The sequence below is a fragment of the Sporolactobacillus vineae DSM 21990 = SL153 genome, assembly GCF_000377985.1.
Classification (GTDB): domain Bacteria; phylum Bacillota; class Bacilli; order Bacillales; family Sporolactobacillaceae; genus Sporolactobacillus; species Sporolactobacillus vineae.
Genome location: NZ_KB899054.1, coordinates 1 through 51,209, shown reverse-complemented (window position 1 = coordinate 51,209; position 51,209 = coordinate 1). Strand labels below are relative to the sequence as shown.

Below are 51,209 nucleotides of genomic sequence, written 5' to 3'. Positions count from 1 at the left end.
AAGGGTTGCCGGACTTCAATTTTGATGGATCCGCAAACCAGCAAGAGTGGCGTGTCGGCTGTCGTTTCGCGAGAAACAGCGGTCCATTGGTTCTTTGCCGTTTCCTGTGATTGGGCAGCAGCCCTGCGGCGCAGTTTCTTATGCCAGTAACGAAATTGTTTTACAGGTATCTCTTGGGACCGGCACCATTGCGCCCCATTCAGGCCGCTGGCTTCGAAGGCTTCAATACGGTTCTTTCCATAACAAATCTCGGTCGTTCAAGGTCATGAGATTCATCTCCATCCTCTTTAATGAATGTATTATCCCATGATCCGGGTGACGATCCTAGGTGTCCATTATTTGACGCTTACGGTTCAAGGGAATAGGTCTAATGTAAGAGTTGCCTTGTGCTGTCTTTGAATTAGTGTTTTTTGTCGCTGATTCTTGAAATGGAGCAGCTATCTTCAATGGAAGAAAATTGCGGAGATATTGAAGACGAGATATGGGGTAAGACATGACTGATAACCTTGATAAGGCTAATGAAATAGTGGAGCGAAAAAGTAAAATTGTAAAAGCAATGACAGATGTTGAATGCGATATTGTCATTGCAGAAGAACAGGCTAGCATTACAAATCACACAAAATTGCCACTATCTAGATTGACGGCGCTTGGAACTGCTTTTGAACCTTTGGCGGCGGCGTTCCAAAAGGTTATAAATGGAAAGCAAGTTAAAAGCGGTTACATGGTAAAGGTTCCAATAAAAGGGCACCTGGCGGAATTTCAACAACATGCCGGAAATTTAGGTACTGTTTTAAATGAGAAAAACCAAAGCGATGGTTTTGATTTGATGCAAGAGCAAGTTGAATTGTTAGGAATCTATATTTACCACTCTATTTTTGAGGAGATGATGAACATGCGCGAACAGACGGGAATGTGGGAGCAAGCGCTCAAAATGATTGCGGGGGAAGTCAGACCCGTAGAGTACGGTACATGGTTCAATAAAACAACGGCGACTTACGATGGTGTGCTGTTCATTGTGACTTGTCCCAATGCTTTTACGAAAGAATGGCTTTATGAGCACTATTCCAATGTAATTCTAAATGCCGTAGAAAAGGTAACCGGGAATGATAAAGTGAAGATTGGATTGCGATCATTCGATCCGCCGCCGGCTGAACCCATTGATAAATCTCGTGTTGTGCTGATCGATGAATAGTTCGGAAAAGGTGGAAGGACACGTAAAGAAAATACGCATCGTCTCTAATAATCTTGCTTGGACCGGCGCCGCTCTTAACGGAGGAAGTGGAGCAGCATTTAACGATTGCTTCGAATGGTCGCGTCTGGTTTTCCGGCTATAATTTTGGTGAGGAAGGTCGATATGTGCGCGGCCGTACAAGTAATTTTCATCTTAACTCAGAAGTCGCCAATCGCATCCTGACCGTCGTTGGCAAATACTTCAGTCATGATTATGAGTCGGTCTTTGCTACGGACATTGGCAATTGGGAGCTGCTCATCACCAACAGCCAAGGAAAAACGTATACATTCAAAGGTTCCCTGTGCGAGGGGCTTGTCGTTGATGGCGCCGATTTGTCCGACCTTATCCGTGATACGCTTGATATGCCGGATTTGTTTGTTTTTGACGGGAAAGACAAGCCGGATCGAGTGAACAGAATTGCAATTGATTATCACTGGATAACAAAGATTAAATGTTATGTTCCCATTAATGATAAGGCAGATGCCGTGACCTGGGACTACTCGGAGAAATTGATACTCGACAGGAGCACCGATACACTTGAACATACTCAACACATAGGATCCGGTTGTACCGTTTCCCGAAACTATTATGTTTAGGGTCGGATCACCCGGTTCCTTGATGATCTCGATGCTGATATTCTCTTTGATGGACCATCGGGAGATCCCCCGGACGTGATTGATGATCCTGATGAAACAAAAAAGTATCGTATTGTTGTAGATTTTTATAAAAAGCCGTCGCTTGTTTTGACCGGAACCCATGATAAAAACGAATTGCCGGGAAATTGGTCGGATTTAATGGAACGCATCCTCTCATTCATTCGCTTTTACGGATTAGGCGAAATCCTCGACCCATCCATTTTTAAAGATAAAAAACGCAGAACATCGGACTATATCTATTGCAGTGTATCATTCAGCGATGACAGTCGTACCTACTATTACCAAACCAAGGACGAGCGCATTAAAGTGGGAGATCAGGTGATTGCGCCTGTTGGATCAGACAACACGAAGCGTATCGCTGTCGTCGAAAAAATCGAATTCTTCCAGGCAGCCGAAGTACCGTTTCCTTTGGACAAGACAAAGCATATTATTAGAAAGCACTATGAAAAGGAATAACGTACGTTTTTGAATACAAATGAAGGCGTGTTGTACCTTAAGAGATCTTAGGGGAACCAGTCAATACCATTTTGAGCTCGTGTGTCGTAACTAAGACTTTGAATATAATTGTAATATTTTTGCTTTTTTTGATATGATTTATTTAAAAAAGTGAAATGGTACGCACCGTAAACTACATGGTTGCTTTAATTGACGATGAAGTGGCCCGGCTTTTTGTGACTAACGGCCTTGATGAAGCCCTCACCTTCAACTACGGCGAGGGATCGAATGACTCGCAGCAAAAAATTGATGGCGAAGCCAAGACAAAAATAATCAAACTAGCCTGCAGACTTGCACTCAAAGGCTAGTTTGCGCTAGACATTACATTTGTTAGAACAGGAATGCAAAGTCATCCTGAATCCCTGTTAAAAGGACGCTGTCGGTGGTTAAAAAAACGGACTTATGCCCACCGCGATGACTACGTGGCCAAAATATGGTGGCTACGATGCACTCACTGAAGGTTATCATTGAAAAAATGCGTTCTGAAAAACTGGTTTATTAAAATATAGTTTTTAAGTAGAGTAAAGAAATTCAATTAAAGTGGAAAATCAATTAGAGTAGGAGTTTGGAGCATTTATGAAGAAGATTAAGGTAGATACTTATAAATTAGACAGAGTTTCAACTCGAATGGCGAAAGATTTCGGAACGATCCCTAACGGACAAGAAGGGCGTTATGCATACCCTCTTTCGGTAATGGAAGGCAACATGTTGAAGCTTCATCGTCAGGAAACTAATCGCTCAAGTCGAGAAGCATTAACCGCTATTCGAATGGCATTACTAACCGTAGATGGATATATAAAACAAGTTGAGTACGATTTTAGCAGTCATGCTAATTCAGAAAATCAGGCCTTGTTGCAAGGACTTCTTATGGGTTTTGACCCTTTTACCAACAGACAAGTTCATGAAGTAGTAATTGGGGAAACCAATGCTTTCGATGCTCAAAAATACTTCATGATACCGATAAAATGCTTGTTAAGGATTGAAAAATCGATTAAACACTGGACGAAATATCTAGGGCCTACCGGTTATTTTACCTTTATTGAGAATCAAATGGGGCAATTGATAGAGGAGGATGATGTAATGAATTTTGCTGTTTTAACCGAAGAAGAGCAGCCATGAGTACTTTTTTATTGAAAGGGAAAGTGCAAATGAAAGCACCTTAATTTCATCTGATATCGGAGTGTGTTTTTATTAGACAAAATTCTGTGAAAAAGCGTGAAAAATGTCTTTCATAAGACCAATGAAGGACAATAACTCCTTTGGGAAAACAGAAGAAAGGCGTCACATGGTGCCACCTTCTCTTTTTTATCTGAGTAAAAAGAAAGAGTCAAACGTATGTAGCTGACAAAATTTTATATTTTGAGAATGAAGGTTAAAATTGTAGCAGTAATCGTATAAGGGGAGAAAAAAGCATGCCTAAAATTGGAAGAAATGATTTATGCCCTTGCGGAAGCGGTAAAAAATACAAAAAATGCTGTATGGAAAAAGATAAACAATTGATGGCGAAACAAATTGTAAGGAATCCTCTTCATAGGTTTTTAACCTATGAAGAGGTGAACGAACGAAGTACCGATGAAATCATTCAAAAGTTACGGGAATTTGGTATTCCCTTTAAACAGGAAGCATTTTTAAAAGATGTTGAAAAGTTCTACTCTGCTGAAGATCTTTCGGAGGATTGGTTTCATCAATATACGGTTACTGCAAGAGGTAGAGATGAAGACTTTCCTTGGCTGGCGGCCTGGGTTTTATGGGAAAGATTGGCTCCGGCAAAAAATCGATCCATGGAACAAATGGGTGACTTGATTGACAGGGGGGATAAGTATTTAGATGAAAATGACTCAACATCTGCATGTGATACATGGTTGACAGTCTGGGAGGCAATAAAGGACAGGATCGACCCTGAATTCCAGAACTTAGATTATCTGGACAAGCACTACAAGGGCAGCTTTTTTATTCGGGATTTTTGCCAGGATCTAGAAGCTGAACTTCATAATGCGGGGTTGGATAAGCCTGTTTATTTTGAAAAAAGAATAAATTATTGTCATGAGTTTTGTCGCTATTTTCCCAAAGAAAGTGAGATAATTCATAGTATGCGGCGTGCCATTGCGGAGTCTTTCGCTGAATTAGGCCAATATGAGAAGGCTGAGTCCGAGTTTGCGAAGTTAGTGCAAGATTTTCCCGACAATCCCTGGGGCTATATCGGCTGGGGAGATTTATTCTTCTCTGGAAAAAAGAAGGATGTTCATAAAGCACGAGAACGATACGAAAAGGGCTTAACAATTGCCAGGGATTCAATGGATATTGAAGCAATAAAAGAGAGGCTGGATGATTTAAAGGAAGAACGATAAACATCATGTTTTTTACAGGATGTGGCTTATTGTATTTACAAACGTGAATGGAAGGGTAAAATGAACGTTAATCCTGATAAGATAGGAAAGAATGTTCTGTTTGCGGCAGTGTTTTTAATCCTACTGGCGCGGGAAAAAATGAACTTGTAAATTAAAAAAGTTAATAATCCTTGATTTAAAAGAGCTATAAATGCAAGAAACTTGCCCCCCCATGTCATTTATCCGGGGGGGGTTATATATGATAGAAGAATAGTATGGCGGATCCAATACATGTAACTCCTGGCTCTTTCCTGATCGATATTTTCCTGATCGTCGTTTCTATTATTCTAACCTGTCATTTAACGATAAGGTTTAAAAACAACAGTTGAGGAGGAACTGACACACAAAAAGGACTTGATCCAGACGGGGGCATTAACATTATTTTTTCCTCTGAATACATTACAGGTAAATGGCCTAAAGAGGTGTAATCATGGATTCAAAGTCCTTCGATTTCGGAGCAGAAATCAAGTGTGAAGAAGTCCCCAACACATTTCCACCCCAGCAGCAGACCAGACAACCTGGCCTGGAATATTTAATGATCCCTCGACCTGTTTATGATAACCCGAACTATATTGGAACCGGAAAGATGAAGAACCAGGTTGCCATTATCAGTGGAGGTGACAGCGGAATTGGCAGAGCAGTAGCGGTAGCGTTCGCAAAAGAAGGCGCAGATCTGGTCCTTGCCTATTTCGATGAACATGAAGATGCCAGAGAAACAAAGCAGGCCGTTGAGCAGCTGGGACAGCGTTGTCTCTTACTTCCGGGGGATTTACGTAACAAAGAGCACTGTAAGTATGTCATCTCCAGCACCCTTGAAACGTTTGGCAGAATAGATATCCTGGTCAATAATTTAGCGGTTCAGTTTGTCCAAAACCATTTTGTAGATATAAGTGACGAGCAGTGGCATATCACGTTTGACACCAATATACATCCTTTTTTTTACATGACAAAGGCTGCCCTTCCTCATATGCATGCAGGAAGCAGCATCATTAATACCACATCGATTAATGCTTATATTGGCCGTAAGGATTTGATCGATTATACGACGACGAAAGGGGCAATTGTCAGCTTTACACGGGCGCTTGCCAATAACATCGTCGACCAGGGAATTCGAGTGAATGCTGTTGCTCCGGGACCCATCTGGACGCCACTGATTCCGGCATCGTTTACACCTGATATGGTGAAAACGTTTGGAAGTAACGTCCCAATGAAACGTGCGGGTCAGCCATACGAACTGGCCCCAGTCTATGTGCTGCTCGCTTCAAGTGACGGCTCGTATATCACGGGACAGACCATTCATATTAACGGTGGCGGTTTTGTCGCTTCATAATCGGTAAAAGGATGTTAATGCTGTAAGACAATTCGTTATGGGATGATAATCTGTTTTGGGAGGCGGGCTTTTTATATTGCTGTAACGGTTATTGAACCTGTCAAGCAGTTGATACCAGCCTCCTCTTTGCTGATCGATAAAATTGGTCCAGCAATAGGCAAATAGATCATTATACAGATACAGACTGCTGCGATCATATACGGCAAGAAGTGCTGATGCGCCTAACGCTTCTGCCATGACCCAGTAATACTTATCCGAATCGATGATGTTGCCCTCAGGAGCCATACTAAAGTAAATCCCTCCGTTCTCACGGTCTAATCCCAGACGAAGCGCGCAACGAAATAAGGATTTTGCCATCGGTACACGCCAACTTCCGGGTTCAAGCTGTTCCATAAGCAGCAGCAGCTTGCTCCATTCGATGGAATGACCCAAAATAAAGCCATAAGGACGCAGCTCACTTTTCGTCACGCCCAAATGGTACGTCCAATCGATGGTCCAATCCTCATGATAGTGCTCCCAGATGAGGCCTCCTGATTGGGGAATAAGACGAAACATGACCGATTCAGCAATGCGTTTGGCCCGATCAAGATAACGCCTGTTCCCGGTGGCCTGATAGGCGGTCATCATGGCTTTACATAGATGCATATTGGCATTCTGTCCACGATAGGGAGATATTTCGGACCAGTCGGCTGAGATTTCATCAAGATAAAGCCCCTCTTTTTCCCTCCAAAAATAGCGTTCTAATACATCGAATGTATCGGCGATCATGGGAAAAGCGGAAGAGATGCCTGCTCTTGTTGCCATAGCTGCGGCTAACAGAACAAAGGCATGGCCATATGCTTTTTTCGTTGAATCAGTGACACATTGGCCTTTCAATTCCCAGTAATATCCACCATGGACGGGATCGTGTTGATGATTCAGCAAAAATGAAATGCCGTGCTCTGCCAGTTGCCGGTACTCCCGGGCAGGACGCAACATTGATGCCACACTGAAGATAAACAAAAATCTTGCCTGACCTACAAGCTGCTTTGTTTCATAATCACATATTGTTCCGTCATCAAGAAAGCAGTTGATATATCCGCCATGAACACGATCTATACATCGAGTTGCATAAAAGTTAACCGTATCAAAGATATGCTGTTTTAGAAAATGGGCTGATGTAAAGTCCGGAAATTTCTGCTTCAATTTAGCCCCCTCCCCGTATAAGCTACTTTATGAAGCCGCTCTGACACATAGTATGGAGGCAGGATAAAAGAAAGCCACTTCTTATTTAGAAGTCCGGGACCATTCAACACCGGGAATGTTGCGCTTTTTCGGTAGACATTTTCTCCAGTCCGTTATAAGATAATTATATTATTAAAATTATTATAATGTAGTTTATCCATGCTGTCACCTTTATGGGTGGCAGCATGGTGCGTTTTCAAGGTTCTGATGATGATTGCCATTATCAATTAGAATAATTTAATTTTCACTGTAAAGATTTGTGGGAACAGCAGGAAGGACGATCAGTTCAGGAAAAGAGGTATTATTATGGCAGAGGAACAATCGGGAAGTAAAGTGAATCAGAAATTGAATGTTTTGCGCGCGGGGGTGTTAGGCGCGAACGATGGTATTGTGTCGACAGCAGGTATCGTCCTTGGGGTTGCCGGCGCGACGACGAACTCGATGACTATTCTGATTTCAGGACTTGCGGGGCTTCTGGCAGGTGCTTTTTCGATGGGCGGTGGCGAGTATGTATCTGTCAGCACGCAGAAAGATACGGAAAAAGCAATGGTTGATATTGAAAAAGCAGAACTTAGAGATGATTATAACGGTGAAATCAAGGAACTTGCCCAGATCTACACAGATCAGGGGCTGTCTCCGGAACTTTCAAGAAGAGTGGCCATCGATTTAATGAACAAAGATGCACTTGCCGCTCACTCCGCAGCGGAACTTGGCATTAGGCCGGGTGAATACGTGAGTCCGTGGCATGCCGCCTTTTCATCCATGTTTTCATTTACCGTCGGTGCGATTCTTCCCTTTTTGACGATTGTGCTGCTTCCGACACCTGTCCGTATCCAGTTCACCGTACTGGCTGTGCTCGCTGCCCTTGCTCTGACCGGTTACGTCAGTGCTCATTTGGGAGAAGCACCGAAAGGACGGGCTGTGCTGCGAAATGTAGTGGTTGGCGGGCTGACCATGCTCGTTACTTATTGCGTCGGGACCTTATTCTGACGATGAATCAAGCTCCTTCAGCGGGGCCATCCCTTGTGTATAGTGAGTTCAGGGAGAAAACAAATCCGCCAGTGTGCAGGCACTGGCGGGATGGCATATCCGCTTAGAGCGGATGCGGCGCTATAAACTAAATCATCAGGTGATGATCCGATCAGCCTCCGGTAAGGCGTATGATGCGGATCATATTTTTCCGCCTGACAGGATCAACACCATCATGGCAAAACGAATCAATGAAAAGGAACATCTCTCAGAACACATGACCTGAGAGATGTTCCTGAACGGGAAACAGCAAAAACAAAATGAAGATTCTTTGCTGCCCTTCCCATGTTCTTTCAAAACACTAGTCCCGAAAAAATCCCTCTCTGGCTGCCCGGGTTTGGGACAGGTTTATTTAAATCCGGTCCGGACACGCGCTTACTTACTTGCTTTTGCTGAGGAATGGAACAACATGGCGATAGGTATTGGTGTCGGGGTCTTGATGCTGCGCCCCTTTACCATCCAGCTTTGCCAGTAGAGCCAAATCGTCATCGTCCAGTTCAAAGTCAAAGACTTCGGTATTTGCCTGAATGTACGCTTTGTGGACCGACTTAGGCAGCGGCAGATAGCCCTTTTCCAGACTCCAGCGGATCAGGATCTGCGGTACCGACTTGCCGTGCTTTTCGGCAATCTTGGCCAGTTCAGGCACATGGAGCAATTGACCCGTACCAAGAGGCGAGTAGGCTTCTGTCAACAGGTTGTGTTCCTGATCGTAAGCCACCAGACTTTTTTCCTGATCGCCGGGATTCAGGAAGATCTGATTGACCATCGGTGCCACAGTCTGAGTCTTAGCAAGTTCATCAAGATGTTTCTCGCGAAAATTGGAAACGCCGATCGCCCTTGCACGGCCGTCATGATAAATTTTTTCCATCGCCCGCCAGCTATCCGCGTTGAGTTGCTGCCAGCGATCGCTGTACTCAATCGGGATTGGCCAGTGAATCAGATACAAATCCACGTAGTCAAGACCCAGCCGAGTCAACGAATCCTCAAAAGCATGCAGCGTATCGTCATATGATGGCAGCGACAAGCAAAAAGATCATACCGCAGGTCGTGAATATTCCAGGACTTAGATTATAGGATCATTCAGCTCGTAACTTGGATAGCAATAGTATGGCGGTCTAAGTGCGATTTTAGACATGGGTCAGGAATCCCTCTATATAGACCATCTTTACTTTTTCATCTGAATGGTTGACCAGCAGATTAAGTCATTGATCCAAGATATACATTATAATTATTATCATATTACTTTTATTATAAAATGATATATGTTATCGTTATGTCTGTTGGTAAATGACAAACTTAATTGGAGGGGTTTATGTGAATATTGTTGTTGTCGGAACATCTCATGGTGGCTATGAAGCTGTGAAAACAGCGTTAGAGACTTATCCCGATGCGAAAATCAAACTGTTTGAGCAAACGGATAAAGTATCCTTTCTCTCTTGCGGGATTCAGCTATATTTAGAGGATGCTGTTCAAAATATAGATTATATACACTATGCAACCAAGGAAGGATACAGTGATCAGGGTGTAGACGTTTATGCGCATCACCAGGTAACCAGCCTGGATCCAAAGGCGAAGTCGATTCATGCGATCAATCTGGATACACAGAAAGCGTCTGATGTCTCGTATGATAAACTCGTTCTGACCCCTGGTGCCGTTCCCCGTCAGCTGCCATTTAAGGGCAACGATTTGGAAAATGTTTATTTTCTTCGCGGCAGAGAATGGGCCTTGAAAAACAAAGCTAAAATCAACGATCCAAATGTAAATGATGTCGTCGTTATCGGAAGCGGCTATATCGGCATTGAATTGGTTGAAGCTTATGTTAAAGCTGGCAAGCAAGTTACTGCCATTGATGTTGCTGACCGGATTCTGCCGACTTATCTGGATAAGGAATTTACTGATTTGCTGACTGCTGATCTCATCAAGCGGGGGATTAACGTTCAGCTTGGCGAAAAAGTTCAAGAGATTCAAGGGCAAAACGGTAAAGCAACAGCTGTTGCAACGGATAAAGGTGTCTATCCGGCCGACCTGGTTGTTGAGGCTGCAGGAGTTGTGCCTAATACAGAATGGCTGAAAGGAACGATTGAACAGAATCCGAACGGAACCATTAAAGTAGATCGTTATCAGAGAACCAGTGCACCAGATGTCTTTGCAGCCGGTGATGCCTGCATGATCGATTACAGCCCGAATGGCGAGAAAATGCCGATTGCCCTGGCCACAAATGCGCGCCGTCAGGCCGTTGTTGCCGCGCTGAATCTTGAGAAGCCATCGGTTGAGATGCCCAGCGTTTCCGGCACATCAGCTTTGTCTCTTTTCGACTATAAATTTGCTACTACAGGGATTAAAGAAGCAACAGCAGCAAAGAGCGGCCTGAAGAATCAATCGGTATTTGTAGAAGATTATTATAGACCGTCCTTTGTACCAGATACAGAAAAGATTTATATGAAATTAACTTACGAAGTGGGTACCAATCGTATTGTCGGCGGACAGCTCATGTCGAAACACGATATCACGCCGGCAATCAACACGCTGTCTCTGGCCATTCAAACAAAACAGACCACACAGCAACTGGCACTGGCTGATTTCTTCTTCCAGCCGGAGTTTGACCAGCAGTGGAATTACTTATGCGAACTGGCTAAAGCTGCCTATAGAAAGGCCAATAATATTGTACCTGCCAATCTGTGATCAAAACAGGGCGGGGGCGGTTCCAATCCGCGGTTTGATCATCTAGCCTGCCATTCATATAAACTCGTTAAAACCAGTTTTCCTTTAATCAACGATTTTAGGAAGACTGGTTTTTAACACGCCCATTAGCCTGGTTGGGATACAGGCCAAAGCAGCGTCGCTCCCGATAAAGGCAGCCACTTCTCCGCCTTCTAATCCGCCATTCTCAGATGGGAAAAGCTTTGTTGAAAACATGTGGATCATGATCGCAAGGGTAAGCGGAACGAGTCCGGCGAAAAAGCGTTCAACACAGGCACCGTGTACGTGGGCGACTATTCTACCATCGGGCACGTCCGATGGGCCCCATGTACCGTATCATCGACTGGAAAAAGGGGCTGATCTATCTTCGAAGCCGCACATCCAGCGCAGTTGGGCATTTCGAGATGGTTCTCGACCTACTTGCTTGAATCGTTTCTTATGATGATGTCAGCTCTCCACCATTAACATGTATGGTTTGGCCGGTAACAAATCTGGAATCGTCAGAGGCAAGATAGACGTACGCCGGCGCGAGCTCAAAGGGTTGGGCCATTCTCCGCATCGGATTACCGGAACCTAATATAGCGACCTGATCTGCTGAATAGGTTGACGGCTGGAGCGGCGTCCAGGTTGATCCTGGTGCGACAGCATTGACCCGAATTCCCTTATCTATAAGATTATTGGCTAAAGCACGTGTAAAGCCAATAATCGCTGCCTTCGTTGATGTGTAATCGATCAATTGTGAAGGACCTTTAAAAGCCGTAACCGAAGACGTATTAATAATTGAGCTGCCTGGTTTTAAATAGGGAAGCGCTGTTCTGGTTGTGTAAAAATGAGAATAGATATTAACTTTAAAGGTGTCATCGAATTGCTCGTCAGTGATATCGAGTAAACTTGGCTGCTGGAACTGGATACCCACGTGGTTAACAAGAATATCCAATCGGCCAAATGATTGGATCGTTTGTTCCACGATCGAGATACATTGAATTTTGTCTCGGACGTCACCCGGCAATAAAATGCTGCGCTGGCCGAGCTGTTCGATCCGTGCTTTTGTTCTGTTTGCATCTTCATGTTCATCCAAGTAGGAAATAGCAACATCTGCGCCTTCTTTAGCAAATGCAATCGCTACAGCTGCTCCGATCCCGCTGTCCCCACCTGTGATGAGGGCAACTTTCCCGGTTAGTTTCCCGCTTCCCCTGTACTCCGGATTTTCAATAATAGGTCGGGGGACCATCAATCTTTCTACGCCTGGTTGTCGAAGTTGACGTTGTTCAGGAACATTAATCGGGATGTCCTCATAGCGTGTTATCACCCCATAATTTGGATATATGGGATAATTTCCATCGGTAATTTTCTTCTGATTATTTTGCTCATCCTGCTGCATTGGAGCCCTCCTAGCACTAATCGAAATCACATTTTTCACATTATGTTCCATGGGCGTGCCCAGTGCATGTCCCATCCGAAGTTAGCTTGACCTGAAAGAAGTACTTGCTCTGTATAAGGGGTTGCTGAATAAGGTGTATGAGGTGAATTTAAGAGGAGGTTATTCGCTTGTTTCAAGATAGTCCTGAAGTCAGATTATTACTCGTGAATTTTTCAGATGAAAAAGTAGAGATGCTCTATGATGACAATCCTTACACGTGGTCAATGCCGTTAATAGGACCCAGGCCGCCCTATTATGCTAATCCTCGTTATGTACAAACCTATCCCATACTCTAAAAAGATACTGCTAAAAACGCTGTGGATATGTTCCCGAGAACGGACACACTCAAATGACATTCGTTCTGTCCTCTCGAGCCATGTCGAGACGGTAGTATTAGTCGTTAAAGAATAGTGCAGCTGTAAGTGCCTATAAACAAAAAGGTTTCCTGACATTGAACTTTTCTCTCGGTTGCTTTTCCGGAGTACTAATGTCAGGAAATCCTTATTTTTATTGTTTGTAATAACAGATCCATTGCCCTGAAGGTGAAGAGGGTGAGTTGACAGATTCTATAACTTGGTTTCTCGTATAGTATCTGTATCGAATAGCCTATTAAGCTCCTCGTTTTAAACGCTGCTGTTGGCGACACAGGCGGTAAGCCGATGCTCAAAAGCTGCTGCGCGTGGCGCTAAATAACCGCCTAAGTTTTGGCCTCATAGAACAATTTTACCCGGATCGATTCCGTCCAGCATTAAAACAAATCAACCAACGGTGTGACCATTTTTTCATAAGTTGCAGGCACAGTCCTTCAGTTATCGATTTAGGGCATGTCATTTGCTTTAAAGAGCTTGATCGTGCTATAAGTGTTAAGAAAGTAATTTTGGGGATGGAGATTTTGGTCAGGCATCCCATAATGTGAGGATTTGAACGTAACGATGATCGATAATTTTTGGAACAGTTTACCACGTCCCTTCTTTGCACTGGCACCCATGGAAGAGGTGACGGATGTTGTTTTTCGCCATGTTGTGCGTGCAGCAGCCAGACCTGATGTGTTTTTTACCGAGTTCACCAACACGGAGAGCTATTGTCACCCAGAGGGGATCAATAGTGTGCAGGGACGGTTGACTTTTACAGAGGACGAACAGCCTATCGTCGCCCAAATATGGGGGGATAAGCCTGAATACTTTCGGCAGACGAGTATTGGTCTGGCGAAGCAAGGGTTTCGTGGTGTAGATATTAATATGGGTTGTCCCGTAGCTAATGTGACAAAGAACGGGAAAGGGAGCGGTCTGATTCTGCGTCCTGAAGTTGCTGCAGACGTCATCCAGGCAACAAAAGCAGGAGGATTACCCGTAAGTGTGAAGACAAGGCTTGGTTACACGGATGTAGATGAATGGCACGACTGGCTGACACACCTATTGAAACAGGGCATTGCTAATCTGTCCATTCATCTGCGTACAAAGAAGGAAATGAGCAAAGTCGATGCCCATTGGGAACTCATCCCGGAGATTAAGAAACTTCGCGACCAGGTGGCACCGGATACACTTTTGACGATCAATGGCGATGTCCCCGACCGGCAAGTCGGCTTGGAACTTGCTGATCAGTATGGTGTGGATGGGATAATGATCGGGCGCGGCATTTTTAAAAATCCATTTGCTTTTGAAAAGGAGCCGAAAGATCATAGTAGTATGGAACTGCTCGATCTCTTAAGGCTGCATCTGGATCTCCGCGATCACTATTCGAAAAAATTAGAACTGCGTCCGTTTAAAGCGCTCCATCGCTTTTTTAAGATCTATGTCCATGATTTTCGAGGGGCGAGTGAATTAAGAAATCAACTGATGAACACAAAGTCAACCGATGAAGTGCGTGCATTGCTTGACCACTTCGTTCGAGAGCAAGACAAGGACGATCTGGGGTTGCAATCTGATTTATGATCGCTGAAAAAGTAAAGCAGGACCAATACAGTTATAAACGCGCTCGCCGTCGCATTCCTCGTTTGTGCCTTTTTATTTGTCTCATTTCTCATGCTGACGCATCACTGGATACGCATCCAGTAATTCTAAAAAATGTGGGGGAGAGGAAACACTATGAAACCGAGAATCTATACCATCGCCTTTTCAAAAGTCTACCCTATGTACTACCAAAAAGCTGAGAAAAAGGGCCGCACAAAAGAAGAAGTTGATACCGTCACTAGCTGGTTGACAGGCTATGACGAAAAAGGTTTACGGACGCAAATCGAGAAAAATGTGGATCTTGAGACGTTCTATGCAGAAGCCCCGCAAATGAATCCGAACGCGCATAAAATCATGGGAGTCGTCTGCGGCATTCGCGTCGAGAACATCGAAGACCCGCTGATGCAGAAAATCCGCTGGCTCGACAAACTGGTTGATGAACTGGCCAGGGGCAAGCCTATGGAGAAGATTTTGAGGAGCTGAAATTGTAATAAACAGGTAATAAAGAGCTGCCGTTATTCCCGATGGATAAAGTATTTGAAAGTTTTGTTGCTGCGAAGTTTCGGAGACTAATAATAGGTTCATGATTTGGCAGTGTTCTTGAAAATGTTCCGGGGAGGAAGCATTCAGATGGCGGCCAAAGAAGAACAGCACGTGTTTGCGGCAGATATCAGCGGTCCATCCATTTTTGGAGACGAAGTGAAGCGAATACGCATCGTATCAAACAATGAGGGCTATGGGCGGGCACCTGCTCCGACGGTTGAGGTGGAGCAACACTTAACGATCGCTGCGGATGGCAGAGTCTGGTTTTCCGGGTATCATTATGGTGAAAATTACGGAGGGCTTGAGCGTGGACGGATCAATAATTTCGGTATTGGTAAACAGGCTGCAGCGCACATCCTGTCAGCCACCGGGAAGTACTTCAGCAATGACCACGTGATCATTGATGCTCTGGACTGCGGCCTCTGGGAAATGGACATCATTAATGGCCAAGGCGGAGTTTATCATTTCACCGGTTCGCTGTGTGCTGATTTAGTTGTGGATGGCATCGATCTCTCCGACCTGATCCGCGATACCCTCTGCATGCAGGACTTGTTTGTGTTTGATGGAAACACAAAGCCTGACCGTGTGGACAGAATAGTGATTGATTACCACAGAGATATGAAAAATAACCTTGTCAACGAACAAAGTAATGAGGTTATCTGTGGCTACGCCGAGCAGCTCATCATCGACAGGGCCGCCAATACTCTTGAACTTATTCAAAATACAGGATCCGGCCGTACTGTCGCTCGAAAGTATACCCTTGAGAAAGAAGTGGCCGGTTTTCTTGATGCGCTTGATGCTGATGATCTCTTTGATGAGACGCCGGACGTGACAGATACCCCTGATGAAACAAAAAAATACCGAATTTCTATAGATTTTCAGAAACAACCGCAGCTTGTTCTGACCGGCACCTATGAGAAACAGGGCCTGCCGGAGAATTGGGCAGATTTTATAGAAAAGATTCTTTCTCTGATCCACGAGTACAGCAGGAGCGAAATTTTGGACCCGGCCGTTTACAACAAGATCAAGAGAAGACCCTCCGAGTATATCTATTGCAGTGTCTCTTTCAACGATGGAGGCAGTGTCTACTACTATCGAACTGAGGACGAGCGCATTGACGCTGGCGACCAGGTAATTGTACCGGTTGGGCCGGATAATGTCGAGCGGATCGCTGTTGTTAAAAAAATCGACTACTATGAAGCAGGCAAAGTACCGCTTTCTTTAGAAAAGACGAAGCGGATCATCAGAAAATGGACTGGAGAAGAAGGTTAAGAGATTTTCGCGAGACTAGATGTGTTTGATTGAAAAACCTCTCAAGTGGGTAAATTAATCTCGAGAGGAGTGGGATCGATTGACAGGTGCGGAAATAGATTTTGTTGTTACCGACAGTCTGAAAGCGCTGGCGCTATACGAGAAGATCTTTGACGTGGAGCGTGTTGAGGTGACCGATTTTCCTAAAGGCGAGAATGAAGTCATTTTTACATTATGCGGCGTACGGTTTCACATCCTCGATGAAAATCCGGAATTTTTCCTGAATGCGCCGAATCCGGATGAACCCAGATCGGTCTGGTTCAACATCCTTGTTCCGGATGTTCAGTCAACTTCTACAAGAGCCATTGACGCTGGATGCACGGAAATTCAGGCTGTCACGGCGATGCCTGAATATGGCATCTCCAACGCAATTTTTTCCGATCCGTTCGGGTATCAGTGGATGATCCATCAGGTCCATAAAGAAGTGAGCTTTGAAGAGCGTACAAAGATGTGGGAAGAAAAAAGAGAATAGTGAAAGTTGCAGTGGGGCACTTTGAAATTTTACAAACGCTCCGAAATCACGAGAAGACGCTCCGAAATGGTCGAACCGCGCTCCGAAACGGTCGAATGACGCTCCGAAATTATTGAAACGCTCCGAACCGTCCGGAACATGTCCAAAAAGAGCGCGGAAGGACAGAAAATAACAGAGTCTCTGAAACTGGATTGGAATCGCAGTTTCAGAGACTCTGTTTTCGATCATGAAGATCTGTTAGGATTCACTTTTTGCCAGATTTTCCAGCTTCCAGTAATTTGGTTTCCCGCTGCCGAGAAGCGGGATCTCATCGATGTGCTCAAACCGCGCCGGGAAATACAGCATGGACAATTTCTTTTCCTTAATAAATTTCTTGAAATCTCGCTTGGAAACATCTGTTTTCGTGGTAAACAGGACAATCTGCTCGCCGCGGTGCGCGTCCGGGATACTGACGGCGAAGAAGACGGACTCGCCGAAGCAGTCCAGTGCCAGCTCTTCAACTTTATTCAGTGAGATCATCTCGCCGGCGATCTTGGCAAACCGTTTTAATCTGGAGATGATGTTGATATAGCCATCTTTATCGATTTCGGCGATATCACCGGTGTTGTACCATTCGCCGCAGGGGATAAACCCTTTTCCATGAATCAGATAGCCTTTCATGACATTCGGGCCTTTGAGCATCAGATTGCCGCCCTGGTTGACGCCTTCTACTTTAGCGATCTTCGCTTCCATTAACGGAATCAGCTGGCCGACGGTGCCGTCTTTATGATGTTTCGGCGTGTTCAGGGCGATAATCGGTGAAGTTTCCGTGGCGCCGTAACCTTCGAGAATATTAATCCCGAATTTTGTGCGATAGAGTTCGCGGACATCTTTCTGCAGACGCTCCCCGCCGGCAACGACAATCCGCAGTGTGTGTAACTGCTCTTTTGTCGCAAACTTGGCGTAATTTTCGAAAAAGGTGTTGGTCGCGACAAAGATCGTACTCTTATCCTTGTAAATGGCTTTCGGAATATCACGGAAAGCCAGCGGCGAAGGATACAGGTACGTTTTCACACTTGAAATGAACGGCAGGATCGATCCGACGGTCATACCGAACGAGTGGAACAGCGGCAGCGGATTAAAAATGCGGTCGGTTTCCCGAACTTCGATATGGGCAAACGCCTGCTTAATATTCGCAAAAATGTTCCGGTGCGTCAGAACAACGCCTTTTGGCTTTGACTCTGTGCCTGAAGTGAACAGGATCACCTCACCCGGAGCGGTCTTCTTCAGCCTTGAGGTTCTGGTCTCGATCACCCCGGCGATTTTATTGAAGGTGGTGATGCCGCTGGCCAGATCCTCCAGATAAATGATTTTGACCTGTTTCTCCATTTCTTCAAGGGCAAAGCCGAGATTGGCTTTCTCAATGAATTGTCTCGACGTAATCACGGTGCCGAGCGATGCCGTTTCAATGCAGTCGATGATGTTTTGCGTACCCATTGTAAAGTTCAGAAGGCAGGGCGTCTGTTCGTTTTTGAACAGGCCGAACAGCACGATGACCTGGCCGACCACGTTCGGTAGGAAGAGGCCGATTCTTTTCTCGTGTCCGAGCGACTGTTCCAGCTTCTTGCTCATGATATTTACAGCGATGAGAAACTTCTTGTAGGTATATGAGCTGCCCGTATCTTCGATGATGATTTTTTTCGGGTGGGCTTTCGCTTGTTTGACCATTTGATCATATAGATTTACGTTTTCCGGTATCTGTAACGCCAACACGTTCACTCCCAAATAAAAACATTCAGTATTTCCTTTAATAGCACTAATAGACAAAAAAAGCAAGGATACACTCGGCCAATCCCACAGAATCATAGAAAGAAACTCGATTGTGAGAATCACAACTCAATAATACGAGACAGGCAGGTCAGATGTTTCAATCAGCACAAAAGATTCTGTGGTCCGTCACAGATTCGCGTATTATAATGGGTGAAAATAAACCGTAAATTTAATGGGGAAGTGAACCAAAAATGGTGGCGAATGATCAATCAGACGGGCCGCTTCTTGATGTTCCGCTGATCCGGCAGCGCCCGGAACTGCCGACGGGCTGTGAAGCGGTGGCTCTGACGATGGCACTTCATTATTACGGAATAGATGTGGATAAGGAGACCATTGCCCGGCAGATGCCGCGGGATCCGGCACCGCTCACACTGAATCGCGACGGGTCGATCAGAATATGGGGTGACCCTGAAAAAGGTTTTGTCGGCGATCCCTATGACGATGGCATGACGATCAACCCCAACCCGCTGAAGCAGGTGCTCGACCGCTATCGCTCCGGCGGCATCGCTCTGTACGGCAAGGCGTTCCGTGTCGTCGAAAACTATGCCTCGCAGGGTAAACCGGTGCTTGTCTGGTTCACGATTTCCCATGAAATGCCGGCTGAACGCGGCTGGTACACGCCTGACGGGAAGCACATTTCTGCACCCGGACCGCAGCATTGCATTGTTGTCACCGGGGTGAGCGATAAGGCCGTCTTTTTCAATGACTGTGAATCGACTGGCCGGAGTGGGAAAAATGTCAAGGTGGAAAAAGAAAAGTTTATCCGCATCTATGACGCCATGGGACGCAGGGCACTGGTGGTGAGCTGAGAAAAAATAGGGGTATCCAGGCAAATGTGGTAAACTGGGGAAATAAAATTCATGTGGAAAGCGAGCGAGTACCATCGAAAAAAGACCGGACCTTCCAACTGTTGACGCCTATATCGCGTCATTCCCGGGACCGGTTCAGGACACTCTGAAAAAGCTCAGAGTACTGATCCGGGTTCCCTGCGACCTGATTCGCCGGATCGTGAAGTTCAGAGTTGAAGAAAATCTGCAAAAATAATGCAGCAGGAATTTTCAGGGGAGGCCAGGCGATGTTCCGGCAAATACGCAGAATCAGGCAGCTGCTGACTGTTGAAGAGACCGCAGCCATTTTAAAATGTGGAAAGACAGGCGTCCTGGGTGTGAACGGTGATGACGGCTATCCATATACCGTTCCGGTGAACTACGCTTTTGAAGACGGGAAAATCTATTTTCATTGTGCAGGTGCCGGCCACAAATGGGACGCCATCCGCAAGAATGGTAAAGTGTCCTTTTGCGTGATTGACCGGGATGACATTGCCCCGGCAAAGTTCACCACGCTGTTTCGAAGCGTTATTGCTTTTGGAAGAGCGGTGATGGTTGAGGAACCCGTCGTGAAGCGTTACGCTCTGGATCTGTTGGTAGAAAAATACGCGCCGGACGATCCCGAAGCAGGCGCCGCGGAGATTGAAAAAGCCTGGCAGGCGGTGCATATCGTAGAGATTACGATCGAACAGGCGACGGGTAAGCAGGGAAGAGAACTTGTGAAGAGAGATCGGTGAATTTTTTTATTGACGCATTACAAAGGAGACAGGCTCGCAGCCTGTCTCCTTTGTATAACCAAATGATTATTTTTCCATTGTACGAACATAACTTCTCCATCCGCCAAACTCCGAAATATCTGTACCTGCTTTTGCACCATAGGGTTCACAGATAAATCCAGGTACTTCCCGGCCATCATTAAGTTCCACTTTACCGATACCCAGTGGGGAAGGAATGGATGTGGCAAATGAACCCAGTTCCGACAATGGAATCGTCCACAACTCCAATTGAATGGATCTGCCGCCTGTCCCGGATTTAACCAGTCCGGGTTTTTCCGGTTGAGTGTTCAGCCGGTACAACGAATATTTTTCCGCGGTCGCCGATTCACGGACAAAATGTGCGCGATGAGTCTGCAATTGCGATTCCAATGCAAATCCTCGCATATGCAGACCGCAGACAGCAATTTGAACCGTTTCTTTACCTGCTGCGTCGGCGGTTTCCTGAAACTCTGTTTCTGAAACGGATTGTTCGATCTGGGCTGCCATCCCTAGCAGGTAATCCTCATGATCTGCCGATGCAAAAACAGTGACACCGAACGGGAGATGATCGTCTGCGTCAAAGGCGGGAACCGAAATGGCACAAAGATCAAGCAGATTGCAATGATTGGTGTATTCGCCCATTTCACTGTTTGTTCTCACAGGATCGGCATCTACCTGTGCCCGGGTCCAGGTGCCGCCGGCAGTCGGTGTGATGAATACGGCGTTCTGCAGGAGTGCCTTCACTTTCTGTTTCGCTGCGGCCAGCTGATGCAGGTTGTCAAACAACAATGACGCTGTATATGCCGGCTTGGCACCGGATCTCAGAATTTTTTCAGTCACAGGAAAACTGCTTCCCGGGTGAGCCTCGACAAACGGTCCCAGATCCGCCCAACGTTCGGCAACAAATGGACCATCGTATAATAGCCGCGCAATATTTGTAAAAAATGTATTATCGATTCGCTCGATGGGGAGACCGAGTTGCTGGATCATCTGCATAGATGTGTGCCACGCCGCTTCATACTCGTCTTTGAACGGACCAAAGAAATGCAGTGCCTGCCTGGGCAGTAAGATTTTTTTCGGTTGACGGCTTGCAGGCTCGGGAATAGATCTGGACCAGGCACATTCCGGATCATAGGAACGTGCCGAACGATCGACAGTTTCCGCTTCGGCCACACTGTGCGCAAAAACGGTAATACAATCCAGACTGGCACAAGCCGGCACAAGGCCCCGGGTCGACCAGGCACCGATAGATGACTTGAATCCAATAAGATGATTGAGCGCGGCCGGCACACGCCCGGATCCGGCGGTGTCGGTACCCAGTGCGAATGCAGCCTGGCCGCGGGCGACGGCTACCGCTGACCCGGCACTGGAGCCGCCGCTAATCAGTTCATCTTTTAACGCGTTATGGACTTCCCCATAGGGGCTCCGTGTTCCGACGAGCCCGGTTGCAAACTGGTCAAGATTGGCTTTGCCAACGGGGATTGCCCCCGCACGGATCAGATTACCGACTACTGTTGCATGTTCAGAAGGAAGGTAAGCGAAGTCAGGACAACCTGCTGTTGTTTTTACCCCGGCCAGGTCTATATTGTCTTTTATCGCAAACGGGATACCCCAGAGTGGGTGGCTCTCCAACGGCAGATCTTTCAATTGATCAAGGTAGGGCTGAATGAACGAAAGATCCGGTCGGGTTACCCAAATATTTTTGGCCGTGTCATTTTCGGCGCGTTCGATGATGGTTTGAATAACCTGTTCAGGCGTTATTTGTCTCTCCCCGTAATTTCTGCGCAGCCACGGAATGGTCAGCAGAAAAGGTATCTCAGCAGTCCGGCTCATTTTAGCGGCACCTCCATTTTTGTTAATTTAAGGCTTAACAGAGCCTGCCCGGCATGAACCTCATCACCGGGTTTAACTAGGATAGAAGTGACTGTCCCGTCATTTTCTGCTTTCTGAGGGAATTCCATCTTCATACTCTCCTCGATGACAAGCGTCTCACCTTCCTTAACCTGTTGTCCTTCTTTCACGAGAACTTTCCACACACTGCCGGGCATCTGGCTGTTGACGGGAATCGATCCTTCAGGAATGGCATCTTCCGGATCAAATGGTTTTTCTTCATGCTCAGAGATAAATTTATCCAGACCAAGGCAATGCCAGTTGTCCTTTTCCTTATTGAACGACGCTTCCTGGTGGGCACGGAAAGCGGCAGATTCATCTTTGATGCTGTCGAGAAAATGCATGTAGTGACCCAGATCAAAAGTGGTTTCGGTGATCTCAGGATTGAAACGTCCTCTCAGAAACTCTTCCCGGTTCTGAAGCAGTTCTTCAGCTGAGACTGGATAAAATCGGATCTGGTCAAAAAAACGCAGCAGCCATGGCTTTCCGGGTTTGAAACTCTTTGTTGGTCGCAGGCTGTTCCACATTTGAATCGTACGTCCGACAAATTGATATCCGCCGGGGCCCTCCATTCCGTAGACGCACATATAGGCACCACCGATACCAACGGCATTTTCCGGCGTCCAAGTACGGGCCGGATTGTACTTCGTCGTGACCAGTAAATGTCTTGGATCAGTCGGAACGGCAACCGGCGCTCCGAGATAGACATCACCAAGGCCAAGAACGAGGTAATTCGCGTCAAATACAATTTTCTTTACATCGTCGATTGAACCGAGTCCGTTGATTCGGCGGATAAATTCAAGATTGCTCGGGCACCATGGTGCGTCAGGCCGTACATTTTGCTGGTAACGCCGGGTAGCAAGCTGAGTTGCCGGATCGTTCCAGGACAAAGGAAGATGTACAATTCTGGAGGGTACACTGGCAGATTCAAGCGGCTTCAGCTTTTTGTCTATCGCAATAATTGTCCGGCACATTTCCCGAGGCGTCGTCCTCGTCGGATCAAAGTGAATTTGCAGGGAACGGATGCCTGGTGTCAGGTCAATGATCGGTAATGAATTTACCTCCTGAATGGCCAGCATCAGATGATGGACTTGAAAACGGAAGAGCAGGTTCAGTTCCATGGGTCCATATTCAACAAGAAGATTGTCATCACCAGAACAACGAATGGTGATTGGAAACTGATGTCCTTCAGATTCCCGGAACAGGATTGGATATTGCAAGTCGGAGACATGAGGCAGTGAAGCAGTCCGTCCTGCGGGAACCGGAGCATTTCCTGCAAGTTCTGCCTCTTGTTTTTTCCGGAGTGCGGCAGCTTCTTCAAGCGTTATTAGTTTAAAATGGACATTGTCTTCAGGATGAAGCTGCCCCATTTTCCAGAGTTCGCCGAGAGCGATGGTTACCGGGCATACAAAACCGCCGAGGCTCGGCCCGTCCGGACCAAGAAGAATCGGCATATCGCCTGTCAGATCGATTGCGCCGACAGCATAAGGAACGTCGTGAACGTTTGAAGGATGAAGACCGGCTTCGCCGCCGTCATCCCTGGACCAGAGTGGTGCCGGACCGATCAGACGTACACCGGTTCTTGAGCTGTTGAAATGCACCTTCCAAGTTGTTTTTGTTAATTGCTCCATATATTCCGGCTTCAGAAATTCCTTCGTACTATGTGGCCCGGGAATAACGCCGATCGTCCAGTTGCTGGAGATGGTTTGCTTTGGATAGCTGTTGACGGTCCATACGGGCTCCTTATACGGCTTTGCTCTGAGTACATCGCCAGCTATCAGAGAACGTCCCCCGACACCGCCAAAATGGCCTAGTGTAAACGTGGCGGAACTGCCGAGAAATTCCGGCATATCAAAACCGCCGCCAACGAGCAAATAGGTGCGCATGCCGGTTTTGCTTTTCCTAAATGTCAGAGTCTGGCCCTTTTTTCCGTGAATTCGTGAATACATAGATACCGGCGCTCCGTCCAGAGTCGCTTCCATATCCGCACCGGTAATACAGAAAACAAGTTCACCGCGCAGTCGGAAGGCGCCACCGCGCATAGTTAATTCAAGACCGCTGGCTTTGTTGTCGTTCCCGAGAATCCGGTTGCCGATCCGGAAGGACAGGTCATCCATCGGACCGGACGGCGGCACACCGACATCCCAGTAGCCGACCCGGCCAGGCCAATCCTGTATGGTTGTCTGGAGACCTCCGTCCAAGACTTCAAATGCTGGTTCGGAAGGATGGAAATTGTTTAGAAACCGTGTATTAATGTCGCCTGAACGATACTCCTTCTTCAAAAAAAGTGCCTTCAGATAGTACAGATTGGTTGTAAGCCCGTAAAGACGGGTCTCGTCAAGTGCCTGATCCATCAGATGTACAGCCTCAACCCGGTCTTTACCGTGAACAATGATCTTTGCCAGAAGGGGATCATAGAACGGAGATACGGTCAGGCCATTGCGCACCCATGTCTCATTTCGTGTAAAGTCAGGGAAAGCAACCTGATCCAGTCTGCCGGGACTCGGCCGATAATCATGCAACTGATCCTCGGCGTAGACACGGACCTGAATACTATGCCCGGAAGGCTTGCCGACACGGCTCTCCAGTCCGGTTAGTTCGCCGGCGGCCTCACGGAGCATCCATTCGACGAGATCAATCCCCAGCACCTCCTCAGTGACCCCGTGTTCAACCTGAAGCCGGGTGTTCACTTCAAGAAAATAAAAGTGTTCTGTTTTGACATCATAAAGGAATTCAACGGTTCCGGCACTCCGGTAATGTACAGCTGCGGCAAGCGCTTTTGCTGCAGCAAACATTTTCCGACGAACCTGATCCGACAAAAGGGGGGCCGGTGTCTCTTCGACGACTTTCTGATTCCGCCGCTGGATGGAACAATCCCGTTCGCCCAGTGCGGCCAGTTCACCGGTCTTTGTGCCGAATATCTGCACTTCAATATGGCGTGCATTGTGAATATATTTTTCCAGGAAAAGACCGTCATTGTTAAAATTTTTCTTAGATAAATGTTTAACTGATTCATAAACTGTCTGAAGTTCCTTATCGGTGTTGCAGATGTGCATACCGATACCGCCACCGCCTGCCGTACTCTTCAAGATAACGGGATAACCGATGCGGTTTGCTTCTTCCAGAGCTTCACTAGGGCTGTGGATCAGTCCGGTGCCCGGCAGAAGCGGGACACCGGATTCCGCGGCAATTCTGCGGGCAGAATGTTTCAGGCCGAACAATTTGATTTGTTCCGGGGTGGGTCCGATAAAGGTGATCCCGTTCGCGGCACATTGTTCGGCAAATGATGCATTCTCGCTGAGAAACCCATATCCGGGGTGGATTGCTTCAGCTCCTGTTTGTTTCGCAACCTGAATAATTTTATCCGCATTTAAATAACTCTCTTTGGCAGGACCGTCCCCAATCATCATCGCTTCATCCGCCTGATCGACATGGAGGCTGTCCTGATCCGCTTTAGTATAAACAGCGACCGAAGCGATGCCCATTTTCTGCAAGGTTCGCTCAATACGGCAGGCTATTTCCCCTCTGTTCGCGATCAATACTTTTTCGAACATTGATGGAACCTCCTTGTTCTTTTCAAAGACTATTTATTCCAGACGAGCACCCTTACCGGTGTTGGATTGTAGGCATTGCATGGGTTGTTCAATTGCGGACAATTACTGATCAGCACTGTTGCCGGGACGATGGCTGTCATCTCGACATAACGGCCCGGAGCAGAAATGCCGTCGGCAAAATCAAGATCACCTTCCGGGGTAACCGGGACATTCATGAAAAAATTAATATTCGGTGCGAGATCGCGCTTGGAATAATTGTAATTGCCCTTATACTGTGCCATGTGGTACATAAATGTATCGCGGCAGGCATGCATGTGTATTTTTTCATGTGCATAACGGACTGTGTTGCTTTGAGGTGAACAGGCACCGCCGAGCGTATCGTGCCGCCCGCATGTATCAGCGGTAATTTTCAATAGCGGGTTTCCGGATTCTGCCCGAAGCAGAGTACCTGTTGTTAGATAAATATTATGCTGGCTGTTGATCGTCATTGTGGCGCTGTAATGGTCACGGGGATCCTCAGTACTGAAGAAAGTCGTGTCGACGGCCTGGTTACCTTCGAGATCGACAAGACGGAAAATCTGTCCGGGTTTCAGATCGTACATCCAGCCTTTTCCTGCCGGAATGACTTCATTGTAAATCGCATCTTTTTCCTGAAGTTCACTCTTTGTAATTGTAAGTTCGGACATCTATTGTCGCCTCCGGAGATTTTTATCGAGCTAATGCGTACATATCCCATGTGTTTTCAAAGGCACGCTGGTTTTCCGGGCAGGAGAGGACGCATGGATCCAGCGGCGTGACGGGCGCTGCCGGTAGAACTTCAACACGGATAGGTACAGAGGGATAATTTTCAGCGGGATCAAGGGGATTCGGTGTATTAGACAGGATGAAGAGTGTATCCATTTCGGTCCGGAGTGTCACGGTTGCCTCAAAAGGACAATAGGCCTTAACAAAGGTCATTTTCCCCTGATCATCGCTGGTCACCTTTGAAAAAAAGTTGACTGGTGCAGTCAAATCGCGGGCATCCATACCGTTGCGCATCAGTTCAATTGTAAAGTTCTCCTGACCGCATCGGAGCCAGTCATTGCGCACCTTCTGATAAAGCGACTCTCCGTACTTCTCATCAGTCAGAGCACGTGATGTATAGCCGCTGACCGTATCATGCCAGCCAAGACTGTCCTCAACAATACTGATCATTGCCCGGCCGTTATCGGTCATCAGAATATTACCTTTTGTCAGATGGAAAGTATGCTGTGCCTTTAGCGTGTCAGGCATGTTATAACGCTCCGAATGATCCTGAGCATTATAAAACAGAGCGGACAGATTGGCATCAACACCTAGTGCTGTAAGTCGGACCAGTCGGCCTCTGCGAATGACACCCGACCATTTTTCTCCCTTGTGGAATGTTTTTGTCCAAATGATGTTCATGATGTGGTAACCTCCCTGCAAATTTGATAAATCTCAAGAATCCGGAGCTGCCGTGTAAGAAAGATTTTGTGTATCCCTACCTTAAAACTAGACAGTTAATTTTGAAAATTAGAACTAAATGCAAAAATAAAAAGCCCGGAAGATATCTTATTAAAAGGTATCTCCCGGGCTTTTATCCCTCCGTGTCCACAATAAAATATTGTGCGCTTCCTCTCGGACCAATCAGCCGATCATTTCAGCCTGGAACCCTAGAAAGCATTTTATTCAGTTATCACGGACAGTACATTTGGTTCCGCGGATCACACAAAATCTATTGACAGTATTATCACAAATATGTTTGCAAAAATCAAGTGATTCTGTCTTTTTTAAAAAATTAAATTATTTTATCCAACTTAAGTCTGCTTTAAATCACTGGAAAAAATTTTTCTATTTGGGAAAAAAGCTTACTTTAATCGCATTATTTGCGAAAATTGTTGTTGAAAAGTTAAGAAAAATGGAGATTTTATTGTCAGATTATCTGACCTAAGTGTTGATGTTTTCAGACAATTATCTATACTGAAACTAAGAGTTCATACAAAAAGTCTTCTAGGGTTCCGTTATTGACGTTTAATAAGCCTGGACCGAGAGAAGACGATCCTGTGATCAGGTTTACACGGAGGGAAAAAAGCCCGGGAGAATTTGGATCGTTAAAATTCTCTCCAGGGCTTTTTATTTTTGCTATTTTTTGGAGGTGTTCAAACCGAAAAAATGAAAATTGAATATTGGGTAAAAAAGTTGTTGTTCGGGGCGATGTGCTTGTCCGAAAACGTTTCTGAAGGGAGTTGTCACATATAATATCGGAATATTCCGATCATTAAATACTTTATGCAGTCGGTTCGTCAATCCGTTTGGATGAGGAAGAAACTGGAGCAAGACCTCAAGGTAAAATTAAATTCAGAACAGGTAATATGAAAATCAAAGCTTCCTAAGGGGGAGTGAAAACTTACGATGAAGTCACCAGGGCAGTTGAGCAAAATTTTCAAAATCCGTGAAGACATCCCCAGTAAGTGGTATTGGGCCGGGGCGATTGTCACCTTTGTATTAATCCTGCTCATCTGGGATCTGGTATGCAGGCTCAGCCTGATTCAGAGCATATTCCTGCCGAGTCCGGAATTTGTATTCACAACCTTTATTCAGCTGATATCGACCGGGAGCTACTGGAATGATATCGGCATCAGTATTTACCGTGTGTTTATGGGCTTTCTGCTTGCCGCTGTAATCGGCGTTCCGCTCGGGATCCTGGCCGGCACCTTTAAACTTTCCGATTCGATCATTATTCCACTCAGTGAATTTATCCGCTACATGCCGGCGCCGGCATTTATTCCATTAGTTATGGTATGGGCCGGGATCGGTGAGACTGCCAAGATTCTGATCATCTTTATCGGCAGCTTTTTTCAGCTGGTGATCATGGTGGCCGATGATACGCGAGCCGTCAATAAGGATCTGATCTACGCTGCGTATACACTTGGTGCCAAGCGCTGGAACACCCTGATTAAAGTGATTGTTCCCGCATTAATGCCGAGACTGTTTATCACGTTACGGCTGATCATGGGCTGGGCCTGGACATATCTCGTTGTTGCCGAACTGGTTGCGGCCGACAGCGGACTTGGCTATTCAATCATGAAGGCACAACGGTTTATGAACACGAACATCATCTTTGTCGGAATTCTGGTCATCGGTCTGCTTGGCCTAATTATTGACCGACTCTTTGTTCTATTGGGACGAGTCCTATTTCCCTGGTCCGGAGGTGACCGATAATGGCAGCTGAAGTAGAAAGCATCACAGAGGCGCAACGTGCAATTGATGTCGTGCACCTGACAAAAATATATCATACAACCAAAAAGGAAATTAAAGCGATTGACGATGTGTCGCTTCATGTTGATCCTCATGAGTTTGTCAGCATTGTCGGCCCATCCGGCTGCGGCAAATCGACCCTACTTAAAATTCTGGCAGGGCTGGACGAGCTCACGGAAGGCGAAGCAAAAATCTTTGGTGAAGGGATAACTGGTCCTGGTGAAGATCGTGGAATGGTTTTTCAAGCCTATACTTTGTTTCCCTGGCTGTCGGTCCGGAAAAATATTGAATTCGGCCCCAGATTAAAGAAAATGCCCGTAAAACAGAAAAGGGAAATATCAGATTATTTCCTTAAGATGGTTAACCTTGAGAATTTTGCCAATGCTTATCCCAAAGAGTTGTCCGGTGGTATGAAACAGAGAGTAGCCATTGCACGGGCCCTGGCCAATAATCCAAAAGTGCTACTTATGGATGAACCATTCGGCGCTCTTGATGCGCAGACTCGCTCCGACATGCAGCAACTGTTGCTGCAAATCTGGAAGCGCGAGAAAACCACCATTGTTTTTATTACTCATGACATTGAGGAGGCAATATTTCTGTCACAACGCATCTATATAATGCATTCTCATCCGGGAAGATTGGCCGATGAATTGAACGCTGATCTTGGATTATTTGACGGCAGTGAACTAGTTAAGCCTGCCGAGTTTCTAAAATTGAAGGATTACATTGTATCACTTCTGAAAAAATAACAGAGTACGGGGGAGATCAGAAATGAAACATTCCAGATGGATTAAGATATTCAGTATACTTATGGCGTGTCTGCTGGCTCTGTCACTGACGGCCTGCGGTGCCTCATCAGCAAACAGCAGCTCAACTTCCGGGTCTTCATCATCCTCTTCAAAAACGCCAATTAAAATTGCTTTAAGCCCTCTTCCCAGCTGGTATTTCTGGTATCTTGTCCGTGATAAAGGATTCTTCAAGAAGCATCATGTTAATGTCAAACTCGTGTATTTCCCGACATACAGTGATTCCATTTCAGCGCTGAATGCGGGTAAAGTAGATGGGAACAGTGAAGCACTGATCGACTGTATCTCCCCTCTGTCAAAGGGTGTGCCGATCAAATCGGTTTTTGCGACCGACTATTCAGCCGGTGGTGATGGCATTGTTGCCAAACCGGGTATCAAATCTGTCAAAGACCTTAAAGGGAAGAAAGTAGCAACCGAAGTCGGAACCATTGAACACTTCTTCCTGCTTACTTTGCTTAAAGATAACGGGATGACTGAAAAAGATATTCATCTGACAAATATGACCGTGCAGGATTCCGGTAACGCATTTATTGCCGGTAAACTTGATGCGGCGGCGCTCTGGGAACCTTCTCTGACTGAGGCACAAACCAAGGGTCATGGAACAAAGATTGCCTCATCAAAGAGTTATCCTGGACTGATTCCAGACATGCTGGTCATGAACAGCAATGTTATGAAGAATAGACCTCAGGATGTGAAAAACATTGCTGATGCCTGGTTTGATGCGATGAATTATTACAAAGCACATCCGCAGGAATCGATTAAAATTGTGGCTAAGGATGCAGGTATTACGCCCGCTGAACTCAAACAGGGCATTGACGGATTCCACCTCCTGTCGGTTGATGCAAATAAGCAATACTATAAAAAAGGAAATACATTTAAATCATTTTATTACAGCGCGGAACAAAACGGTAAATTTCTAAAGAATCTTGGTTACATTCAGCAAGTGCCAAGTTTCAACAGTTTCTTGAGCAGTCCTTATATTAAATAATCAAGTCTACACTGAGTAAAAGCCCATGCCGCGTTTTTTGGAAGTGGCATGGGTTTCTCATGTTTACAACGCACCGGGTCATAACGATGATGGTTTGTTCACAATAATTGAGCCATTTGGACTAATGCTCTCCGGAGACTATTTGTGTGATGTCGAACCCTTTGGAAAAGATAGATCAGTTGATTGAAGATTATTCATTTCAGACACTAATGAAAAAAATGAACAGCGAAATAGGGTATTACTGAAGAAAGAAATGGGACTCTGACCGGACGGGTACCGTGATAGAGGATCAGGGCGCCGCTTTCCAGATCATCGGCTGTCTGAAATTCGGCGGGCTTTCTACAATAAATGTGCTTGTCACGTGCCGTGGATTTTGTATAATGAGTGTGAAATCGTCAATATCAGGAGAGTGGTAGAGATGGAAAACTATGATGCCGTACTCGACTTTTTTGAGAAAGCTGCCGAACCGGCAAATACGGGCAGGATTGCTGAAGCCACAGGGATTGACAAAAAAGAAGTCAGCAAGGTCATGAACAAATTAAAGAAGGAAGAGAAGATTGTCTCACCGAAGCGCTGCTACTGGGAACTGAAGAAATAACGTGCCGGCGGAACCAATTCGATGCACTCTTTATCGGGCCCGGAGAGCGCTGCATCCCTGGCTCGTTTTCCTATCTGAAGTGGTCAGGCATCAAGATCCGGACGCCAGATGCAGCGGGCATTTTTACCGGGAATCTGTTTCGCTTTATATAATGCTTTGTCGGCTGCTGCAAAAAGTTCATGCGAAAAAAAGGCACGGATGATACGCGCGTAGATTCCGGCACAGGCAGTGACTTTCACCGGTTGCTAATGATCGGTATAAAAGACGAAATAAGCCGAACTGACGACATAGTGGATATAGACAAGGTTGGCGCAGATACATAGAGAAGCTGTAATAATGGTAAGTGCCTGCATCTGCAGCAAACGCTTCCGCATAAAATATTCAGTCAGAATCGTTGCGGCGACTAAGATGGTGCCATTGATCATCGTTGGCGTGAACAGATACTCGACCAGGTAGTTTGCTGCCGAATCGCCGGGGGCAAAACTGTTCATGGATTTTTTAAACAGAAAGACCGCAAACTCGGTTGACATAATGACTAAGAGGCATAACCGGAGATACTTATACAGTGACCGGCTCCATCCCGATAAGTCCATGACTTTCTCATATTTCAGATGCCACAAAGGCATTCCCCCTCTCAGCGCCATGGGGTTCGTTCAGTCTCCACAAATCAGTTTCCAAAAGCAACCAGGTAAAATTATTATCGTGAAAAATGTCATATATTTCAACCTGACATGAATGGTTTGATGAATATTCTGCCAAGTATCTTACTGGTATTTCTTTTTCTAAAAGCTCTATAATTACTTTGTGACAGATACGTGAATTTTTTATGAAGAAGGGGTACAAGAATGGATACGCAGGCAAAAAAGACCGCTTTACGCGGCATTACTTATGGTTTATATCTTGTAGGCACAAAAGATGACAGCGGGGTGAACGCGTTTGCGGGCAATTGGCTGACACAGACATCGTTTGAACCGCCGCTGGTTGCTCTGGCTGTCAAAGCCGGAACCCGTTCGCAGAAACAGATTGCAGCAAGCCGCGTTTTTAGTGTCAATGTGCTGGAAGCCGGACAGAAAGATATGGTCACGGCCTTTTTCCGGGCACTCGAACCGGAAGGCAATAAGCTTGCCGGGTACGAATTTGCGACCGGGACAACCGGCTGTCCGCTTTTTAAGGATGCGCTCAGTTATTTTGAGTGCGAGGTCATTGATCAGGTTGAAAAAGGGGATCATTTTACCTATATCGGCAAAGTGATTGATGCCGGTGTACATCGTAAGGGCGATCCGCTGACGATGAAGGAGACAGGTTTTTATTATGGCGGCTGAAATTCGCGAAGGCCGATAAATGAAGCGCGAAGACCGAAAACATCACGCTGAAGACCGAAAACAGCAGCCTGAAGACCGAAAACATCACGCTGAAGACCGAAAACAGCAGCCTGAAGACCGAAAACATCCCGCTGTAGACCGAAAGACCCCGCATGAAATGGATTCAATCGCCAAAAGATTCGCATTTTTGGTGCGCACCGAATTGATTTTTGTTTTAAAATGAAAGAAATAACAGCTGAGATGGGGGAAAAGCATGTACAGCTTTAAAAATGATTATAGTGAAGGCGCGCACCCCGCTATACTTGAAGCATTGATGAGAACCAATCTGGAGCAGGAAGAAGGATACGGGGAAGACCGCTATTCCCTGGAAGCAGCCGATCTGATCCGGCAGAGAATCGCGCGTCCTGATGCGGCCGTTCATTTCCTCACCGGCGGGACGCAAGTGAACATGACGGCGATTTCTTCATTCCTGCGTCCGCACGAAGCAGCGATTGCGGCGAAAACGGGACATATCAATGTACATGAGACCGGCGCGATCGAAGCAACGGGACACAAAGTTGTTGTGGCGGATTCGGATGGGGACGGTAAACTGACGCCGGAATCGATTCAGCAGGTGCTCGACGCCCATCCGGATGAGCATATGGTCAAACCGAAGCTGGTCTACATCTCCGATACCACGGAAGTCGGGGCCATCTATACAAAGAGTGAACTGGAGCGATTGAAGACTTTTTGCGATGCCCATCAGCTGTATCTGTATCTGGATGGTGCCCGCCTTGGTTCGGCCCTGACCGCCGAGGGAAATGATCTGGTGCTGAGCGATCTGCCGAAACTGACGGATGCCTTTTATATCGGGGGAACGAAGAATGGTGCCCTGATCGGTGAAGCACTGGTCATCGTACGTGATTCACTCAAGGAAGATTTCCGCTATTTGATCAAGCAGAGAGGGGCCATGCTTGCCAAAGGGCGGGTCACCGGAATACAGTTTCTGGAACTGTTGAAGGGAAACCTGTATTTTGACCTTGCGTCACATGCCAACCGTATGGCAGACAAGCTTCGGGAAGGGTTAACTGCTCAGGGCTTCCGTTTTCTGACCCATTCGCCATCCAACCAGATCTTTCCTGTTCTTCCGAATGCGCTGATCGACGCATTGCTTCATCAATATGCTTTCCTGACCTGGTCGAAGGTAGATGCGCAGCATACATCGGTCCGGCTGGTGACTTCGTGGGCGACCAGGGAAGCTGCGGTCGACGGATTTCTCGTTGACGTTGCGGAAAACCTGAAGAGCAGTGTCCGGTAATCAGAATATGAGTTAAAAGGAAAAAGCCGGTCTCCCCAACGAGAACGGCTTTTTTTGGGTAAAAGGCACAGGGCATGACAAAAATAACAGCTCATCAATTCAGGCGGGTTAAACGTGAGTGATCCGGTCAGCATGTTCATAAGCGGCCTGAGTCTTCGGATCAAAGCAGACCATGGTGACCTTCCCGACCTTTTTCGCGTGTTTCAGGAATGAACGAATCGTCCGGACGGCAATGGCGGCCGCCTGATCAAGGGGATAATGATACACTCCGGTACTGATTGAAGGGAAGGCGACGCTCCGGCATCCGTGCGCTTCGGCCAGTGCCAGACTGTTCCGATAACTGTTTCTGAGCAGATCCTGTTCATGATGCGTGCCGCCGTTCCAGATCGGACCGGGCGTATGAATGACGTACTTTGCCGGCAGATGGTAGCCTTCTGTAATTTTGGCTTCACCCGTGGCGCAGCCGTGCAGTTTGCGGCACTCTGCAAGCAATTCCGGTCCGGCAGCCCGGTGGATGGCGCCGTCCACACCGCCGCCGCCAAGCAATGTGGTGTTGGCGGCATTGACGATTGCGTCTGCCTGAATTTTTGTAATGTCACCTGAAACAATCTCAAATGATTTCAACTTAAGTAACCTCCGCGGATCCAGATTCGACTCTATTATAGCCCTGTCTGTGAAAAAGAGCTGCTGTTTCACCACATCGACAAGTGAAGCAGCAGCTCTTCGAATATACCTTCTGAAAATCAGGAGATTACATCTTTCGCTCCAGTAGAGAACGCGACAGCCGGTTCAGGACCTTTTTATAACCCCCGCTCGGGAGCGCGTCCATTTCTTTCAGCGCTTTACGTGTATATTTTCGCGCAAGATCCATCGCTTTTTCAATGCCGTGATTCCGGGCAATGGCCTCCTGAACGGCAGTCAGATCGTTCTCAGTCAGGTTCCCCTTCTTGTCGAGAAGCGGGCGGAAAAACTCGGGTTCGGCCATCATCGCAATCCGAACCGGCAATGTATAAATCCCGCTTCGGAAGTCGTTCATAACCGGCTTTCCCAGCACATTTTGCGTTCCCTGATAATCCAGTATATCATCAATGATCTGGAAGGCCATGCCGATATCATGCCCCATATTCCAGGCGTGAGATGCATCGCTCTGGCTGCTCTTCCCGACCCCGGCCCCGGCATAGCAGCTGATCGCAAACAGCTGGGCCGTCTTCCCGGAAATCTGCGACAGATAATGCTTCACTGAAGCCGGTGTCCGATATTGGGCGTGAAGCTGTTCGAGTTCCCCGGCCAGTATTTTATCCGCTTCTATTTGCTTGAAACTCAGGCGGGGAACCGACGATTCGGATGCGTAGGGTCCGAGAATGGAGAATGTCAGACTGAACAAATAGTCTCCGGCGTAAATCGCCACTTTATTTCCATATTCCGCGTTAAACGTCTTCTGTCCGTGCCGCGTGTCCGACTGATCGATCACATCGTCGTGAATCAGTGTGGCCATATGCAGGCACTGGACTGCCGCGGCGGCCGCTATCGCCCGCTCTTTATCAGGTTCGGGACCGATCTCCGAGCAGAGTATGGTGTATGCGGGACGAAGCATCTTTCCGGACGTGTTGATGTACTTTCTGATTCTCTGTTCAATCGCCTGGTCGTGGATCCGGATATGGGATTCAATCACCTGGAGCACGCGGATCAGATCTTCTTTTAGCTCCGGATAGGCATCCCACATCGGGTGTACGCGCATCTGCTTCCCCTCCTTTCTCTTGGTTGTCAGTGTTCGGTTTCCTGTAAATATTTATAGTATTGCAGCTTTTCTACATGAGTGAGCAGGTAGTTAGCCATGATTCCTGTTGCCAGGCCGGCAAGGATACCCACAAGGGAAAGTATCGGCAGATAAAGCATCACGGTCCAGGTCTGCGCAATCCAGCTGGCGACAATCAACTGGCCGACATTATGCAGAATCGCGCCGGCAGCGCTGACGCCGATCAGGCTGACACGCCGCGGCCCGAGCTTTTTTACCAGCCACATTCCGGTGAAGCTCAGGATCATTCCGGAAGCACTATACATAAACGTCGACATCGTACCGCTCAGCAGAGAGGCAAGAATCAGCCGGATGGCAATGACTTTGGCCGTATCTCTGGTCGTCAGAGTATACAGTGCCATGCAGGTGATAATGTTGGCCAGCCCCAGTTTGGCACCGGGTGCGACAGGAAACGGGAACGGGATTGCCTGTTCCAGCAGGCTGATAACCACTGCCTGAGCAGCGAGTAATGCAATATAAGCCGTCTGCTGATTTTTTGTCAACGTGCCCATCTCCTGAATCTTATCCATTCACGAACTGACAATAACCGGAGCTTCGGATCTGTCGGCCCGGTGTATCTCGATCACCACTCTGTGGGGCAGACAGACAATGGTTTGCCCGGGTTCAGAGATATATCCGGTCCGCACGCAGATCTGATCCGGACAATTTGCTTTTTTAATACGGATCCGGTTCTTGTTTACTTCAATGGTATTGTAGTCGCCGCTCTTCGTATAGACCGTAAATTCCTCGGTTTTTGTATTGCCGGTCAGCACGACCTGCCGGATCTGCTTGTTGTTGAGGCTGACAACGGCGATCAGTCGTGAGGAAGCATTCCCTGCTTCCCGTGCATGGACATAGCTGAACATTCCGACCGGAAGGAAGGAGATCAGAACCAGGACGCAGACGATAATAATATCCCATGGCCGGATCATTTTAAGATAGCGGGCCAATTGTCGTCCCCTCCTTCAGTGTTAGATGCATCTCAGTAAAGCTGATTATTTTTCATCTTTATAGACCGATTTTGAACGACCGTACCAGAGCCGCCCGAACCACTTCTGAAGCAGCGGAACGACCCAGTAGTCGAAGCCGACAGTACGTCCGGCGCCGTTCAGCAGGGCGATCGATGCAGGAAATACCCAGACGTCGCCCCAGCCAAGCATAGCTGTGAAGAAAAACATAACGATGAATCCGGCACTCGCCGCACTGCACAGCCAGGTGAACAGACCGAACATGATTGCCAGGCCGATACCCAGTTCGATAAAAAGCATCAGGCGCTGCATGAACACGGCAAATCCTGCGTTCGGCAGCAGAATTCTCATGATCCACTCAAACCATCCGGGCATTTTATGAAGAATCGGTGTTCCGAACTGCGAGGCTGCGGAGGCTGTATCTCCGGCAGACTGACTGGCACCGGACGTTGCTGTCTGCAGCCAGCTGAAAGGCATTTTGACGGAATTACCGACGAACCAGGAATCCTTGCCGATTCCGCGGAACAGCATATAGACATTGGACCAGCTCGACGTGGCTTTATCCCAGACGCTCGCCCCCCAAATCTTCGAAAAAGCCTCCACAAGCCAGAAAGCGCCGACGAAAACACGCAGCGGTAGAGACCAGAGCACGTTTCCGTAACGCGACGGCAGATCACGGAAAATATTCCGCTTGTCTCTGGTGTGGAAAAATTCGTGCATCACATACTGGAAAAGATAATAGCCGCTTCTGATCGTGAAAAGATAGAACAGGTTCACCATATGTTTCATAAAGTTGGCAAAAAAGCCGCTGAGATGCATGCCTTTAATATTGGCGACCCCGTAGCGTGCGCCGATCGACACCATCACACCGTGATAGTTCCCTTTGAAAGCCGTTTTCTCACCGCCGCTGATCGCCGCAATAATATTGTTTGCCGCAGTGCCGGCGGTCTGTTCGGCTGCTTCGACGATCTGCGGCGTCGGTTTGCCGCCGTCCTCATAATAGGAGAGATCGCCGACAACGTATATATTTTCCTGCCCTTCGGCTTCCATATATTCATTGACTTTCAGACGTCCGGCGCGGGCGGATGCCAGACCGAACGCTTTGGCATCCGAATTGGCCCGGACACCGGCCGTCCAGATTAACGTGTACGTCGGCAGTTCCTGTCCGGACTTCAGGACAATACGGTCGTTTTTTACTTCAACGATCGGGGAACTCTTAAGAATCTGAATACCCTTCCGTACCATATAGCCCTCGGCTTTGTTCGCGTCTTTCCGGTCAAGCATGTTTAGAATAGTAGGAACTGCCTCAACCAGATACAGCGAAATTTCATCCTCATTCAGTCTGTTAACTCTTGCCAGCCGCCGCTTCCATTCGAGCAGTTCGCCGATCATTTCCACGCCGGTGAAGCCTGATCCGCAAATCGCAAACGTCAGCATGGCCCGCCGCTTCTCCGGATCAAGTTCGGCAGCACCTTCCCGGACCATCCGTTCAATGTGCGTCCGCAGGGTTACCGCATCCTCCCACGACAGAAGGGTGAAACCGTGTTCCCTGACACCGGGTGTGCCGAAATCATTCGGTTCTCCGCCGATGCCGAGAATCAGATAATCATATGAAAATTTTCCGGATTCCGTGATGACTGTTTTCTGTTCCCGGTCAATCTGTGTCACTTTGTCCGTCACCAGCCGGACCTTGGAGCGGCCGAACAGTTTGTGCAGATCAAACCGAATGGCATCCGGCTCAACCCGATGTGTGGCGACCTCATGAAGCTCAGTCATCATCGTGCTGTATGAATGTTTATCAATTAGCGTGATGGTGACGGAATCATCTTTCTTGTATTTTTTTGCCAGCTTTTTTGCAGCGTGAACACCGGCAAATCCGGCACCGATAATCACAATGTTTTTATCAGCCATAACTTTTGCCTCCCCATCGATGTAATCAAACGCTTACACAAATAATGTATAAACCACTTAATAAGGCTGAAAGAGTAGGAAAATTAAAGATTGTGAAATTATGAACAATACCCGAATCAAATATAGCACCACAGACTGCAGAGTGTCTAGATGAATCAGGGAATCAGTTTCAGACTTTGAGATATTGTTCACAATATGGTTACAAACATGAAACGTTTTCAGTGCTATGATGTGTATGTAGAAGGTGTGAATGAATTCACAAAATGGGACACAGATAAAGGGGGAAGCTTCAACGATGAACATGAAAAAATTTGCTCTCGTCATGACCATCTTATTCACCATGATTCTTGCTTCATGTGCCGCCGGTTCGGGATCCGGATCAAGCAGTAAAGCGGCCGGTTCGTCCAGTTCGAGCAGCTCAAGCGCAGCCAGCAGCAGCTCAACTGCAAACGCTTCAACAAAGGTTGCCGGCGGCGCACTCAAGGACGGAACGTATACATTAAAGGAGACCGGCTTTGATACGCACGGCTGGAAGGTTCAATTCTCGATCACGGTTGCAAACGGCAAGATCACTAAATCAGATTATAACTACGTCAATAAGCAGGGCCAGCTGAAGTCGAAAAACGCCGCTTATGAAAAAGCCATGAAGGCGAAATCGGGCGTCGGACCGAAGGAATACATCCCGAAACTGAATCAGGCTCTGGTTGCCGCACAGGATGCAAAACAGGTTGCCGTCGTCTCCGGCGCAACCGAATCGTCGAGCACCTTCATCAACTATGCACAGCAATTAATTCAGGCGGCACAGAAGGGTGACACGTCACCGATCACCGTCAATGCGGAAGGCAAACTGAAAGACGGCCTTTATAAATTAGCTGAAAAGAATTTCGACAGCCACGGCTGGAAGCAGTACATCAATATGACGGTCGAGGGCGGCAAAATCACCAAAGTAGACTATAACTTCCTTGACAAAAACGGCAAGAAGAAATCAGAAAATGCGGCTTATGAAAAAGCCATGAAGGCGAAATCGGGCGTCGGACCGAAAGAATATATTCCGGCTCTCGAAAAATCCCTGGTCAAGAGTCAGAATGCAGCCGGTGTAGCGGCGGTTTCCGGCGCGACAGAATCGACCGAAGCATTTAAAGCTTATGCGGCACAGCTGATCAACGCAGCGCAGAAGGGCGATACAACTCCGATTGAAGTGGATAACCTCGTCTTCAAGGAAAAATAATCGTCTGTGAACAAAGATGATCCTCGCATAAAGACTTTAGGGCTTTGCCGGCTCTAAAGTCTTTATTGTCATCAGCGCCACTTGAGGTTAACTCATAATTAGAAGAACTGCGTTGGCTGTCAGCCGACACACTGAAGAAGGGCTGATTCCTATGAAAAAGAACATCATGATTCTGCTGCTGAGCATGGCACTGATTCTAACCGGCTGTCAGCCGAAAGCTCAGACTGTAAAACCGGTGATCAACAGTGATCCGGCGAGTCAGACAGTCTACCTGATGGGGACCATCAATACCATCAGAATTTATGATAAAGGCAAAGCAGACGTGCTCAAACCGGTGATTCAGCGCCTGAGAGATCTTGCCGGTGCGGTGACTGTGGAAGATAAGTCGAACCGGTCGGATATCGACCGGGTAAACGCCAATGCCGGAATCCGTCCAGTAAAGGTTTCCAAAGATATTTATCACATGATCCAGCTGGGCAAAGGCTATGCAAAGATGTCGGACGGTTACTTCGACATCACCATCGGTCCGATGACCAAGCTCTGGCACATCGGTTTCCCGGATGCCCGCAAACCGTCGCAGAAGGAAATCAACCAGACACTGCCGCTGATCGGTTATAAAAAAATGATTCTGAATGATCAGAAGCAGACGGTGTTTCTGAAACAAAAGGGAATGCGCCTTGACCTGGGCGGCATTGCCAAAGGCTTTATCACCGATGAACTGGTTAAAGTTCTGGATCGCTATCATGTTCATTCCGCGATCGTTGATCTGGGCGGGAACATTTATGTAAAAGGGATGAGTCCGACTGATCAGGAATGGGGCGTCGGCATTCAGAACCCGTTCCTGCCGCGCGGAGATATCGTCGGTAAAATCAATGAGACGAATAAATCGATTGTTACAGCCGGTATCTATGAACGGTATCTTAAAGTCGACGGCAAGGTCTATCAGCATATTCTGAATCCGTTCACCGGTTATTCGCTGGATAATGATATTGCCGGTGTTTCCGTCATTACAAAGAAGTCTGTCGACGGCGATGCATTGTCGAATGTCCTGTTCGTCGGCGGTGTTAAAGGCGGATTCCGTTTAGCAGAGAAACTGAAAGGCGTGGATGCGATTTTTGTCACCAAAGGCAGAAAAGTATACGTGACTTCCGGGCTTAAAAAGAATTTTGAACTGACGGACAAATCGTTTCATCTGATGCCTAATGCGCCAGGTAAATAAAAGACGGAGAGAGAAGAGGCGTTTTTCATGTCACTGGAAGCGTTTCTGAAACTGGTTCAATTCCGGACGAAACTGACCAGCCTGTTTCCTTTTCTCATCGGATGCCTGTTTGCCTATTATCGGTTTCATGCTTTTCAGCCGGTTAATATATTGATCTTCTTCAGTTCAATGCTGCTGTTCGACCTGGCGGCTACGGCGATCAATAATTATATGGATTACCGAAAAGCGACAAGTGACGAGTACCGGCGCCGGGAGAACATCATCGGACAGGAGAACATCCCCGAAGGACGGGTCGTCTTCATGATCATCAGTTTTGTCGCGGTGGCGACCGCTCTCGGCATCTGGCTGGTGGTGCGAACCGATCTGGTTGTCCTGCTGGCCGGTATGGTGTGCTTCGCCATCGGAATCCTGTATTCGTTCGGACCCATCCCGCTTTCGCGGATGCCGCTTGGCGAAATCGTTTCAGGAGTGACCGAAGGATTTGGCGTTCTGTTTCTGACGGTCTATGCCAATGCTTTTGATAAAGGCATTGCCAACCTAATCTGGCAAGGATGGATCGTGATCATTAAAGCGGACATCTGGCCGCTGTTTGAAATTGGTCTCGTTTCTGTGCCGTGCATGTTCTCGATCGCTAATGTCATGCTGGCGAATAATATCTGCGATTTGGACGACGACATTAAGAACAAGCGGTTTACCCTGGTTTATTATATTGGAAAAAAGTATGCACTCTGGCTGTTCGACAGTCTGTATGCAGCTTCGTTCGCCGCCATATTGTTCGCTGTTCTGCTGCACATTTTACCGCCGGCCCTGCTCCTGACCGTGCTTACGGTCATTCCGGTCTACAAACTGGTCCGGCAATTTAACCGGGTACAGAGCAAATCAAATACATTTGTCGTGGCTTTGAAAAGTATGGTGCTGATGAATTCTTCCGTTGTCCTTTTACTGCTTGTGGCTGTGATCTTCTGAACTGGAGGCGTGATGCATGTCGTTTGGGGCATTTCTGAACCTGGTTGAGATCCGGACGAAACTGGCCAGCCTGTTTCCGTTTCTCATCGGATGCCTGTTCGTTTCCTATCGGTATCATACTTTTAATCTGCTCAATACGTTGATTTTCTTTGCTTCTATGCTTTTATTTGACATGGCAACAACCGCCATCAATAATTATATGGATTACCGAAAAGCGACAAGCGACGAGTACCGGCGCCGGGAGAATATCATCAGCCGGCAGAACATCCCGGAAGGATTGGTCGTTTTCACGATCATCAGCCTCGTTGCCATCGCGACGGTCCTGGGCATCTCGCTGGTGGTACGAACCGATCTGGTCGTTCTGCTTGCCGGCATGGTGTGTTTTGCCATCGGGATCCTGTATTCATTCGGTCCGATCCCGCTTTCGCGGATGCCGCTCGGCGAACTGTTCTCAGGCGTCACGATGGGACTCGGCATTCTGTTTCTGACTGTCTATGCGAACGCTTATGATGAGGGCATTGTCAATCTTATCTGGCAGGGGCGGATCGTTGTGCTGCGGGCGGACATTCTGCATCTGGTTGAAATCGTTCTGGTGTCGCTGCCTTGCGTGTTCACCATTGCCAACCTGATGCTGGCCAATAATATCTGCGATCTCGACGACGATATTAAGAACAACCGCTTTACCCTGGTTTACTATATTGGAAAAAAGTATGCGCTCTGGCTGTTTGACGGTCTGTATGCCGGCTCTTTTGCCGCCATTCTGATTGCCGTTCTGCTGAGAATCCTGCCGCCGGTTCTGCTGCTGGCTGTTCTGATCATCTTGCCGGTCTATAAGCTGGTGCGACAGTTTAACGTGATGCAGGTGAAGTCAAAGACATTTGTTGTTGCGGTAAAAAATCTGGTGCTGATCAATGCAGCCATTGCCTTTCTACTGCTGGTTGCCGTAATCTTCTGAACGGGAGTTTTACATCTATGAGTGAACCGATGATTGAGGTCAGAAACCTTTCCTATACGTATCGGGGGCGGGGAGAAAAGTCCGCCCTGTCCTCGGTGACTTTTTCTGTTTCGCGCGGGGAATGGCTTGCGGTGATCGGCAGAAACGGAGCGGGCAAGTCGACGCTTGCCGGGCTCCTGGTCGGTCTGCTGAAACCGCAGTCAGGATCCATACGTATTAACGGGCAGATGCTTGATGAAACATCCGAATGGGCGCTTCGCCGCCATATGGGCATCGTTTTTCAAAACCCGGACAACCAGTTTATCGGTACGACGGTGGAAGACGACGTGGCGTTTGGCCTGGAAAATGAGAACATGCCGGTGGCGCAGATGAAAGTGCGGGTGGCCGAAGCACTGAAGCTGGTCGGTCTGTCCGGCCTTCGTCAGGCCGACCCCTCCCGACTTTCCGGCGGTCAGAAACAGCGTGTGGCGATTGCCGGCATTCTTGCGCTGCGGCCGGACATCCTGATCCTCGACGAAGCCTTCGTGATGCTCGATCCGAAAAGCCGACGCGATCTGCTCAGCACATTGCGCCGGCTCGCCGAAGCGACGCATCTGACCATTCTGTCGATCACCCATGATATGGATGAGGCGGCGGCAAGCAACCGGATTCTGGTGATGCAGGATGGTAAAATTGTCAACGACGGAACGCCCGGGCAGATCTTCAGCACAGAGAAGGATCTTGGGGCACCGTTCAGTGAGCGCCTGAGACGGATCCTGCTGGCAAAAGGGCGCCGGGCGCCGGATCAGTATATGACGGAAGAAGAAATGGTCGACTGGTTATGGAAATAAAGTTAAGTGGTGTTACTGCAGATTACCAGATTGGGCCGATTCGCAGCCCGCTGGTGCTGGATCATATCAATCTGACGGTTGCTTCCGGTTCGTTCACGGCCGTGGTCGGCCCGACCGGGGCAGGGAAATCGAGTCTGATGAAAGTACTGAATGGGCTCATCCTTCCGGAAGAAGGTCAGGCCGTAATCGGTCAGCTTGTTGTCCGGAAGGGCGCCGATAAGAAAACCTTAAAAGCGGTCCGCAAAAGAGTCGGGTTGGTCTTTCAGTTCCCGGAGTCGCAGATTTTTGCGGAAACAGTCGAGAAGGACATCTGTTTCGGTCCGCTGAATTTCGGCGCAACTGCTGAAGAAGCATGCACCATTGCCGCAGATGTGATCGGTCAGGTGGGGCTTGACCGCACGTTTCTCAGCAAATCCCCCTTCTCCCTGTCGGGGGGCCAGAAACGGCGCGTCGCCATCGCCGGAATACTGGCCTGCCGTCCGGACATTTTGCTGCTGGATGAACCTTGCGCGGGACTCGATCCTGACGGGCAGAGCGAGATTCTCAATCTGCTGACCCGATGGAATCGTGATTACGGCATGACCATTGTGCTGGTGACCCATGACATGGATCGTGTGGCGCGGTATGCGCAGCAGGCGGTCGTACTTGTCAAAGGTAAAATTGTGTTTCACGATTCGGTGCGCCGGCTGTTTACGGACCCGGCACGATTGAAGGATTGGGATCTGGATCTTCCGGAGGCCAGGCGATTTCAGCTGAAACTGGAGAAGCACTCCGGAGTGGCACTGCCGGGCGTCTGCCTGACCGAAGAAGAGCTGGCCGAAGCACTGATTAAGGTGGGACGGGTATGAACAAACTGATTCTTGGCCGGTACTTTCCCGGTAATTCGCTGATTCATCATCTGGATCCGCGGGCGAAACTGGTCGCTGCGATTGCCTTCATTCTGATTGCTTTTCTGGCGGGGAATGTTCCAGGCCTGGTTCTTCTTTGGCTGTTCACATTCCTTGCCATGGCGCTCTCCGGTGTCGGTTTCCGGATCTACCTTCGCGGCGTCCGGCCGCTGATCTGGCTGATTCTGTTCACGGTGCTCCTGCAGATTCTGTTTATTTCCGGAGGGAGAACATATGTCGAATGGGGTCCATTTACTGTGTCCTCCTTCGGCATTGAGACGGCCGTCTTCATTTTTTCCCGGTTCGTGACGATTATCTTCTTTACTACCGTCGTGACACTGACGACCAGGCCGGTCGATCTGACGGACGGCCTGACTTTTCTGATGCGTCCGCTCCGTTTATTTCACGTTCCGGTCGACGAACTGTCGATGATGGTATCGATTGCCCTGCGCTTTATTCCTAATCTGCTTGACGAGACGCAGAAGATCATGGATGCGCAGCGGGCACGTGGTGCGGTGTTCGGCGAAGGATCTCTGTTCCATCAGATGAAGGTACTCGTTCCAATCTTTCTTCCGCTGTTTGCCAGCTCACTGAACCGCGGCGAAGAACTGGCGAATGTCATGGATGTCCGCGGTTATCGCGCCGAAGCCAGAAGGTCGTCATTCCGCCAGCTGCACTGGCGGGGCCGGGATACGATCAGTATGCTTGCACTCCTGGCCCTTGCAGCCGGACTTGCGGCGCTGAATCTTCTGGCTTAAGTTAAGGCCCTGTTAAGATTGTCTGTTGTTTTTCGCTGCAGACGCTCGCTTTTCCCGCAGGAGTCTCGCATCTTCCGCTCAAAACAACACAGTATAAAACAACAGTGAACGTGAATTGAGCCTAAGTTAAAGGAGAGAAACGTCTGGACCGAATAAAGGGGCATGAACGCGGTCGCTCCGGCGAATAGTTATTCTGCCGGAAAGTCTGACTTCATTTTTATTGCGGAGGAACATGAATGAGCGGATTGATGAACCTTCTGAATACATACGGTTATCCGACATTGTTTTTCGCGCTGATGCTCGAACTGATCTGTATTCCGATTCCCAACGAAGCGTTGATGAGCTATGTCGGTATTTTATCGTTTCACGGAAAAATGAATTATCTCTTGTCTGTCCTAACCGCGGGAGGCGGAGGCATAGCAGGGGTGTCGATTTCTTACTGGATCGGCTATAAACTTGGCGCCCCTTTTTTTAAAAAGTACGGGAAGTTTATCCACATGGGCCCGGAAAAGATGGAGAAGGTCTCCCGCTGGTACAGTAAATATGGAAAAGTACTGCTGATCTTCTCCTACTATGTCCCCGGAATCCGGCACATCGCCAGTATCATTTCCGGTGTGATCCGCCTTCCGTTCCGTTCATTTGCGTTGTATTCTTATATCGGCGTCTTTCTGTGGACCAGCACGTTCATCTCATTGGGCTATGTACTCGGCCCGCAATGGGACAAGTATCAGGGGCAGATCAAAAAGTGGCTGGTGCTGGCGATGGTCCTTATTGCGCTCGGCGTCGTCTGCTACCTGGTCATCAAGGCCAACTGGCCGTTTATCAAGAAATCGGCGCTGCTGATTTTTCAATCATTCTTCAAGCGCTACAGAAGTTTTCTCAGAATCAAACTGATCCTGATTCTGCTGCTTGTCTCGTTTGTCGCCCTGTTTACGCTGATGATCGGGATGATCCAGGATTTTGTCAGCAACGATGCCGGCCCGTTCAATGAGGTCACCCGGTCGATTGTTTATTTCTTCTTTAACGACAACTGGAAAGCACTGCTTCAGGATCTTTATAGTCTTTCTTCCTGGCCGCTGCTGGGCCTTATTGCCTTGCTCACCATCATGATCATCCTAGTCAATCATACGGACCAGTGGCTCGAACTGCTTTTCTATGGACTGACGATTGCCGGCGGCTTTCTATTCTCGCTTGGGGTCCGTTGGCTGTTTCACTTCCTGATTGGCAACCGACGGATCAATATGGATTTTCCTGATCAGCACGCATTCCTGATCACACTCTTCTGTGGTCTTTTGCTGATGGCATTAATCCGCCATCAGCACAATTATCTCCTGATGGCCATACTCTTCAGCGTGTTCATTATACTGCTGCTGGCATTCGGTGCCAGCGGGATCTATCTATCGGGACTGAATCCGAATGATCTTCTGGCAGGCTATGTCTTCGGTGCGGTCTGGGGAAGCGGAATGATTCTGCTGCTTGAGCTGTTCCGTTTCCTGTCGCTGATCAAGAACAATGATCAGCCGGTAGGACATGGATGGAAAGGAAGGGTATAAAGAAAGCCGGGCACTGTGTGCTCGGCTTTCTGGTATTCGCTGAAAAATGCTGAGGTATTACAAAATTTTGTTGCCCGCAGCCAAATAAATTTCATACCATTCATTCCGTGTCAAAGTAATATCTGCGCCCTTTGCCGATGCAGTGACCCGTTTCGGATTCGTCGTACCGAGAATGATCTGCATCTCCGCCGGGTGACGCAGGATCCAGGCGACGGCGATGGCGTTATTGCTGACGCCATATTTTGCTGCGATCTCATCAATCTTTTTGTTCAGTTCCGGGAACTTCGGATTGTCGAGAAAAACCCCTTTAAAGAAGCCGTACTGGAACGGCGACCATGCCTGGATCGTGACGTTGTTCAGACGGCAGTAGTCGAGAATGCCGCCGTCACGGACCGCAGCACCGTCAAACGTCGTGTTGACATTAATGCCTTCATCAACCATCCCGGTCGCCATAATACTGAACTGCAGCTGGTTGATTTCAAGCGGCTGACGGACTGTCTTTTTCAGCAATTCCATCTGATACGGATTCTGGTTGCTGACGCCGAAGTGCAGCACCTTGCCTTCATCGTACAGTTTGTCGAAGGCTTCCGCCACTTCTTCCGGTTCCATCAGCGCGTCCGGACGGTGCAGGAGCAGATAGTCGAGATGATCGGTTTGCAGACGTTTCAGACTAGCATTGACTGTTTCAAGCAGATGTTCCTTTGAAAAATTGTAAATGGTATAGTCGTCGCCATGAACGATGCCGCATTTAGTTTGAAGCTTGATTTTGTCCCTCAGCCCCGGATGTGCTGCCAGTACTTTACCGAACAGCGCTTCGCAAGCTCCTTGGCTGTAACAGTCGGCATGATCAAAATAGGTAATGCCGTTTTCCAGATCGGTGTCGATCAGCTTTTCCACAGCACTTTCCGTCATCTCGGAAATCCGCATGCAGCCCTGAACGACTGCAGATGCCGGTTTCTGTTCCGGCCCGATTGCCACTTGTTTCACAAAAATCCCCTCCGTCATGTCAATAAAGAATTTGAAAGCTCTTCCGCAATCAATGATAAGACGGGGGAATTTATTTTTAAAGCAAGACACATTGAGCGAGCAAGGCAGGTCATGCAGTATGTGGCAAATTTGTTAACAAATTTGCCGCCGCCTGCTCATTGTGGCTTTGCTTGCAGCTTATCCTTTTACCTTCGCCAGCCGCAGACTGTTCAGAGTGACGATAATTGTCGCACCGACATCGGCGAAGATGGCCATCCAGAGGGTGAGCCAGCCGGGGAAGATGAGCAGGATCGAGACGAGCTTCAGGCCGAGCGCGAACGATACATTCTGGCGAATCAGCCGCAGCGTCTTACGGCTGAGCTGAATCAGATACGGCAAGCGCGATAATTCGTCACCCATCAGGGCAATGTCGGCAGTTTCCAGCGCCGTATCTGTCCCCGATGCACCCATGGCGATCCCGACCGTTGCCTCGGCCAGTGCCGGAGCATCGTTAATGCCGTCGCCGACCATCCCGATTTTATATAGACTGCCCTGACGTTTTACCCAGGCCAGCTTGTCTTCCGGCAGGAGATCGGCCTGGACTTCCCCGACACCGGCGGATTTGCCGATGACTTCGGCAGTGCTCCGGTTGTCTCCGGTCAGCATAACAGTCTTGATGCCTGACTGATCAAGCTTATTAATCACTGCGGCAGAGGAGCTGCGCAGCCGGTCGGTTACAGCGGCGAGCGCCAGCACCTCTTGCTCATTTCCCAGCAGCATGACGGTTTGGCCTTCCTGCCGGAGTGTATCAATCCGGCGGGTCAGATCCGCGTTCAGGGCAGCGGGAATGATTTCCCGGAACAGCGCCGGACTTCCGGCGTAATAGAGCGTTCCGTCGATTCTTGCCCGGACGCCGCGCCCGGTAAGCGACTGATAGTCGTCAACAGCCGGACCGGATTCATTCGCTCCGCTCTTTTCTGCAAATCGGACAATCGCTGCTGCCAGAGGGTGCTGCGACCCTTTCTCCAGAGCGGTAAAGATCCGCAGTACCGCGTCCCGATCCTCCCCTTTGGCAACACTAAAATCGGTCACTTCAGGTACCCCGCGGGTCAGTGTTCCCGTCTTATCGAATGCGATCAGGTTCAAGGCGCCGATCTGTTCGAGATGAATGCCGCCTTTGATCATGACGCCGTGCTTCGCAGCGTTGCCGATGGCCGTGACAATGGCGACCGGTGTGGAAATGACCAGTGCACATGGACAGCCGACGACGAGCAGAGCCAGTCCACGGTAGATCCAGTCCGTCCATGCCGCGCCGGTGAAAAGCGGCGGCGCGACCGCAACAATGAACGCCGCCACGATGATCACCGGCGTGTAAATCTGGGCAAATCGGTCGATGAGTGTCTGGGCGTGTGCTTTATGTTCCTGGGCTTCTTCAACCAGTCGAATCACCTTTGCCAGGGTTGTATCTCCGCTCCGTTTCGTGACCCGGACTTCAAGCAGGCCGTCTCCATTCAGTGTCCCGGCAAAGACCGTATCGCCCGAGGACTTGGCAGCCGGAACCGGTTCGCCGGTAATAGCCGCTTCGCTGACGGCGGATTGCCCTTTTACAACAACGCCGTCCATCGCCAGTTTCTCACCCGGCCGGACGATCATGACGTCACCGATTTGTACGTCTGAAACGGGCATCATCTGTTCCTGACCATCGCACCGTATAACCGCTTCGTTGGGAGCCATACGGATCAGCGACCGGATCGACTGCCGCGCCGTTTCTCCTGAGAAGCGTTCCATAGTCTCACTGACGGCGAACAGGATGACGACGATGGCACCTTCCTGCCACTTGCCGATGGCCATTGCGCCGATGATCGCCATCGTCATCAAGGCTTCAAAATCAAAATCCAGCCGAATAATATTTTTGATCCCCCCAATGAACAGTTTGTAGCCGCCGATCAGGATCGCGGCGATAAAACCGATGATCGGGATCAGGTTCTGCTCACCGGTGCGGAGCCCGGTGATCCAGCTGGCAATCAGGATCAGTGCGGAAAGATATACCTTAAAATTTTCCCTTTGTTTCCAGAACGGCTCACGGGCGAATTCCTGCTGCGCTTCTTCACGGATTTTCAGATGCTCGAAGGCACCGGCTTTTTCCAGCGCGGCAACGGTGGGGCTCCCGGTCACCCTGATTCTAGCTGCTATGTAGTTCACTTGGGCATCCGTGACCCCCTCGAGACGCCTGACATTTTTTTCAAACGTACGGGCGCATGCCATGCAGTCAAACCCGTCCACATGGTAGGACCGGACCGGCGCTTCAGTCATCGCCGGCCACCACCTTATCCTGGGCAACAGCGAGCTGCATCACTGCTTTGACCGACGGATCGAGAAGCGAATAGAACGCCATTTTTCCTTCCCGGCGATACGTGACCAGGCCCTGGCCGCGCAAAGTGCGCAGATGGTGCGATGCGGTGGCCACGGACGAGCCGATGATATTGGCAACGTCACAGACGCACAGCTCCTTTTCCCGGCAGAGCGCATAGATTACTTTTGTCCTGTTTTCATCAGCCAGTGCCTTGAACAGCTGTACGGCGGCCGAAAGACAGTCTCTGTTCTGACTGATCTGTTCCCGGACCCGACCGACTTTCTCCTCATCGAAACAGTAAATATCACACGTATCTTTTTCGACCATGTCCATCGCCCTTTCATTCAAACAATCATTTGATTATAGTATACTGCTTCCTTTCTATTATTCAAATGATTATTTGAATGAAAGATCACGTGATTATCCCAGGGCTGATAATTCGAATAAAATGTTACGCGCTCGTCGACAGGGACAATAATCCGGAGCCTACGCATTCCATCGCGGCCGGCCTCGATTACCCCGGGGTCGGACCAGAGCACAGCTATCTGAAAGCGAGCGGCCGCGGCGAATATGTGACGGTGACCGGGCAGGAGGCGCTTGAGGCTTTCCAGACATTGTCTAAGGTTGAAGGCATCATCCCGGCTCTGGAAAGCTCGCATGCCGTGGCTTATGCGATCAAGCTTGCCGGAACCTTGCCGGCCGACCAGAGCATCATCGTCAATCTGTCCGGACGCGGCGACAAAGACGTGAAGCAAGTATGCGACATGCTGGAAAAGAAATGATATAATTCTGAAATAAAATAAATAGCCGTGTATCTGGATTCATGAGGATATACGGCTTTTTTATATGGTCTGTACTACGCAAAAGATGGTTCACAATCATAGGATGCGATCTGAAATCGATCACTCGATCTCGGAAGCGCTCCGAAATTTTGTAAACGCTCCGAAAGTGATGAAGCACGCTCCGAAA

General features: G+C 48.1%; 47 protein-coding genes, 1 pseudogene and 2 riboswitches. Of the genes and pseudogenes, 29 read left to right on the top strand and 19 right to left on the bottom strand.

From position 1 onward, the window contains the following. Positions 1–227: IS66 family insertion sequence element accessory protein TnpA (gene tnpA / locus D889_RS15980; protein WP_428834904.1), on the bottom strand; the 227-nt coding region annotated here is incomplete at its 3' end. A gap of 266 nt (positions 228–493) precedes the next feature. Here tnpA and D889_RS0112200 point away from each other — a divergent pair. From D889_RS0112200 to D889_RS0112170, 6 genes are all read left to right on the top strand, one after another. After that, on the top strand, positions 494–1,192 hold the full coding sequence (locus D889_RS0112200) for a DnaA N-terminal domain-containing protein (protein ID WP_010632164.1): 699 nt from the start codon (positions 494–496) through the stop codon (positions 1,190–1,192). 86 nt (positions 1,193–1,278) lie between these two features. Beyond that, a complete protein-coding gene (locus tag D889_RS15270) occupies positions 1,279–1,827 on the top strand; it encodes a hypothetical protein (protein WP_051077508.1) in 549 nt (182 codons plus the stop codon). 75 nt (positions 1,828–1,902) lie between these two features. Next, positions 1,903–2,343 (top strand): hypothetical protein, encoded by a 441-nt coding sequence (locus D889_RS15265; protein ID WP_018962366.1) that lies wholly within the window; start codon positions 1,903–1,905, stop codon positions 2,341–2,343. A 615-nt stretch (positions 2,344–2,958) separates the two neighbouring features. Beyond that, a complete protein-coding gene (locus tag D889_RS0112185; RefSeq protein WP_010632162.1) occupies positions 2,959–3,501 on the top strand; it encodes a hypothetical protein in 543 nt (180 codons plus the stop codon). Positions 3,502–3,794: 293 nt separating this feature from the next. Then, entirely contained in the window at positions 3,795–4,730 is a 936-nt protein-coding gene (locus D889_RS0112180; RefSeq protein ID WP_010632161.1) for an SEC-C metal-binding domain-containing protein, read from the top strand. Between the two features lie 469 nt (positions 4,731–5,199). Beyond that, complete coding sequence (locus D889_RS0112170; protein ID WP_010632160.1) at positions 5,200–6,099, top strand: SDR family oxidoreductase; 900 nt, start codon at positions 5,200–5,202, stop codon at positions 6,097–6,099. On the opposite strand, the gene D889_RS0112165 is transcribed toward D889_RS0112170, so the two are convergent. Next, complete coding sequence (locus tag D889_RS0112165; RefSeq protein ID WP_010632159.1) at positions 6,094–7,284, bottom strand: AGE family epimerase/isomerase; 1,191 nt, start codon at positions 7,282–7,284, stop codon at positions 6,094–6,096. The two genes, D889_RS0112170 and D889_RS0112165, sit on opposite strands and share 6 nt — an antisense overlap. Positions 7,285–7,629: 345 nt before the next feature. On the opposite strand from D889_RS0112165, the gene D889_RS0112160 reads away from it, so the two are divergent. Next, positions 7,630–8,313: a VIT1/CCC1 transporter family protein gene (locus tag D889_RS0112160; protein ID WP_010632158.1), complete on the top strand. Its 684-nt coding sequence runs from the start codon at positions 7,630–7,632 to the stop codon at positions 8,311–8,313. Positions 8,314–8,731: 418 nt separating this feature from the next. Here the strand turns inward: D889_RS0112160 and D889_RS14985 are convergent, their stop codons facing one another. Continuing rightward, on the bottom strand, positions 8,732–9,376 hold the full coding sequence (locus D889_RS14985; protein WP_010632156.1) for an aldo/keto reductase: 645 nt from the start codon (positions 9,374–9,376) through the stop codon (positions 8,732–8,734). Between the two features lie 290 nt (positions 9,377–9,666). On the opposite strand from D889_RS14985, the gene D889_RS0112145 reads away from it, so the two are divergent. Next, positions 9,667–11,034 carry an FAD-dependent oxidoreductase gene (locus tag D889_RS0112145; RefSeq protein WP_010632155.1) on the top strand — a complete coding sequence of 456 codons (1,368 nt, stop codon included), beginning with the start codon at positions 9,667–9,669 and terminating at the stop codon, positions 11,032–11,034. 84 nt (positions 11,035–11,118) lie between these two features. Here D889_RS0112145 and D889_RS0112140 read toward each other — a convergent pair whose 3' ends face one another. Together D889_RS0112140 and D889_RS0112135 are read right to left on the bottom strand one after the other, a co-directional pair. Beyond that, positions 11,119–11,364, bottom strand: coding sequence for a hypothetical protein (locus D889_RS0112140; RefSeq protein ID WP_010632154.1), 246 nt, complete (start codon positions 11,362–11,364; stop codon positions 11,119–11,121). A 124-nt stretch (positions 11,365–11,488) separates the two neighbouring features. Further along, positions 11,489–12,433 (bottom strand): glucose 1-dehydrogenase, encoded by a 945-nt coding sequence (locus tag D889_RS0112135; RefSeq protein ID WP_010632153.1) that lies wholly within the window; start codon positions 12,431–12,433, stop codon positions 11,489–11,491. A 971-nt stretch (positions 12,434–13,404) separates the two neighbouring features. Between D889_RS0112135 and D889_RS0112130 the strand changes: the two genes are divergently transcribed. The 4 genes from D889_RS0112130 to D889_RS0112115 all read left to right on the top strand — a co-directional run bounded on the left by D889_RS0112130 (position 13,405) and on the right by D889_RS0112115 (position 16,747). Beyond that, the gene (locus D889_RS0112130) at positions 13,405–14,403 is read left to right on the top strand and encodes a tRNA dihydrouridine synthase (protein WP_010632152.1); all 999 of its coding nucleotides are present in this window, start codon (positions 13,405–13,407) and stop codon (positions 14,401–14,403) included. A gap of 153 nt (positions 14,404–14,556) precedes the next feature. Continuing rightward, positions 14,557–14,904 (top strand): DUF2200 domain-containing protein, encoded by a 348-nt coding sequence (locus D889_RS0112125; protein WP_010632151.1) that lies wholly within the window; start codon positions 14,557–14,559, stop codon positions 14,902–14,904. A gap of 147 nt (positions 14,905–15,051) precedes the next feature. Further along, positions 15,052–16,236: a hypothetical protein gene (locus tag D889_RS0112120; protein ID WP_010632150.1), complete on the top strand. Its 1,185-nt coding sequence runs from the start codon at positions 15,052–15,054 to the stop codon at positions 16,234–16,236. 79 nt (positions 16,237–16,315) lie between these two features. After that, complete coding sequence (locus D889_RS0112115; protein WP_010632149.1) at positions 16,316–16,747, top strand: VOC family protein; 432 nt, start codon at positions 16,316–16,318, stop codon at positions 16,745–16,747. 237 nt (positions 16,748–16,984) lie between these two features. Here D889_RS0112115 and D889_RS0112110 read toward each other — a convergent pair whose 3' ends face one another. After that, positions 16,985–18,499, bottom strand: coding sequence for an AMP-binding protein (locus tag D889_RS0112110; RefSeq protein WP_238537669.1), 1,515 nt, complete (start codon positions 18,497–18,499; stop codon positions 16,985–16,987). A gap of 248 nt (positions 18,500–18,747) precedes the next feature. On the opposite strand from D889_RS0112110, the gene D889_RS0112105 reads away from it, so the two are divergent. Both D889_RS0112105 and D889_RS0112100 read left to right on the top strand, forming a co-directional pair. Then, positions 18,748–19,365, top strand: a complete 618-nt coding sequence (locus D889_RS0112105) for a C39 family peptidase (RefSeq protein WP_010632147.1) — start codon at positions 18,748–18,750, stop codon at positions 19,363–19,365. Between the two features lie 266 nt (positions 19,366–19,631). Then, the gene (locus tag D889_RS0112100; RefSeq protein WP_010632146.1) at positions 19,632–20,120 is read left to right on the top strand and encodes a pyridoxamine 5'-phosphate oxidase family protein; all 489 of its coding nucleotides are present in this window, start codon (positions 19,632–19,634) and stop codon (positions 20,118–20,120) included. A gap of 66 nt (positions 20,121–20,186) precedes the next feature. On the opposite strand, the gene atzF is transcribed toward D889_RS0112100, so the two are convergent. From atzF to D889_RS0112080, 4 genes are read right to left on the bottom strand one after another with little or no spacing between them, the layout of a single operon-like run. Beyond that, the gene (atzF, locus tag D889_RS0112095) at positions 20,187–21,971 is read right to left on the bottom strand and encodes an allophanate hydrolase (RefSeq protein ID WP_010632145.1); all 1,785 of its coding nucleotides are present in this window, start codon (positions 21,969–21,971) and stop codon (positions 20,187–20,189) included. Then, positions 21,968–25,582: an urea carboxylase gene (gene uca, locus D889_RS0112090; protein ID WP_010632144.1), complete on the bottom strand. Its 3,615-nt coding sequence runs from the start codon at positions 25,580–25,582 to the stop codon at positions 21,968–21,970. Before uca ends, atzF begins: the two co-directional genes overlap by 4 nt. Positions 25,583–25,611: 29 nt before the next feature. Next, positions 25,612–26,268 carry an urea amidolyase associated protein UAAP2 gene (locus tag D889_RS0112085; protein ID WP_010632143.1) on the bottom strand — a complete coding sequence of 219 codons (657 nt, stop codon included), beginning with the start codon at positions 26,266–26,268 and terminating at the stop codon, positions 25,612–25,614. 22 nt (positions 26,269–26,290) lie between these two features. Next, positions 26,291–27,007, bottom strand: coding sequence for an urea amidolyase associated protein UAAP1 (locus tag D889_RS0112080; RefSeq protein ID WP_010632142.1), 717 nt, complete (start codon positions 27,005–27,007; stop codon positions 26,291–26,293). Between the two features lie 159 nt (positions 27,008–27,166). Then, positions 27,167–27,270: riboswitch (guanidine-I (ykkC/yxkD leader) on the bottom strand. Between the two features lie 311 nt (positions 27,271–27,581). Next, a riboswitch (guanidine-I (ykkC/yxkD leader) is annotated at positions 27,582–27,684 on the top strand. A 310-nt stretch (positions 27,685–27,994) separates the two neighbouring features. Between D889_RS0112080 and D889_RS0112070 the strand changes: the two genes are divergently transcribed. The 4 genes from D889_RS0112070 (at position 27,995) to D889_RS0112055 (ending at position 31,232) form a co-directional block, all read left to right on the top strand. Beyond that, positions 27,995–28,804: an ABC transporter permease gene (locus tag D889_RS0112070; protein WP_010632140.1), complete on the top strand. Its 810-nt coding sequence runs from the start codon at positions 27,995–27,997 to the stop codon at positions 28,802–28,804. Further along, positions 28,804–29,589, top strand: a complete 786-nt coding sequence (locus D889_RS0112065) for an ABC transporter ATP-binding protein (protein ID WP_010632139.1) — start codon at positions 28,804–28,806, stop codon at positions 29,587–29,589. The genes D889_RS0112070 and D889_RS0112065 overlap by 1 nt, the downstream gene beginning before the upstream one ends. A 22-nt stretch (positions 29,590–29,611) precedes the next feature. Next, positions 29,612–30,634, top strand: a complete 1,023-nt coding sequence (locus D889_RS0112060) for an ABC transporter substrate-binding protein (RefSeq protein ID WP_010632138.1) — start codon at positions 29,612–29,614, stop codon at positions 30,632–30,634. A gap of 418 nt (positions 30,635–31,052) precedes the next feature. Beyond that, on the top strand, positions 31,053–31,232 hold the full coding sequence (locus D889_RS0112055) for a MarR family transcriptional regulator (protein WP_010632137.1): 180 nt from the start codon (positions 31,053–31,055) through the stop codon (positions 31,230–31,232). A gap of 245 nt (positions 31,233–31,477) precedes the next feature. On the opposite strand, the gene D889_RS0112045 is transcribed toward D889_RS0112055, so the two are convergent. Continuing rightward, entirely contained in the window at positions 31,478–31,858 is a 381-nt protein-coding gene (locus tag D889_RS0112045) for a hypothetical protein (RefSeq protein WP_238537667.1), read from the bottom strand. 219 nt (positions 31,859–32,077) lie between these two features. Between D889_RS0112045 and D889_RS0112040 the strand changes: the two genes are divergently transcribed. Then, positions 32,078–32,554 (top strand): flavin reductase family protein, encoded by a 477-nt coding sequence (locus D889_RS0112040; RefSeq protein WP_010632134.1) that lies wholly within the window; start codon positions 32,078–32,080, stop codon positions 32,552–32,554. A gap of 253 nt (positions 32,555–32,807) precedes the next feature. Next, positions 32,808–33,851, top strand: coding sequence for a threonine aldolase family protein (locus tag D889_RS0112030; RefSeq protein ID WP_010632132.1), 1,044 nt, complete (start codon positions 32,808–32,810; stop codon positions 33,849–33,851). A gap of 108 nt (positions 33,852–33,959) precedes the next feature. Here the strand turns inward: D889_RS0112030 and D889_RS0112025 are convergent, their stop codons facing one another. From D889_RS0112025 to D889_RS0112005, 5 genes are all read right to left on the bottom strand, one after another. Continuing rightward, positions 33,960–34,475: an O-acetyl-ADP-ribose deacetylase gene (locus tag D889_RS0112025; RefSeq protein WP_010632131.1), complete on the bottom strand. Its 516-nt coding sequence runs from the start codon at positions 34,473–34,475 to the stop codon at positions 33,960–33,962. A 127-nt stretch (positions 34,476–34,602) separates the two neighbouring features. Continuing rightward, a complete protein-coding gene (locus D889_RS0112020) occupies positions 34,603–35,589 on the bottom strand; it encodes a polyprenyl synthetase family protein (RefSeq protein WP_010632130.1) in 987 nt (328 codons plus the stop codon). A 26-nt stretch (positions 35,590–35,615) separates the two neighbouring features. Continuing rightward, positions 35,616–36,149 (bottom strand): Gx transporter family protein, encoded by a 534-nt coding sequence (locus D889_RS0112015; RefSeq protein WP_010632129.1) that lies wholly within the window; start codon positions 36,147–36,149, stop codon positions 35,616–35,618. 27 nt (positions 36,150–36,176) lie between these two features. Continuing rightward, on the bottom strand, positions 36,177–36,596 hold the full coding sequence (locus D889_RS0112010; protein WP_010632128.1) for a NusG domain II-containing protein: 420 nt from the start codon (positions 36,594–36,596) through the stop codon (positions 36,177–36,179). A 45-nt stretch (positions 36,597–36,641) separates the two neighbouring features. Next, positions 36,642–38,525: an FAD-dependent oxidoreductase gene (locus tag D889_RS0112005; protein WP_010632127.1), complete on the bottom strand. Its 1,884-nt coding sequence runs from the start codon at positions 38,523–38,525 to the stop codon at positions 36,642–36,644. 295 nt (positions 38,526–38,820) lie between these two features. Between D889_RS0112005 and pplA the strand changes: the two genes are divergently transcribed. The 8 genes from pplA (at position 38,821) to D889_RS0111965 (ending at position 46,921) form a co-directional block, all read left to right on the top strand. Next, positions 38,821–39,753: an extracellular electron transfer flavoprotein PplA gene (pplA, locus tag D889_RS0112000; protein ID WP_010632126.1), complete on the top strand. Its 933-nt coding sequence runs from the start codon at positions 38,821–38,823 to the stop codon at positions 39,751–39,753. A gap of 151 nt (positions 39,754–39,904) precedes the next feature. Continuing rightward, positions 39,905–40,972: an FAD:protein FMN transferase gene (locus D889_RS0111995; RefSeq protein WP_010632125.1), complete on the top strand. Its 1,068-nt coding sequence runs from the start codon at positions 39,905–39,907 to the stop codon at positions 40,970–40,972. A 27-nt stretch (positions 40,973–40,999) separates the two neighbouring features. Next, complete coding sequence (gene menA / locus D889_RS0111990) at positions 41,000–41,938, top strand: 1,4-dihydroxy-2-naphthoate polyprenyltransferase (protein ID WP_010632124.1); 939 nt, start codon at positions 41,000–41,002, stop codon at positions 41,936–41,938. Positions 41,939–41,954: 16 nt separating this feature from the next. Then, positions 41,955–42,893, top strand: a complete 939-nt coding sequence (menA, locus tag D889_RS0111985) for a 1,4-dihydroxy-2-naphthoate polyprenyltransferase (RefSeq protein WP_010632123.1) — start codon at positions 41,955–41,957, stop codon at positions 42,891–42,893. A gap of 17 nt (positions 42,894–42,910) precedes the next feature. Next, positions 42,911–43,723 (top strand): energy-coupling factor transporter ATPase, encoded by an 813-nt coding sequence (locus tag D889_RS0111980; RefSeq protein WP_010632122.1) that lies wholly within the window; start codon positions 42,911–42,913, stop codon positions 43,721–43,723. Continuing rightward, complete coding sequence (locus tag D889_RS0111975; RefSeq protein ID WP_010632121.1) at positions 43,714–44,571, top strand: energy-coupling factor transporter ATPase; 858 nt, start codon at positions 43,714–43,716, stop codon at positions 44,569–44,571. The genes D889_RS0111980 and D889_RS0111975 overlap by 10 nt, the downstream gene beginning before the upstream one ends. Further along, entirely contained in the window at positions 44,568–45,368 is an 801-nt protein-coding gene (locus D889_RS0111970) for an energy-coupling factor transporter transmembrane component T family protein (RefSeq protein ID WP_010632120.1), read from the top strand. Before D889_RS0111975 ends, D889_RS0111970 begins: the two co-directional genes overlap by 4 nt. Positions 45,369–45,604: 236 nt before the next feature. Beyond that, positions 45,605–46,921, top strand: a complete 1,317-nt coding sequence (locus D889_RS0111965; protein WP_010632119.1) for a DedA family protein — start codon at positions 45,605–45,607, stop codon at positions 46,919–46,921. Positions 46,922–46,978: 57 nt separating this feature from the next. Here D889_RS0111965 and D889_RS0111960 read toward each other — a convergent pair whose 3' ends face one another. The 3 genes from D889_RS0111960 to D889_RS0111950 all read right to left on the bottom strand — a co-directional run bounded on the left by D889_RS0111960 (position 46,979) and on the right by D889_RS0111950 (position 50,567). Then, positions 46,979–47,908 carry an aldo/keto reductase gene (locus D889_RS0111960; protein ID WP_010632118.1) on the bottom strand — a complete coding sequence of 310 codons (930 nt, stop codon included), beginning with the start codon at positions 47,906–47,908 and terminating at the stop codon, positions 46,979–46,981. Between the two features lie 177 nt (positions 47,909–48,085). Beyond that, positions 48,086–50,200, bottom strand: coding sequence for a heavy metal translocating P-type ATPase (locus D889_RS0111955; protein ID WP_010632117.1), 2,115 nt, complete (start codon positions 50,198–50,200; stop codon positions 48,086–48,088). Beyond that, on the bottom strand, positions 50,193–50,567 hold the full coding sequence (locus tag D889_RS0111950) for an ArsR/SmtB family transcription factor (RefSeq protein WP_010632116.1): 375 nt from the start codon (positions 50,565–50,567) through the stop codon (positions 50,193–50,195). The genes D889_RS0111955 and D889_RS0111950 overlap by 8 nt, the downstream gene beginning before the upstream one ends. Before the next feature lie 137 nt (positions 50,568–50,704). Between D889_RS0111950 and D889_RS0111945 the strand changes: the two are divergent. Next, a pseudogene (locus tag D889_RS0111945) lies at positions 50,705–51,022 on the top strand (tryptophan synthase subunit beta); the annotation flags it as partial. Between the last annotated feature and the right edge of the window lie 187 nt (positions 51,023–51,209).

What these genes read in the sequence shown, in the direction of transcription:
- D889_RS0112200 (WP_010632164.1), top strand. Translation starts at nt 494, where the DNA reads ATGACTGATAACCTTGATAAGGCTAATGAAATAGTGGAGCGAAAAAGT.
- D889_RS0112185 (WP_010632162.1), top strand. Translation starts at nt 2,959, where the DNA reads ATGAAGAAGATTAAGGTAGATACTTATAAATTAGACAGAGTTTCAACT.
- D889_RS0112180 (WP_010632161.1), top strand. Translation starts at nt 3,795, where the DNA reads ATGCCTAAAATTGGAAGAAATGATTTATGCCCTTGCGGAAGCGGTAAA.
- D889_RS0112170 (WP_010632160.1), top strand. Translation starts at nt 5,200, where the DNA reads ATGGATTCAAAGTCCTTCGATTTCGGAGCAGAAATCAAGTGTGAAGAA.
- D889_RS0112160 (WP_010632158.1), top strand. Translation starts at nt 7,630, where the DNA reads ATGGCAGAGGAACAATCGGGAAGTAAAGTGAATCAGAAATTGAATGTT.
- D889_RS0112135 (WP_010632153.1), bottom strand. Translation starts at nt 12,433, where the DNA reads ATGCAGCAGGATGAGCAAAATAATCAGAAGAAAATTACCGATGGAAAT.
- D889_RS0112130 (WP_010632152.1), top strand. Translation starts at nt 13,405, where the DNA reads ATGATCGATAATTTTTGGAACAGTTTACCACGTCCCTTCTTTGCACTG.
- D889_RS0112125 (WP_010632151.1), top strand. Translation starts at nt 14,557, where the DNA reads ATGAAACCGAGAATCTATACCATCGCCTTTTCAAAAGTCTACCCTATG.
- D889_RS0112120 (WP_010632150.1), top strand. Translation starts at nt 15,052, where the DNA reads ATGGCGGCCAAAGAAGAACAGCACGTGTTTGCGGCAGATATCAGCGGT.
- D889_RS0112105 (WP_010632147.1), top strand. Translation starts at nt 18,748, where the DNA reads ATGGTGGCGAATGATCAATCAGACGGGCCGCTTCTTGATGTTCCGCTG.
- D889_RS0112100 (WP_010632146.1), top strand. Translation starts at nt 19,632, where the DNA reads ATGTTCCGGCAAATACGCAGAATCAGGCAGCTGCTGACTGTTGAAGAG.
- atzF (WP_010632145.1), bottom strand. Translation starts at nt 21,971, where the DNA reads ATGAGCCGGACTGCTGAGATACCTTTTCTGCTGACCATTCCGTGGCTG.
- uca (WP_010632144.1), bottom strand. Translation starts at nt 25,582, where the DNA reads ATGTTCGAAAAAGTATTGATCGCGAACAGAGGGGAAATAGCCTGCCGT.
- D889_RS0112085 (WP_010632143.1), bottom strand. Translation starts at nt 26,268, where the DNA reads ATGTCCGAACTTACAATTACAAAGAGTGAACTTCAGGAAAAAGATGCG.
- D889_RS0112080 (WP_010632142.1), bottom strand. Translation starts at nt 27,007, where the DNA reads ATGAACATCATTTGGACAAAAACATTCCACAAGGGAGAAAAATGGTCG.
- D889_RS0112070 (WP_010632140.1), top strand. Translation starts at nt 27,995, where the DNA reads ATGAAGTCACCAGGGCAGTTGAGCAAAATTTTCAAAATCCGTGAAGAC.
- D889_RS0112065 (WP_010632139.1), top strand. Translation starts at nt 28,804, where the DNA reads ATGGCAGCTGAAGTAGAAAGCATCACAGAGGCGCAACGTGCAATTGAT.
- D889_RS0112060 (WP_010632138.1), top strand. Translation starts at nt 29,612, where the DNA reads ATGAAACATTCCAGATGGATTAAGATATTCAGTATACTTATGGCGTGT.
- D889_RS0112055 (WP_010632137.1), top strand. Translation starts at nt 31,053, where the DNA reads ATGGAAAACTATGATGCCGTACTCGACTTTTTTGAGAAAGCTGCCGAA.
- D889_RS0112045 (WP_238537667.1), bottom strand. Translation starts at nt 31,858, where the DNA reads ATGCCTTTGTGGCATCTGAAATATGAGAAAGTCATGGACTTATCGGGA.
- D889_RS0112040 (WP_010632134.1), top strand. Translation starts at nt 32,078, where the DNA reads ATGGATACGCAGGCAAAAAAGACCGCTTTACGCGGCATTACTTATGGT.
- D889_RS0112030 (WP_010632132.1), top strand. Translation starts at nt 32,808, where the DNA reads ATGTACAGCTTTAAAAATGATTATAGTGAAGGCGCGCACCCCGCTATA.
- D889_RS0112020 (WP_010632130.1), bottom strand. Translation starts at nt 35,589, where the DNA reads ATGCGCGTACACCCGATGTGGGATGCCTATCCGGAGCTAAAAGAAGAT.
- D889_RS0112005 (WP_010632127.1), bottom strand. Translation starts at nt 38,525, where the DNA reads ATGGCTGATAAAAACATTGTGATTATCGGTGCCGGATTTGCCGGTGTT.
- pplA (WP_010632126.1), top strand. Translation starts at nt 38,821, where the DNA reads ATGAACATGAAAAAATTTGCTCTCGTCATGACCATCTTATTCACCATG.
- D889_RS0111995 (WP_010632125.1), top strand. Translation starts at nt 39,905, where the DNA reads ATGAAAAAGAACATCATGATTCTGCTGCTGAGCATGGCACTGATTCTA.
- menA (WP_010632124.1), top strand. Translation starts at nt 41,000, where the DNA reads ATGTCACTGGAAGCGTTTCTGAAACTGGTTCAATTCCGGACGAAACTG.
- menA (WP_010632123.1), top strand. Translation starts at nt 41,955, where the DNA reads ATGTCGTTTGGGGCATTTCTGAACCTGGTTGAGATCCGGACGAAACTG.
- D889_RS0111980 (WP_010632122.1), top strand. Translation starts at nt 42,911, where the DNA reads ATGAGTGAACCGATGATTGAGGTCAGAAACCTTTCCTATACGTATCGG.
- D889_RS0111975 (WP_010632121.1), top strand. Translation starts at nt 43,714, where the DNA reads ATGGAAATAAAGTTAAGTGGTGTTACTGCAGATTACCAGATTGGGCCG.
- D889_RS0111970 (WP_010632120.1), top strand. Translation starts at nt 44,568, where the DNA reads ATGAACAAACTGATTCTTGGCCGGTACTTTCCCGGTAATTCGCTGATT.
- D889_RS0111965 (WP_010632119.1), top strand. Translation starts at nt 45,605, where the DNA reads ATGAGCGGATTGATGAACCTTCTGAATACATACGGTTATCCGACATTG.
- D889_RS0111955 (WP_010632117.1), bottom strand. Translation starts at nt 50,200, where the DNA reads ATGACTGAAGCGCCGGTCCGGTCCTACCATGTGGACGGGTTTGACTGC.
- D889_RS0111950 (WP_010632116.1), bottom strand. Translation starts at nt 50,567, where the DNA reads ATGGTCGAAAAAGATACGTGTGATATTTACTGTTTCGATGAGGAGAAA.